Origin of the sequence: Butyrivibrio sp. VCB2001, assembly GCF_000423965.1 — a bacterium.
Taxonomy (GTDB): domain Bacteria; phylum Bacillota; class Clostridia; order Lachnospirales; family Lachnospiraceae; genus Butyrivibrio.
In genome coordinates, this window is sequence record NZ_AUIZ01000001.1 from 346,029 (window position 1) to 403,699 (window position 57,671).

The window sequence follows — 57,671 nt, forward strand, 5'->3', positions numbered from 1 at the left end:
GTGTAAATTCGTTTATATTTATTTAATAATATGTGTATAGTCCCTCTCTCCGAAAATTCCTGTTCCAACCCTGACAAATGTGGCACCTTCCTCGATTGCCACCTGGTAGTCTCCTGTCATTCCCATTGAAAGAGTATCCATATTTACACCGGGGATATTCATTTCGTTAATTCTGTCCTTTAACTCTCTAAGGCCTTTAAAATATACTCTGTTGCTCTCAGCATCCTCAGTGTATGGTGCTATTGTCATAAGGCCTCTTATGTTAAGGTGAGGGTATTGCGCTATCTCTTTTACAAAATCAGGCACTTCCTCTGCAGATAAGCCGAACTTGCTCTCCTCCTGTGCCATGTTTACTTCGATAAGAACATCAATTACCTCATCGGTCTTTGCAAACTGTTTCTCGATCTCGGCAGCCAGCTTAACATTGTCAACTGAGTGGATCATGCACACTCTGCCGGGAAGATATTTTACCTTGTTGGCCTGAAGATGGCCTATCATATGCCATGAAAGCGGCTCTTTTATCTCCTCTGTCTTGTCCTTTATCTCCTGGACCTTATTCTCGCCAAAAACTGTAATACCGCAGTCCATTGCCTGTCTTATGTCACTTACGGGCTTGGTCTTGCTTACAGCGATCAGTGTCACTTCGCTCCTGTCTCTGCCGGCCTTTTCGCAGGCAGATACTATATTTTTCTCGACTAATTCAAGATTCTCTTTGATCATAATCGCTCCTAATGCTAGATTTTTTACTCTGTTCAGTATATCATAATCTTAGATTCATGTAATGGGGGTTGTTCCAATGAAAGTCAGTGAAATTTCCAATGGTTCAGAAGTAAAGATCCACGCAGCCATCAACGGACACAGCATAGTTCTTATGACTGAGGCTATTTTTGGCGTGGCTGCAGGACTTTTGGTCAAGCCCATGGAATACTTTGGAAAATACATGCAGTTTCTGGAGCCATCAAGCGTAGAGATCAGGAATAAGCGCGACGGACGTGTTTACAAATTCATGTCCACCACCATTACTCCGGTAAAGACCAGATACGGTAACTTCCACCTCATAAAGAGTTCTTCCAAATTGGAGCCTGAGAACTCCAGAAAGGCTGAGAGGTTCTATATTGATAAGCTGGGTCTTATCTCAATAAACGGCAACAATATGGACCTTAAGAACTGCATTGTACACGATATCTCAATGCGAGGAATTTCTATTCTTGTTGATGATTCCACCATTCTTAAGATTGGCGACAATATAGACGTAATGTTCAGATACGGCGATACTCTCCACAACTATGAAATCTCCACCAAGGTAGTAAGGAACTTCGAGATTGGAGGTAAAAGAGCTGTCGGCTGCAGCATTTCAAATCTGAATGTGGATCTTATAGGTCTCTTGGTGTCCAAGAAGAGCGAAGGTCATCCTGTGCTTGATAATGTACCCGAGACCAACCTCAATCCTGAGATCTCCGAGAAACAGCAGATCAAGGAAGTTGACGAGGATATTGCAAAAGAGCTTATCCCGGAGAGACCAAATACTCTCACAATATCATCCGGTGGCACAAATCCCTTTGATCCAAAGAATCTTGAGCACATAACCGATAAGACACTGCGTCAGGCCAAACAGGAAGAGAGACTGGCTAAGCAGGCCAAAGATATAGAGAATCTCTTAGACCTTAGAGACATCTAAATACATAAATAAAAAAAGCCCTGAGTCTTACGACCCGGGGCTTATTTTTTTGCTATCAGAATCTCATCTGCTTCTCAACCATTCTAACAAACTCAACATTGTTGCGAGTCTTGGAGAAGAGGTTGATGCACTGATCTACTGCCTCATCAGCCTTCATGCTATTAAACCCTTTTCTAAGGCTGTTGATAGCTGTGAGCTCTTCCTGTGTAAGAAGAAGATCCTCTCTTCTTGTGCTGGACTTAGGAATATTGATGGCAGGGAAGATTCTCTTTTCCTGAAGCTTTCTGTCGAGAACCATTTCCATGTTACCTGTACCCTTGAACTCCTCGTAGATAACGTCGTCCATCTTGGAGCCTGTCTCAATAAGAGCTGTTGCAAGGATTGTAAGGCTTCCGCCCTCTCTCATGTTTCTGGCTGCACCAAAAAATCTCTTAGGCATATGAAGAGCTGCAGGATCAAGACCACCGGAAAGAGTTCTTCCTGAAGGTGGAACTACGATGTTGTAAGCTCTTGTAAGTCTTGTGATGGAATCAAGAAGGATAACCACATCCTTGCCGTGCTCAACAAGTCTCTTGGCTCTCTCCATAACCATCTCTGCTACTCTCTTGTGGTGCTCAGGAAGCTCATCGAAGGTTGAGTAGATAACCTCTGCGTTAGGTCCCTCGATAGACTCCTTGATATCTGTAACTTCCTCAGGTCTCTCATCGATAAGAAGGATAATGAGATGAATGTCTCTGCTGCTCTTTAAGATTGACTTGGCAACATCCTTAAGAAGTGTTGTCTTACCGGCCTTAGGAGGTGATACGATCATACCTCTCTGTCCCTTACCGATGGGGCTGATAAGATCCATGATTCTCATGGCTACGCTGCATCCGGGCTGCTCAAGAGGAATCTTGACATTAGGGAATATAGGAGTCATCTTCTCGAAATCCCATCTGCCCATAGCAACTTCAGGCTTGTAGCCGTTTACTGTATCAAGACGAAGAAGAGCTGCGAACTTATCGTTCTCTTTCTTGGCTCTGCAGATACCCTTTAAGATATCTCCTGTCTTAAGATTAAATTTCCTTATAAGGCTTGGTGCAACGTAAACGTCGTTTTCACCCGGAAGGTAATTCTCGCATCTGATGAAACCGTATCCATCCTGCATTACCTCGAGGATTCCGTCTGCGCTGTCGCCATCCTCAACCTCCTGAGGCTGCTCTTCTTCCTTGGCAGGTTCCTCACTAGATGCACTGGTCTTGCCTGTTGTTACAACTATCTTTTTCTTGTGCTGAGGTGCCTTCTCCTTCGGCTGATCATTTTCAGTCTTCTCAGCCTTCTTGGCAGGAGCTGCCTTAGCTGCTTCCTTCTCATCAAGTTCGCACATAAGATCAATTATCTCAGACTTCTTCATTCCGGATGCGCCCTTGATTCCACGCTTCTTCGCAATATCACGAAGGTCACCGAGTTTTAATGTCTCATATTTTTCTCTCAAAATAACTCCATTTCTGCGTATACGCGCCATTTATTACATATATCTTGTCATTACAATTACTAGTCACTGGGATTTGTAAACGACTGCATCAAAATGCGTTTGTTTAAAGAATTGCTAATAAATCTGAAATTCATAAGATAAAATACATCATCTTGAGAAAAAAATCAACACCTTTTATGAAAAAATAAAAAAAGGCCCGCTGCTTCGCACAGCGGGCCTTGTTAAAACCAAATACAGATTACTGGAAGTTTGTTACCAGAGCTGCAATTCTAAGAACAAACAGAACAAATACGCACCACATAACAGGGCTAACGTCCTTAGCTTTCTTAGTGCAAACCTTAAGAATTACCCATGCAATAACTGCGAACATGATACCTGTAGCGATTGAGTATGCAAGAGGCATCATAACGATTGCAAGGTAAGCACCAACTGAATCAGCGATGTCACCGTCAAACTTGATCTTAGCAGCACTCATGAGCATAAGCATTCCTACATAGATAAGTGCAGGAGCTGTTGCAAATGAAGGGATTGCAAGGAAGATAGGGCTAAGTACAAGTGATACAAGGAAAAGTACACCTGTTGTAAGAGCTGTAAGACCTGTTCTTCCGCCTGCTGCTACACCGGCACTTGACTCAACAAAGCTTGTGATTGTTGATGTACCAAGGAGTGAACCTGCTGTTGTACCAACAGCATCTGCAAGGAATACCTTACCAACTCTAGGAAGGTTTCCGTCTTTGTCAAGAAGTCCTGCCTTATCAGCAACACCTACTACTGTTCCTACTGTATCAAAGAGGTCAACATAGAGGAAGCTGAATGTGATTGCCAGGAACTGAATAAGATGGCTTGCTGCCCATCCAAAGTTAAGCTTAAATGCTGTATCCTTGATTGCTCCAAGCTGAAGGCCGTTTGAGAAATCTGGGAATACATTAGCGCCTGTGTAGATACCGGCTGCCTGAAGGATCATGCCTACGATCCAGATAGCGATGATTCCGATAAGAACACCACCGGTTATGTTGTAGTAAACAAGAATTGCAATAACAATAAGTCCGATAAGTGCAAGGACCATATCAAGGTCTGAGAAGCTTCCGAGGCCTACTACTGTTGCATCGTTAGCAACGATGATACGGGCATTCTGCATTCCGATGAAAGCAATGAACAGACCGATTCCGGCTGAAATACCATACTTAAGGTTCTGTGGAATACTGTTGATGATCTGCTCACGGAACTTGAAGAATGAAAGTACAATAAAGAGAATACCTTCTACAAATACCGCTGTAAGTGCGATTCTGAAAGGATCTTCCTCAGCCGCAAGTTCTCCAAGACATACTGTATATGCGAAATACGCGTTCAGTCCAAGTCCTGCAGAAAGACCGATAGGGTAATTGGCAAGAAATGCCATAATGAATGTAGCAATTGCAGACGCAAGGGCTGTTGCTACAAAGACACCGTTAGCATTCATAACTGTTCCCAAAATGTTAGGGTTAACAGCAAGAATGTAGGCCATGGTCAGGAACGTGGTAGCACCGGCAATGATCTCCTTTTTGACGGTAGTATCATGCTCCTTTAGTTTGAATAACTTCTCCAACATACGTTTCTCCTCTTTTCTCCTCTTGTGAAAGTTATTAGGGGCTTATTTTTACATAAATTGCAAGGCTATCTGTTAAATATCCTGGCAATAGTGTAAACAACTGAATATATGTTGTCATAGAACTCAAAAAGAACATGTGCCATCAGGGAAATATAGATATTCCTTGTAGCGACATATGCTATGGTAACAGGCAGCGCCATAAGTACCCACTCTGCTATCCCCAAGAGTCCGTGGGCACGTGTCAGTGCACACAGTAGCAGCGAAAGAACGGTAAAGGCGAATACCTTTTTCTTGCTTCCAAACTTGATAAGAGCTTTTCTGAAAAAGAGCTCTTCGGCTACGGGCTTAAGCACGATCATCATGATGGCATACATCAGTGTCGGCAAAAGCTCATTGTGATAGATTATCTGGACCACACCGGGTTTGGCTGTAGGAAACAGCTCAGGTACAACATTAGTCTTTAAGTAATCCGCGATGTAGAGACCGATAAATGTAAGCACAACAGGAATCCAGAAAGTGATTATCCTGCCAAAATTCTTATGTAATTTTCTAAATGAAAACTGCTTGTAAAAATAATAAAAATAATAAAGAATACCCAGGTAGAATACAAAGAACAGGTACAGCGTCTGCTTGGGCAAGAATGCAGTGGAAACAATGAGCAGCAGCTCCCATAACAATGGAATATATAACTGATTCAACGCTATCTCCTTAGTTTAAACCAAATCAAATTTATTATATATTCGCTGGGATATGAGGTCAATCGGAAATTGTGCTTTAGAGCGACAGCTCTTCCCATTCGTCATAGAGCCTTTGAAGGTTTTCCTGTAATTCATTCTGCTCATCTGAGAGTTTACGCAGCTTACCCAGATCTGTTCCAATTGAAGGATCCGACAAGAGCTCAGTGATCTCGGCATCTCTTGCCTCCAGCTTTTCTATCTCCTCTTCACACTTTTTAAGAGCAGCTTCCTGCTTTCTCTTTCTAGCCTGAGCCTCCTTCTGGGCTTTCCAGTCGTCAGCTCCCGATGAAAGCTTTGCTTCATCTGTGTTTTCAGCCTCTTTGGCTGCAGCAGAGTCTTCATACTTATAAGCGCTGTCTGCAAAGCCGGCCCCGGAAAGGTTCTTTTCACCAAAGAGTCTCTCCATACGCTCATCTACATGTTCAAGGTAATAATCGTAATTTCCTATGTATCCAACCAGTTTTCCTCTTGTGAGGTCCAAAATCCTGGTGGCTGTCTTGTTGATAAAATATCTGTCATGGCTTACATACAAAACAGTTCCCTCGTAGCCGGAAATAGCCGACTCCAGGATCTCTTTGCTGGTGATGTCCAAGTGGTTTGTAGGCTCATCAAGGATAAGGAAATTGGCATCAGAGAGCATGAGCTTCGCAAGACTTACTCTTCCCTTCTCGCCGCCGGATAAGTCTCCGATTCTCTTAAACACATCATCTCCTGTGAAAAGAAATGCAGCCAGAGTGTTCCTTATCTGAGTATTGTTAAGTGTCGGATAGGCATCTGATATCTCTTCAAAAAGAGTTTTCTCATCGTGAAGCACATGGTGCTCCTGGTCGTAGTAGCCAACGTGAACCTTGACGCCGTAGGTTATCTTGCCGGCATCTATGGGTTCTGCCTGATTTATCATCTTAAGAAGTGTGGTCTTACCTGTTCCGTTGTCACCGATAATGGCCACGTGCTCGCCCTTCTTGATCTCAAAATCCAGTCCCTCAAAGAGCTTCTCATTGCCAAAGGACTTAGAGAGCCCTTCTACAGTAAGGACATCTCCTCCGCTCTCGCAATTGGGCTTTAGCGTGATTTTCATGCTGTCGTTAACGTCCACGGGTTTATCGAGGACTTCGATCTTATCCAGCATCTTTTCCCTGCTCTCGGCTCTTTTTATGGATTTCTCCCTGTTAAAGGACTTAAGCTTGGCAATAACTTCTTCCTGATGTTTGATCTCCGCCTGCTGTTTGATGTAGGCATTCCATTCGATAGCTCTTTTCTGCTCTTTCTTGATGGCATAATCGGAGTAGTTTCCTGTAAATGAGGAAACCCTGCAATTCTCCACTTCGATAACTTTATCGGCTATCTTATCAAGGAAATATCTGTCATGGGATACGATGATGACAGCTCCCTTATAGTTGAGCAAATAGTTTTCAAGCCATCTGATTGAATTCATATCCAGATGGTTGGTGGGCTCATCCAGGATAATGAGATCCGGATTTTGTAAAAGAAGCTTACCCAGAGCAACTCTTGTCTTCTGACCTCCGGAGAGGGTGCTTATCTTTTTATCAAACTCCTCCTCCAAAAAGCCAAGACCTCTTGCAACGCCTGTAACTTCGCTCTTCCAGGCATAGCCTGACTTTCTCTGGAACTCCTCATTCATCTTGGTGTATCTGTCAAGAAGTGCAGTGAGTTCATCACCTTCAAGGTGCTTCATCTGCTCTTCGGCGTTTCTGATACTATCCTCAAGCTCCCAAACCTCTCTCTTTACCTCTTTGAATTCCTCATAGATGGTATTTTCCGTGTCGATGTTCTGATTTTGGGCAAGGTAACCGACGGTCACGTCCTTTGCAAAAGTAACGTCACCGTCATCGGGAGAAAGCTCACCAAGTATAAGCTTAAGAAGGGTTGTCTTGCCGGCTCCGTTAATACCGACAATGGCAACCTTCTCATTGTTTTCCACATGAAAAGAGGCATCCCTAAGGATGTCCTTTCCATCAAAGCTCTTATATAATCCGTGTACCGAAAGAATCATCTTAAAGCCCCATTTGTTGATATGATACGAATTGCTTCGTTTCTTCGAAACTCTCACAATTCTACAAACATTCGGAATCCACTAATTTACTTCGTAAATTGTTACTTCCTCATGTTTGTTCGGACCATTAATTCATTCACATATTCAAACAAGTTTGAATGTGCATGAATTATGCTCCTTGTATCATATCATATTCTTCCGCAATTGCATCTAAAAATTCTTCACTTCCGAGTTTTTCGGGATTTGGAAGTGACGTGATGAGGGCAAGATCTCCTGTCATACGTCCTGACTCAATAACAGAAAGTGTTGCCTTCTCCATCTTGTCTGCCCAGTCGCAAAGCTCTTTTATTCCGTCGAGCTCTCCCCTCTTTCTGAGGGCTCCTGTCCAGGCAAATATTGTTGCTACAGGGTTTGTTGATGTAGGCTCACCCTTTAAGTACTTGTAGTAGTGTCTCTGAACGGTTCCGTGAGCAGCCTCGTACTCGTATACGCCTGTTGGTGATACAAGTACAGATGTCATCATAGCAAGTGAACCAAAAGCTGATGAAACCATGTCACTCATAACGTCTCCGTCATAGTTCTTGCAAGCCCAGATAAATCCGCCCTTTGATTTCATAACACGGGCAACAGCGTCATCAATAAGTGTGTAGAAATAAGTAATTCCAGCTTCCTCGAAATCCTTCTTGAACTCAGTCTCAAATACTTCATCAAAGATCTCTCTGAATCTTCTGTCGTAGGTCTTGCTGATGGTGTCCTTTGTTCCGAGCCAGAGCTCTTTCTTCTCGGCCAGGGCATATTTAAAGCATGCTCTTGCAAAGCTCCTGATTGAAGCGTCCTTGTTGTGGATACCCTGAATGATTCCGGGCTCCTTGAACTCCTCGATGGTCTCTCTTATTACTTTTCCGTCATCGCCTGTAAATACAAGCTCTGCCTTACCGGGCCCCGGAACTCTGATCTCAACGTTCTTGTAAACATCACCGTAAGCGTGTCTTGCAAGAGTAATAGGCTTCTCCCAGGTTCTTACATTGGGCTCTATTCCCTTAACCATGATAGGTGTGCGGAAAACAGTTCCGTCAAGGATTGCCCTGATGGTTCCGTTAGGGCTCTTCCACATCTTCTTAAGGTCGTATTCCTTAACTCTCTCGTTATTTGGAGTAATGGTTGCGCATTTAACAGCAACTCCGTATTTGAGGGTTGCATTGGCTGAATCTACAGTAACCTGGTCATCAGTCTCATCTCTGTGCTTAAGACCAAGGTCGTAGTACTCGCTCTTTAAATCAATGTGTGGGAGAATAAGCTTGTCCTTGATCATCTGCCAAAGGACTCTTGTCATCTCATCTCCATCCATCTCAACAATGGGTGTTGTCATCTGAATCTTGCTCATTAGGCTAATCTCCTTTTTGTTTTATTCATACATATCAAGAAGCCCGTGATCAACCATGTTGTCATAGGCGTTGATCATGTGCTGGTTTGCAAGCTCCTCTGCCTTATCGGGATTTTTCTCCCTGATAGCTTCCATTATATACTTGTGCTCGACATTTGAAACTGCACCACGGCTGCTGGAAAGGGTCTTTTGTCTGACTCTCCAGACATACTGATGGTAATCCTTAAGGAGGTGCTCAAGCATCTTAGAGCCTGATGCCTCGTAGAGGATTGTGTGGAATCTGTTGTCCAGCTCTGCCATCTGCTCCATGTGGCCTCTGGCAGCATGGAATTCAGCAAGATAGATGTTCTCCTCCATCTCCTCAAGCTGTTCCTTGGTGATGTTCTCACATGCCCATCTTGCGCATAATCCCTCAAGCTTGGACCTGATCATATAGATGTCCTGGATGTCTTTTACCTTGATACCGGTAACGTAGGCTCCTCTGTTGGGGATGATCGTGATAAGTCCCTCAAGCTCAAGCTGTCTGAAGGCCTCTCTTACGGGAGTTCTTGATACACCAAGTTCCTGGCCGATGGCAACTTCCTTAAGTTCCTCATGATCCTTGTATTTACCGTTTAAGATATCTTCCCTGATCCTGTGGAATACACGGCCTCTAAGTGAATACTTATCCGTGACTTCCTGCTTTAAATCATGATTCTCCATATCTCTTCGTGATCACGCTTTTGTGACCACTTCTCCTTCCTTAACAACTATACCGAGCTCATTTCCAACTTCTTCAATCTTCTTTACAAGCTCACCATCTGTCATAACAGTAACTCTTCCGCCTGCATACTCTGCATCTACCCATTCCTTGACTTTCAGAACAAGTGGTGACTGCTTATTAAGAGCATGGTCATCCTTGAGCTTGTAGTGAATGTTGATCCAGTGGGCGATTCCTGCAAGACCGGAAGTATTGGAAACAGCACTTACAGGAGGTCTTCTGAGGAACTTCTCTGTGTCGAAGATGTTGTAGATCTCCTCGTTCTTTAAAAGACCGTCTGCATGAATTCCCGCTCTTGTAACATTGAAGTTCTTGCCTACAAAAGGAGTGTTGGCAGGAACCGTAAAGCCAATCTCTTTCTCATAATACTCAGCAAGGTCTGTGATGACCTGAGTGTTCATACCGTTTAAGTGCCCCTTGAGCTGTGCATACTCAAATACCATAGCCTCAAGAGGTGTGTTACCTGTTCTCTCACCGATACCAAACAGTGAAGTGTTGACTGAGCAGCAGCCATAGAGCCATGCTGTTGTGGAGTTTGTAACGGCCTTATAGAAGTCGTTATGTCCGTGCCACTCGATGAGCTCACTTGGAACTGAAGCGTTGGTATTGATAGCATAGATGATACCCTGTACGCTTCTTGGAATAACAGCACCGGGATAGTTTACGCCATAGCCCATGGTATCGCAGGCTCTTACCTTGATAGGAATCTGATACTCATCCTTGAGCTTCATAAGCTCGATACAGAAAGGCACAACAAAACCGTAGATATCAGCTCTTGTGATATCCTCCAGATGGCACCTTGGGCTGATGCCTTCCTCAAGACAGCTCTTTACAATACTAAGATAATGGTCAAGCGCCTGTCTTCTGGTCATTTTAAGTTTAAGGAAAATGTGATAGTCAGAGCAGGATACCAGGATTCCTGTTTCCTTCATGCCGATCTCTTTTACCAGCTTGAAGTCTTCCTGGCTCGCACGGATCCAGCTGGTTACCTCAGGGAACTCATATCCCCTCTCCATACACTTAACAGCTGCATCTCTGTCGCTCTTACTATATAAAAAGAACTCGCTCTGCCTTATCATTCCATTAGGGCCGCCCAGTTCATGAAAATAGTCGTATATTCTTACAATCTGCTCAGTGGTATAAGGAGCTCTTGACTGCTGTCCATCGCGGAAAGTAGTGTCTGTGATCCATATATCCTTGGGCATATTATGGGGAACAATTCTGTCGTTGAAAGGAATCTTCGGAACTTCCTCATAAGGGAACATGTTTCTGAAAACATTCGGCTTTGCTACATCGTCAAGAATATACATGTGCTCCTCAATCTGAAGCAGATTATTCTTGTCATTCATAGTTACCGGCCGATTTTGGAAAGTACTCTGATCACTCATAACAAAACCTCACATGCAAATTGTCTTTTGCGTATAATTGTATACAATCATACCATCCATGTCAAGATTTCGTAAACTGCAATAAAAAAGCGGCTTCCATTTGGAAACCGCTTGAATTCTGATAATTTTTAAAATGTATTCTTTCTGGCGAAGTACTTTTTAAGATCCTCAATAGGTCCGGGTTTAGCGTAGTGATAGCCCTGTATATACTCAAAGCCTCTGTTAACGGAATATTGATTCTGCGACTCGTCTTCTACGCCCTCTATCAGCGTGATGAAGCCATTCTTTTTGAGAACTTCTATCATATAAGAAAGAATGTCATCCATTCTGTCATCATCAAGTGATTTATAGAGAATCGTCTTGTCGAATTTAATGGTCTTAACCGGGCAGTTCATGATTCTCTCAAGAGATGAATAGCCTGTTCCAAAGTCGTCAAGATAAAGCTGAATTCCCTCCTTATTGAGTATCCTCATGTTGTCGTTTGCCTTTTCGTAGTTCTCGAACATTGCTGTCTCGGTGATTTCCATCCTGATCTTTGAGGTATCAATGTCGTATTTCTCAATAATGTCCAGGTAGTCCTGATACATTGTACTGTGAGAAAGCTCTTTTGACGAAACATTGATGGAAATGGCATCGAAATCGTAGTACTCGGAAAGACTCTCAATAACCTTGCAGACCTTGTTGAGGATAATACAGGTCAGGGCATGTACACATCCGCCGTTTTCGGCAATCGGGATGAACTTATCCGGCGTGTATATCTTATCCCCAACCTTAAGTCTCATGAGAGCTTCAGCCACTCTGAACGCACCATCTTCTACGCTGTAGATTGGCTGCGCATATACCATTACTCTCTCATCATCCAGATCAAGCCTGTTTCTGATATCCTTAAGAGCACTGGTTACCTGATAAACTTCTTCAAAGTCGAGGAAATCCTCAGGTTTAACTACGTAGAAATAGCTGTTGTTCTGCTCATGAAATTTCATATTTATAATGTACTCATTCATCTCCCTGATCTTCATTGGAGTATCAAAATCAGGCGATATCTCCTCTGTGATCAGTATGTAATTAAATGGCACCTTGATCTCAGCCTTTACGCCATCATAGACCCCTCGGATCTGATCAGCATACTTTAAAGCCTGCTTTTCATCGCTGCAGTTGATGACGTTTACGAACTTTTCATTGTCAAGCCTGTACATTGTCACTTTAGGACTTATTCCCTCGATAGCTCTGCAGGCGTTAAGCCCTATGTACATGATCTCATCGTCATCCTCGTTGATGAAGTTATCGGCTGTAGGCATTCTGAATTCTGCGTACATGAGATAGAATTTCTTTTTCCCGATATTCTTCTTAAGGAATTCATCAAGAGCATTTACACTGTTGCATCCACTCTGCTCATCATAAGGAATGTTATGGAATAAAAGAAATGCCAAAGTAAATACAGGGACATAAGTCAGTCCGCTGAATACCGTGTGATTAGTACTTATGCAGAATATCTGTGCGCACAGAATTATGATCTCCGCCGGCACGATAATACATACCGTGTGCCAGATAACCCTCGAAATATGACTCCTGTTGGTTACCGAAGCATAAAAGCAGATGATACATGTTACCATTCCGGCTACACAGTAAAACCTTGTGAAATGTGAAATATCAACGCCTTCAAGAGTCATCTCATACAGTCCGCTGGCGACTATATCAACAATAAGAGCAATGACATAAACAGCAGACAGAGCCGTATACATCAATAGGAACTCTTTACGCTGTCTGCGTCTTAGGATAGACATCATGTTTACATAGGAAAAGATATGATACAAAACTCCGTTATATATCAGAGTAAAGAGTATGAGAAGCGACATGAAAAGCGTTGGGTTAAAAGATTCACCCGCTCTGCTTGCCAGCCTCAGGATAGTTATCTGCAGAATGATAGCAACGATTGACCAGATATTCCCTCTGAAAATATACCTGTAGACGTAGGTTTTTCTGGGGTTAGTATAGAGCATGACAAACAAAAGAAGTCCTGCCAGAAGCAGACTTGCATATTCACCTATAGCATTATAAATAATCATAGAATCCGTATACATGTAATAATTTTATCACAAATTCGTATATCGTTTAATTAAACTATTATTAAATATAAGAAAAAACTCCTCCGGAAATCCGGAGGAGTTTAATAGTTTTATGCTTATTACTCTTCTGAGTTTGCTGCTGCAACCTTATCTGCTCTGTCAGCAACTTCCTTAGCCTGAACATCTGAAGGAGCCTGCTCATATCTTGCGAATTCATACTCGAAATCGCCTGCGCCACCTGTCATGGAGCGGAGCTGTGTGCAGTATCCGTAGAGTTCCATCATAGGAACCTCAGCCTCGATAACCTGCTTGCCTGTAAGGGAAGGATTCATTCCAAGAACTCTTCCTCTTCTCTTGTTGAGGTCACCCATAACGTCACCGGTGAAGCTGTCAGGTACTGTAACCTTAAGAGAAACGATAGGCTCAAGGAGAACAGGTGATGCTTCCATGAAGCCCTTCTTGAAGGCACCTGAAGCTGCAACCTTGAAGGCCATTTCGGAAGAATCTACAGGGTGATATGATCCGTCATAGAGAACAGCCTTAACGCCTACTACAGGATAAGCTGCCAGAGGTCCTCTAAGAACTGATTCAGCAAGACCCTTCTCAACTGCAGGGAAGTAGTTCTTCGGAACTGCTCCACCTACAACTTCCTGCTCAAATACATAAGGTGTAAGCGGATCGCCTGATGGCTCGAAGCGCATCTTAACGTGTCCGTACTGTCCGTGTCCACCGGTCTGCTTCTTGTACTTGTACTCTACGTCAGAGTTCTTGCGGATAGTCTCTCTGAAGGCTACCTTAGGCTTGGTGAGGTCGATGTTAACCTTGTAAACATTAGCCAGCTTGGACTGGATAACTTCAAGGTGCATATCTCCCATACCATAAAGGAGAGTCTGACGGTTCTCAGCATCGTTGACAACCTTAAGTGTCTGATCCTCAGCTGAAAGCTTAGCCAGTGACTGTGCGATCTTGTCGATATCAGCCTTGTTCTGAGCGTGGTATCTCATGTATGTGTAAGGCTGTGAAATATCCATCTTAGCGTACTGAACAGGATTAGCTTTTGTTGAAAGAGTATCACCTGTTGCGATATCAAGCTTCTGGAGAGCTCCGAGGTCACCTGCGTGAAGCTCTGGAACCTCAGTTGCCTTGTTGCCCTGAAGTACATAGAGCTTACCAAGCTTAACATCTACGTCCTTGCCTGCGATGAACATCTGATCATCAGGCTTAAGGACACCAGAACGAACCTTGATAAGTGAGTACTTACCGATGAAAGGATCGATCATGGTCTTGAATACGAAGGCTGTCTTAGGCTTACTGAAGTCGAAGTCAGCTTCGAAGATCTCATTTGTATTGGTATTGATGCCGACCATCTTGCGGTTCTCAGGGCTTGGCATGTACTTAACGATATCATCAAGGACTGTGTAGATACCCTGGCAGAGAGTGGAGGATCCCATCTCGATAGGAACGATTGATCCGTCACAAACGTTACTTCTTGCTGCTGCTCTGATCTCAGCCTCAGAGAATGTATCTCCGTTGAAGTATCTGTCCATGAATTCCTCAGAAGTCTCAGCAACGGTCTCAATAAGAGTATCTCTAAAGAGCTTAAGGTTAGCCTCGTTGTACTCGGGAACAGGGCACTCAACAACTTCCTTGCCTTCCCATCTAAAGCCCTTCTCCTGTATTACGTTAACATATCCGACAAATTTCTCGTTCTCACGGATAGGGAGATTGAAAGGAGCCATCTTCTTGCCATACTTGTCAGTGAGGTCCTGTACAACCTGTCTGTAAGAAACATCGTCGATATCCATATCTGCTACAAAGAACATACGTGGAATCTTATACTTCTCACAAAGATCCCATGCTCTCTCTGTTCCAACTTCTATTCCGGCCTTACCTGATACAACGATAATAGCTGCATCGGCAACGCTGATAGCCTCTTCTACTTCACCAACGAAGTCGAAGAATCCGGGAGTATCCAGCAAATTGATCTTGTGTCCGTCCCACTCCAGAGGAATGGTTGTTGTGCTGATAGAAAAATGTCTCTTCTGCTCTTCCTTATCAAAGTCGCTTAAGGTGTTTCCGTCCTCAACCTTTCCCATACGGGAAGTGATTCCTGCAAGATAAGCCATTGCTTCTGCGAGTGTGGTCTTACCTGCACCGCCATGCCCCAACAGCACCACGTTACGAATCTTGTCAGTAGTGTAAACGTTCATATCTAATCCTCCAGTCTGGATATTTTGGGTAAAATGTATGAGATATGATACAGGTCCCCAAGAAAATCATATAACCATTTTACTAAAAAAGTGTTTCCAAAACAAGTATAATAGGCAGTTTTGCACAAATATAATTAAGTTGATTTTCTTGCTTTAAAGTGATATAGTGTTAAGCGAACTCTATTTATAATAGGAGGACTTTTTTCATGGACTTTAAGACCTATGGATTCATAGGACTTGGCCTTATTGGCGGTTCAATCGCACGTGCCATAAAGGCAAATACTCCGGAATCCAGGATCATGGCATATACACCCCACAGGGCAACTGTGGATGCAGCTTTTGATGAAGGCATCGTTGATCTTCCGCTGGATGCCATCGGCGAAGACTTCCGCAGCTGCGATTACATCTTTTTATGCGCTCCTGTCGAAGTAAATAACTGGAATCTCGAATCTCTTTTACCATATATTGATCCCAGGACTACCATCACAGATATTGGCAGCGTCAAGACCAGTATTCATGAGAAGGTAAAAGAGCTCTCGCTGGAAGAACAGTTTATCGGCGGACATCCCATGGCCGGAACAGAGAGAATAGGCTACGGCAATTCAAAGGCATCTCTTTTGGAAAATGCCTACTACATTCTTACAAAAACCGATAAGACAGATGAAAAGAGATTATCGGACTACGTTGAACTTGTCAGGACAATCGGTGCAATTCCACTGGTTGTGCCCTATCTTCAGCACGACTACGCAACTGCTGCGATCAGCCACGTTCCGCATGTCATCTCGGCATCACTTGTCAATCTTGTAAAAGACAACGACACTGAGGATCACCTGCTTAAGACCATAGCAGCCGGAGGCTTTAAGGATATTACCAGAATATCCTCCTCATCTCCTGTCATGTGGAATCAGATCTGTACCACCAACAAGGAGAATATTTCATCACTCCTTAGCAGCTATATTGATGCCCTCTGCGACATCAAGCTTGCCATCGATGAAAAGGACGAGGACAAGATCCTTGACTTCTTTACATCTGCAAGAGAATACAGAGAGTCCTTCAGCGACCTCTCATCAGGTCCTATCAAGAAGGTATATCGCATCAAGGTAGAAATCGACGACAAGCCCGGTAACCTTGCCAGGGTTGCTACTCTTTTGTCCGATAACAACATCAATATCAAGAACATCGGTATCGTACACAACAGAGAATATGAACGTGGTACTCTTCGCATAGAGTTCCATGATGAAGCAGGCCTTGATAAGGCTCAGGAAATACTTTCAAAAAGCGGCTATACCATTTACACCAAGTAAAGAGCACATTTACACGGAGAAAACAGACTATGATAGCATTGGAAAAAGCTACAAAGCCCTTAAAAGGTGATATTTTCGTTCCCGGGGACAAATCCATTTCCCACAGGAGCATCATGTTTGGTGCCATCTCAAAAGGCACAACTGAGGTAACAGGCTTTCTTAAGAGCGCTGACTGCCTCTCAACAATCGATTGTTTTAAGAAGCTGGGTGTCGAGATCGAGCATACCGTAAGGCCTACCCACGGAGTTCCGACCATAACCGTTCACGGAAAAGGACTTCACGGTCTTAAGAAGCCCGACTCCACTCTCTATACAGGAAACAGCGGAACCACAACAAGACTCATGTCAGGTATTTTAGCTGCCCAGCCCTTCGACTCCATGATCACCGGAGATATGTCCATTGAGAAAAGACCTATGGCCAGGATCATGAAGCCTTTGACCAGCATGGGTGCTGAAGTTGTCTCCGTCATGGGAAACGGCTGTGCTCCACTTGCCTTCACCGGCGGAAAAACGCTGCGCGGCATAAACTACCACAGTCCCGTTGCTTCAGCCCAGGTCAAATCCTGCATCATGCTTGCAGGCCTTTACGCTGAGGGCGACAGTGTTGTATATGAGCCGGCTCTTTCCAGAAACCACACGGAGATAATGCTCGCTTCCTTCGGAGCAGACATCCACAACGAAGTCGCAAGAGACGGAAGCGCTGTAGCAATACTCCATCCCGGAATGCCACTTGTCGGACGAAAGGTAAATGTACCCGGAGATATCTCCTCTGCTGCTTACTTTATCGTTGCAGCTCTTATGGTTCCCGGATCTGAAATCCTTATCAGAAATGTAGGGATCAACAAGACAAGGGCAGGCATCTTAAATGTCCTTGATCAGATGGGTGCTGATATTACTCTTCTCAATGTAGATGAGTCCTCAGAACCCAAGGCAGATATCCTTATCAAATACTCAGAACTCCACGGCAATGAGAACAATCAGTTCATAGTCAGTGGAAAAGAGATCCCGACCATGATAGACGAACTTCCTGTAGTCGCAGTACTTGCTGCTACCGGAAACTTCGACACCATAATAAAAGATGCTGCCGAGCTTAAGGTTAAGGAATCAAACAGAATTGACACTGTGGTAGAGGGACTTCGTAGCATGGGATGTGACATAGAAGCCACAGATGACGGAATGATAATCCACGGAGGTAAGCCCCTTAAGGGAGCTGATATAAACTGTCACAGCGACCACAGGATTGCAATGAGTTTTGCCATCGCATCTCTTGCAGCAACCGGAACCACCAGAATATTGGATGATGAATGCGTCGGCATTTCTTATCCGACCTTCTTTAAAGACTTACAGGGACTGCTTTAAAAGCAGCCCCTGTTTTTTATTACCATATTTAAATCTATCAGTGATTCATGTAGAACATTCTTGCAAGCTCTGAGTTCTTATCAAGGATAATGGTCTTTTCACCATTTCCGAGAGACTCCTTGAATGCATCAAGTGATCTTACATAGTTGTAGAACTCTGACTTCTCGGGTGTGTTGTATGCCTCGGAGAGAGTCTTCATATACTCAGCTTCTCCTTCACCGGCAAGCTTAGCTGCGCTCTTCTCGGCATCTGCCTTAAGGATTGCAACCTTCTTGTCTGTCTCGTTCTTGATCTTCTGAGCTTCAGCTGCACCTTCAGCTTGGTAAGAAGCTGCGATGTTGTTACGCTCTGAGATCATTCTCTCGTAAACTGCTGCCCTGTTATCATCAGGAAGGTCAAGTGCCTTGATCTCAGCCTTTACGATCTCGATACCATATCCTGACATATCTGAGTTGGCATCAGCTGTTATAAGGTTTGTAAGAACCTCTCCTCTTGACTCAATAACTTCGTCCTGAGTCATGGATGAAATAGCAGTCTTGGTTGCGTTGTAAACTGCTGCCTCAATTCTCTCCTGAGCTCTTGCATCAAGAGCATTCAGTGACTGGATGTACTTAACCGGATCAACAACCTTCCAAAGTACATATGTATCTGTGATCATGGACTTTTTGTCCTTGGTGATAACATCAGATGCAGGAATATCATAGATCTTGGTGGCTGCACTGATGCGCTGTGTTGTCTGTACAAACGGTGTTATCATGTTAAGTCCGGGCTGTGATTCAACTTTTACGATCTTACCGAACTGTCTTACTGCAACATACTCTTTCTGGTGAACTGTGTATAATGAGTTGCCCAGGATGATAAGTGCAGCAATTATTATAATGGTAATAATTGTTCCTGTTACTTTCTTCTTCATAGTCTTTTCCCTCAACTTTCACATGCTCTATCAGTTACCGGTGCTCTCTGAACTATCAGCTGTTACTGTAGTAGTTGTTGTTGTTCCTGCCACACCTGTGCTAAAGCTCTCAAGCGGAAGCATCTGCTGTGTGCTGCCGTCTGTAATGATTACCTTGGCGCCCGGAAGAACATTTTCCATAGCCTCATAGAACATTCTCTGTTTGGTGATCAGAGGGTATTTGCTGTATTCCTCAAAAATGCTGTTAAACTTGGCTGCCTCACCTTCTGCTTCTGCAATTCTGGCTGCCTTCTGTGCTTCTGCGTTCTGAATGATCCTGTCTGCCTCAGCCTCTGCTGCCGGAACCTGCTCACTCTGGTACTTCTTGGCATTGTTAACAGCTGTCTCTTTTCCCTGCTTAGCAGTCTCAACGGCCTTGAAAGCCTGCTTGATCTCATCTGTCGGAGGCTCAGCGTCCTGTACTGTAAGGTTTACTACTGTAAGTCCGACCTCTTCTTCCTGAAGAGCCTTGGCAAGTCTTTCTTTTGCCTCTGCCTGGATCTGGCCCTTGGCTGTTGTAATGACTTCATCTACAGGATAGTCAATTACAGTTGAGCGAATGCTTGCAAGAGCGATGTTCTTCATAATGCTCTCAGGGCTGTTTGTATTGTAAATATATGCCACAGGATCGCTGACTTTGTATTCAAGATAGAAATCAATATCAACGAAGTTAAAGTCCGATGTAATCATTATTCCCTCATCGTCGATAGTGATGTTCTGTCCGTTTCCATCCAGCACATATCCGATTCCGATACCGTGGGTTGTCATATCAACCTTGTGTACCTTCTGGATAAACGGAATCTTGAAGTAGAGTCCTGCGGAGTTGGTCTGTACTACTTTGCCGAACTGTGTGACTACAGCCTGCTCCTGCTCACTTACGTTGTAGAAAGAACCCATAACTACCGAAAGAATAAATATTATCAGTATTCCCAGTAATATGTTCTTTCCAAGTTTGGATGCATCAAATTCTCTTTTTGGTTTAAGATTCATAACACTTCCTCCTCTATATAAAACATCCATCTGAATATAGCATAATGATAGCACCCGTGCCAAGCCTGATACAGAACGTCATTGGCGAATTAGTATGTGCTATCTTGCAGTTTTGTTATTTATTTCGCAATCTTTTTTTGATATACTAAGTCCTGAAAATAAGTATTTCGAAAGGGGATTGAGGAAATGATCAATGGAATGGGTCTTATTATGGGACTTGTTATTGGAGCACTTGCCGGATGGCTTGCAGGCAAGCTCATGAACAATGAGGGCAACCTTCTTAGAAACATCATTCTTGGTGTTGTAGGTGGTTTTGTAGGAAACCTCGTACTTGGACTTGTAGGCATCCACGGATCAGGAATTCTTGGAAACCTGATCGTTGGCATCATCGGATCCTGCATCGTTATCTTTGCTGGCTCTAAGCTCCTTAAGTAAAAGAAATAAAGCAGCCCGGAAGTCTGTTGGCTTTCGGGCTGTTTTTATGTTACCTGATGGTATTTACCATATAATTGAATCTTCTTCCGAAGCCTTCAGATGCCTCGAAATACATGCTCTCTTTTGCAATAAGGCAACCGTCTTCTCTTGGAATAATATAAACAACATATATCATGTCCGCTGTTCCATGAGTGTTCTTATCCTCTGATGCAGAAATCTTGACGCAGTTTCCGTCATGATCAAGCTCCATATCAGTCCTAGTTATATCATATTCCTTTGAAAGGTCTTCAGCTATGGTGTCGGCTACTGATTCGGCTGTTTCATTGCTGTGAACTATTTCAAGATAATTCTCAGGCTTTTGGGCATCGTCATAGATTGAAATAAAGCACTCGCTTTCAGGTTCACTATAGCGCACAAATGACTCATAGTCGTAGTCCATCTCAAGACCTATTGATTCATTTATCACGTGTTCATAGTGGACGGTCTCTTCCATGCCTTCAAGGATGATGACATCATCGAATCGGTCACCGTCTTTCATTCCGCTCGTAGCAGCTTCCGAAGGTGCTTCCTCAACTTCTTTTGCAGTATCTGCCTCAGGCTCTGTTTCTGCCTCCGGCGTTATCTCAGCTGCAGATGTTGTCTCTGTAGCAGCTGTCTCATTAGATACAGACTCAAATATGTTCGAATTCTGTTCATCCTGTTTGCCACAGCCGGCAAGCATGGTCATAGCTATAAGTATGCCAATATAGATAGATTTTTTCTTCATACATTCTCTCCTCTTTTATCCCTTAAAGTTGGGACCAAGCCATATACGGCATGTAAGATCCAGGATAAACAGTGCAAATACCACAATAAAGATAATATTATGGATGCGATTGTCTTTGTACTTGTTCTGAAACTTTACGATAGCCGGATGTATAACGCATATTGCAAGACATATAAGAAGGCCAAACATCAGGCTTGGAACCAGCGCAATCCTTCCCTTATAATTCATGAAGTATGTGGCATAGTTCCAGGTATATCCGCCAACGGTCTTGTCCATTATATAGCTTGCAATAAATTCTGCTATCGTAGCTATAAGACCGCCGACTATAAATACCGTCCAGGGCTTTTTGATCTTAAGGAGTGTGAATATGCCAAGTATAATGAAGAATCCAATTCCATAGATAGGAAGCCACGGTCCAAATAATGTTCCTCTGTTCAGGAATCCCCTGCGATGATATATCACATCACACCATATAGACTCATACAGCCATCCTCCGAAGCAATATATCAGAAAGTATTCAATATAGTTCCGAATCACATCCAAGCTTATTTTCCTGTTCTTCATATCCCCCACTCCCAACTATATGTCATAACACATTCTATTATGATAGCATTTTCTACACCCAAAGGATACTTTTATGTATATATGTAGAAAGCTGGCTGATCAGAGAATATCTATATACTCTCCTGCAAGAGCTTTATTCATGCTTCGTACAGCGCAGAACTTACCGCACATACTACATGTATCGCTGTGGTCATCCTCAGGTGCTCTGCTGTCTCTTATAGCCTTGGCTGTAGCTGGATCAAGCGCCTCAAGCCACTGTGCATCCCAGTCCAGGTTCTTTCTGGCCTTGGCCATGCGATCGTCCCTGTCTCTTGCTCCGGGTATTCCCTTTGCAATGTCCGCTGCGTGAGCTGCGATCTTACTGGCTATGATTCCCTGATGTACGTCATCCACATTAGGCAGAGCCAAATGTTCTGCGGGAGTTACATAGCATAAAAATGCTGCTCCGGAAGCAGCTGCGATAGCTCCTCCGATTGCTGCAGTAATGTGATCGTATCCCGGTGCTATATCTGTCACAAGAGGTCCAAGAACATAGAAAGGCGCTCCCTTGCAGATAGTCTGCTGTATCTTCATGTTAGCTTCTATCTGATCCATGGGCACATGTCCCGGACCTTCCACCATTACCTGAACATCTCTTGCCCATGCTCTCTCTGTGAGTTCTCCAAGCCTTATAAGCTCCTCTATCTGGCATCTGTCAGTTGCATCAGCAAGACATCCCGGACGGCATGCATCGCCAAGACTTATGGTCACATCGTGTTCTCTGCATATCTCAAGAATCTCATCATAGTACTCGTAGAATGGATTCTCCTGACCCGTCATTGCCATCCATGCAAATACAAGACTTCCTCCACGGCTTACTATGTTCATCTCTCTCTTGCCGTTTTTTATCTGCTCTATGGTATTTCTGCTTATTCCGCAGTGAAGGGTAACAAAGTCTACACCATCCTCTGCATGGAGTCTGACAACGTCCACAAAGTCCTTTGCTGTCAGGGTTGCGAGATCTCTTTTGTAATGTATGACTGAATCATAGACAGGCACAGTACCTATCATCGCAGGGCATGATGAACAAAGCTTTTGTCTAAAGGGCTGCGTATCACCGTGGCTTGAAAGATCCATGATAGCCTCAGCCCCCATGTCTACAGCCTTCATTACTTTCTTCATCTCTACGTCCAGATCCTTACAGTCTCTGCTAACTCCAAGATTAACATTGATCTTGGTCTTTAGCATACTTCCGACTCCGTTGGGATCAAGTCCTATATGATTCGGATTTGCGGGGATAACTACTTTCCCCTCCGCAACCATTTGCCTGATAAATTCCGTATCTCTGTTTTCTTTTTCTGCCACCACCTTCATTTCAGGCGTCACTATTCCTTTTCTGGCAGCCTCCATCTGTGTGGAATAAATTCTGTTATTAACTAAGTTCATACACTCTCTCCTGATTGTTTTTTATACAAATACATGCCAAAGCGGCCCATGACCGGTTCCTAGATCAAGCCCCTCTCTTATGGATTTATCAAGGTACTGCTTGGCATTTTTTATGCTGCCACAAATGTCACAGCCAATTGCCAGGTAAGAAGCAATCGCGCTGGATAACGTGCAGCCCGTTCCGTGGGTGTTTGGATTATCAACCCTCTCAGACTCGTACCAATAAAGCTTCCCTCCTGTTGTTGCAAGCACGTCACAGGATCGCTCATCACTTACCATATGACCGCCTTTAACAAGGCAGTTGCAGCCATAAATCTCAGCAATCTTCACGGCTGCTCTTTCCATATCTTCCCTGCTTTTTATCTCTCCTGCCCCCAGAAGAACTTCTGCCTCAGGGATATTCGGTGTAATAAGATCTGCAAGCGGAATAAGTTTCTTGCAGAGTGCAGTGATCCCGTCTTCTTCCATGAGCCTTGCTCCGCTGGTTGCAACCATAACAGGATCAAGAACAATGTTTTTTGCATTATAGAGTTTTAGTCTGTCTGAGATAGCCTCTATAAGATCACTCTGAAAGGTCATTCCGATCTTGACTGCATCCGGAAAAATATCGGTAAACACCATATCCAGCTGATCTGAGAGCACCTCTTTACTAACCTTCATGATGCTCTTTACTCCGGTGGTATTCTGGGCCGTAACGGCTGTAATGGCACTCATTCCATATACTCCGCAGCCGTGCATGGTCTTAAGGTCGGCCTGGATTCCTGCTCCGCCGCTTGAATCACTCCCTGCTATCGCAAGCGCACACTTCTTTTTCATCTTGCTATCCTGCCCTCTTTTACCAGTGTCTGCAGTTTTTCAAGGACATGATTCTGCTTGAGTACCGTGATAAGGACTGCTGCAATCAGCGTTCCGCCTACCGTGCTCACAAGGAAAGGTATTACATATACGAAAAAAGCTACCTCTTTTCCCATAACAAAAGCTGCAACCGGGTAAGCAAATAAGCCTCCGATGATACCCGTTCCTATGATCTCAGCTACATATGTGAATGTGAGCTTACCTGTGTATTTGTAAACAAGTCCGCAGCAAAGAGCTCCGATCATGCTCCCCGGGAAAGCAAGAAGTGTTCCTGTCCCCAACAAATTTCTGATAAGTGAGGTGCAGAAGGCAATTCCAACGCCATACCATGGTCCTAAGAATACCGCAGAGAGAACATTTACCATGTGCTGGATTGGAAAGCACTTTGATCCTCCAACCGGTATCGAAAATGTCGAAAGCACAACCGCCAGTGCCACAAACATTCCCGATAATACAAGCTTAACTACTGATTCTTTCTTCATCCTAAAATCTCCTCCTTAGCCTTTTCCTTAAGGCTTTTTGTATTTTCTTTTATATCAGAAGCACCAAAGATGCTTGATATCACTGCAATTCCGGAAAGACCAAGTCCCGATAAATGATGCAGGTTTTCACCCGTTATACCACCGATGGCAACCACCGGTATCGGCATACTTGATGTGATCTCCCTATAGCTTTCGAGGTTCATCATCGGCTTTGCATCCTTTTTGGTATCCGATCCAAAGGCTGCACCAACACCAAGATAGTCAGCTCCTTGTAAAAGAGCTCTTTTCGCCTCTCCAAGATTGTGGGCCGTTGCACCGATTATGAAGTCCCTTCCAAGAACCTCCCTTGCCTTTTCTATCGACTCATCTTCAAGCCCTAAATGGACGCCTGCTGCCCCTACCACGCTACATACTTCCACGTTGTCATTGATGATAAGAGGAATATCATAGTTCTCACATATCTGATTGACCTTGACCGCCGTTTTTATGTATTCGGTTGTGGTCATATTTTTCTCCCGGAGCTGTATCATTGTTGCTCCGCCCAGAATAGCCTGTTCAACCGCCTCCGACAGACTTATTTCCCCCTGTAGGATATCTCTGTTGGTTATTGCATACAGAAATGTATCAAGTCTTCTAAAACGCCCTCTCCTGCTAAGCCTTGTAAGACTCAGCTGATCGATGAGAGCATTCTTGTACTCCATAGTCCCAAGTCTTTTTTCTTTTTGGCAAAAGAGCTCTGCCCTGGCGGCGTTTATCTGATAAAGTAAAATGCCTTCCCTGATGGCATTTACATAATCATCTGTCTCTTCTTCTTTCTTGGCAGCTCCAAGGTATGAGCCAATTATGGCACTCATCATACATCCTGCTCCGGTAAAGAGCTTTTGCATGCTGCTGCCACCGGGTAGTTTATAAACCAGGTTTGCAGAAGCATCTGCGATCAGCACGTTTTCTCCGCTCACAACGACAACAGCCTTTGCAGCTTTAGAAAGACTAAGCAAATCTTTTTTGGATAAATGGCTTCCCATATCCTCCACTCCGGCGAAGACCTGCGTGATTTTATCACCTTTGTTGATGCCAAGTATTTCACATAGTGCCTTAATTTCTGAAGTATTTCCCCTTATGCATGCAAAGTGAACTTTGGCCAAAAGCTCTTTTAACATATCTCTTCGAAAGTCTGTGGCTCCGGCGCCTACCGGATCCAGCACGACCGGTATATCCAGTTCGTTAGCTCTTTTACCTGATGATAAAAAGACCTTTAGCCTCTCCGGTGACGGAGTTCCTGTGTTGATGACAAGGCCATCGCAGTTCTCTGTTATCTGCGCACACTCGCACAGGGCATCTCCTCCTATGGCCGTAGCTCCTACGGAAAGACATGCATTTACCACGTCACAAGCAGTAATGTAGTTGGTTAAAATGTGTATTTGCGGGCGAATTTCCCAAAGATCATAAGTCATGTCAATTACATTTGATCATGACTGAGAGAGTTTAGCACATTCTGTCAGATGGACATAAAAAAGCGCCATCTGATACAGATGACGCTAATTACGCTTAACTAATCGACGATTCCTACGTTGGCATTATCCAAATCAGGTTTAGGGTCGTGCTCATGCACCTCTCAGCCATTATCAGCTCCCCTTGTCCGGTATTTTGTTGTTTTTGCAGGTCTTTGCGACCTTCAGTTATAGAATATATCACGCATTGTCGGCAATAGCAAGAGCACTTTCACAGATATTCAGCAATATCTCTACATTTTTTACCATGGACTGTATTGGTACATACTCAAATCTTCCGTGGGCGTTTTCATAACCTGCTGAGAGATTCGGGCACGGAAGGCCTCTGAATGAAAGAGCTGCTCCGTCGGTTCCTCCCCTGAAGGGCTCACAGACAGGCTCTATACCTGCTTTCCTGATGGCACCTTTAAGTATATCTATCATGAACGGAACGTCCTTCAGAACTTCCTTCATGTTGCTGTACTGATGGATAATCGTAAGCTTCACGCGGTCATCTCCATAGTCTGCTCCTAATTTCTCTGCGCACTCCTTAAGAAATTCCTCGCGCTTTTTGAAATTATCATGGTCAAAGTCGCGGACAAGAAGCCTTACCCTTGCATGCTCACAGTCGCTCTCGCAGGAGATCAGGTGATAAAAGCCTTCCACACCTTCGGTATACTGGGGCTTTTCTTTCTTTGGCAGCATAGCCATAAGCTCAGCTGCCATATCAACTGCATTTACCATAATGCCTTTGGCTGTTCCGGTATGTACGCTTCTACCTGTAAACTCAAACACCGCTTCCGATGCATTGAAGGTCTCATCCTCATACCAGCCAAGATGGTCGCCGTCCAAAGTGTAAGCCACCTTTGCTCCAAACCTATCAAAATCCAGATCCCTTGCAAGTCCTCCCACTTCCTCATCAGGAGTAAAGGCAATGCAAATGTCTCCATGCTTTACATCGCCGTGATCAACCAGATACTGGGCAAAAGACATTATGGCTGCGATTGAAGCCTTGTCGTCCCCACCAAGAAGTGTTGTTCCGTCAGTCAGTATAAGGTCCTGGCCAATATACATTTTGAGATTAGAATAGTCAGAAGCCTTCATGACTATGTTCTTCTCTTTATTAAGAACAATGTCTCCACCATCGTAGTTTTCCAAAACCCAGGGCTTAACATTTGTTCCGCTGGCGTCGGGAGCTGTGTCAATATGGGCAATAAATCCTATAGGCATTACCTGAGTATCCTGTACATTGGACGGAACTTTGCCGTAAACGACACACCCTTCCTCATCCAGAAATACATCGGATACGCCTATGCTTATAAGCTCATCCTTAAGCACACGTGCAAGGTCTTTTTGTTTCTCTGTTGTTGGCCAATGCCCGGTATATTCAGCAGACTGAGTATCAATCCTTGCATAGCTCATCAGTCTTTCTTTTACCTGTTCGTAAACTTCTTCCTGCTTCATAGTTAGGCCATTTCTCCTGCTACATTTATTGAATAATAATCACGTATTTCCTTTACATCCTCTGTCAGTCCAAGTATCCACATGAGCTTTGTAAGGGCTGCTTCTGTTGTCATGTCGTGAGCTTCAAGTGCACCGATTTCAAGAGCTCTTTTACCTGTCTCATAGACATCCATCTTGGTGCCTTCGTACCGGCACTGAGTTCCGACAACCACTGTGATTCCGCTCTGAATAAGCTTGTCCAAAGCGCCTATGAAGTCATGCTTGATAAAAGGCATTCCTCCGATTCCATAGGCTTCGATGTATATTCCTTTATAGCCCTGATCAGCAATAGATTCGATGAAGCTCCTGTGTATTCCGGGGAACATTTTGATCATGCAGACCTTGTCTGAATAGGTATCTGTAAGTTTGAAAATCCCTGTTCTCTCCGGAACTGCCGACGTATCAATCTTCATTCCAAGTGAGCTTATAGTAGCGATGTTAGGATAATTGATACTCTCAAACGCATCAAAGCTAAGTGACCTTACCTTTGAAGCCCTGCAGCCGAGCATTACTTTTCTGTTAAATGCCACAAATACACCCGGTATCTGGCTGGCTGCCATATGAATGGCGCATCTGCAATTCTCCATCGCATCAGCAACAGGATTAGTGATAGAGAGCTGCGAGCCGGTTATTACAACGGGAATGTTTATGTTTCTCAGCATATATGAGAGCATAGACGAGGTATATGCCAGCGTATCCGTGCCATGGATCACTACAATTCCATCATAGTCGTTACGGCACTGGCTTATTCTTTTTGCCAGCAAGCTCCAGTCCTCCGGGAAAATGTTTGCACTGTCCACTGAGCAAAAGTCCTCAATCTCAATATCAGTATCTCCCGATACCATCTGAAGCTCTTTTTGCATGTCATGGATTGAAAGTCCCGGTATAAGGCCGTTACTCTTCATTACGGCAGATAATGTTCCACCTGTATTTATGATCAATATTTTTCTACTCATTCTTACTCCTTAGTATTACTCTAGATATGCGCCCTTCATTGGGCTTACAGCATGATCGGCAAAGAGCTTTAATACGCCTTTTTTGTATCTGCTCTCTCTTGGCTGCCAGGCATCTTTTCTCTTTTTAAGGATTTCTTCTATCTCTTCAGGGGTCTTTCTTTCTCCCTTGATGCCGACGATATTTAGCTTTCGCTCCATCACATCAAGTTCTATGAGATCTCCCTCCTCGACAAGAGCAATAGGTCCACCCGATGCTGCTTCCGGAGAACAGTGACCTATTACAGGCCCCGTCGATGCTCCTGAGAATCTTCCGTCAGTTATAAGCGCTATGGACCTTCCCAGCTCTTTATCCGAGCTGATAGCTTCAGATGTATAGAACATCTCAGGCATTCCGCTGCCTTTAGGTCCTTCATATCTTATAAATACCGCATCATTTTTCTGCACCTTGTGGTGAAGCACTGCATCAAGACACTCCTCTTCAGAGTCAAAGGGTCTTGCATACAGAACAGCCTTCATCATTTCTTTCGGACATGCTGTATGCTTTATTACGGCGCCTTCCGGTGCAAGATTGCCTTTGAGGACCACGATACTTCCATCCGTTCCTATAGGATCAGTATATGGTCTTATTACATCTCTTCTTGAAATCGCAGTACCATAGCGATTGCCAAATTCTGCAAGCCCCTCTTCGCACTTCTCATAATAGCCGTTTCTCTTTAGTTCTTCCAGGTTTTCTGAAAGAGTCTTACCTGTAACAGTCATTACATCAAGATGAAGGTGATCTTTGATCTCCTCCATGATCCTCGGAACACCGCCTGCATAGTGGAAGCACTCAGCCGGCCATTGGCCTGCAGGTCTGATATTCAATATGTAATGAGCTCCCCTGTGAAGCCTGTCAAAGGTATCACCGTCTATCTCAATACCAAGTTCATGTGCAATTGCCGGCAGATGCATCAGAGCGTTTGTGGATCCTGAAATAGCAGCATGGACCAGAATGGCATTCTCAAAGCTCTTTAGGCTTAAGATATTCGATGGACGCATATCATTAGAGCCTGCTATTTCTACTGCTCTCTGTCCGGATCTGTAAGCGCAGCTTCTTATCTCTTCTCCGTCCGCAGGTAAAAGCGCACTGCCCGGAAGCGCCAGTCCCAGAGCCTCTGCCATTATCTGCATGGTTGATGCTGTCCCTATAAAAGAGCATGCTCCGCATCCGGGACATGCATTTAACTTAGCCCAGTCAAGCTCATCCCGTCCTATCTCGCCTCTCTCAAACTTTGCGCTGTACATACCGAGCTGTTCCAGAGTCAGCATCTTAGGTCCGGCCTTCATTACACCTCCCGGTACAAAAACCGAAGGTATGTCAGCTCTTAGCATACCCATCAGGTTTCCCGGAACCGACTTATCACAGCTTGCCAGAAAAACTCCTGCATCAAATGGCGTAGCATTGGCCTGGATCTCGATCATGTTTGCCATCATCTCTCTGCTGGCAAGGCTGTAATTGATCCCGTCTGTTCCCTGGCTCTCTCCGTCACACATATCGGTACAGAAATACCTGGCTCCATGGCCGCCTTTGCTCTCAATTCCCTTAATAACTTCAGCAGTGAGATTATTAAGGTGTACGCTGCCCGGATGGCTATCTCCGAAGCTGCTCTCTACATATATCTGAGGCTTTGAAAGATCCTCCGTTTTCCATCCCGTTCCAATACGCAGCGGATCAAGCTCCGGCGCAAGTTCTCTCATTTTCTGGCTCTGAAGATTCATATTTTTCATCTCCTGTCGTCCTTATGTCTATCGATGTAAGTTCCATGCATTAAAAAAGAACATCTCTCCGGATCTGCCTGTCAGAGCCATGAGTATACTCCCTGCAGATATTATTGCATCTCTAATGATGCGCACCTTGTATAAGCCCGGTACACCAGCATATAACGCCGTAGCTTTCAACAAGTATACCGTAGGCTACAGTGTAAGAGAGATCTGCGAAGATGCCCGTAAACTGGGAGTTTCACTTCCTCGCATAGAAAGTGCGCTGTAAGTCAATTATGAGAATTCATATTTCTCTCATAGCACCATCTTGCTATATCTTTTATAAGATCAAGTGGCAGTTCTTTATTATTTGGCAACTGTATAGCGCCCTTACTTGTTTTATAGTCCTGCAATCGATCAGCAAAAACCTCAATAGCTTCAGGCCCTGGATACAATCCAATATGCTTTTTGGCAGCGGCAAAATGAATAATATTTCTTCTTTCCCAAAAAGTTGGCATTCCCCACGATATGCGTTCTTCTGCATTTGGCATTGTATCACTGATTACTTTGTAAACGTCTTCCAAACGAGGACGAATCGTTTCATCTTGTTCAGCTATATATTTCTTAATTGGATTCATATTTGTATGTACATCCTTTTGATCGTTAGTTTGAACAGCCATAGAATTGATACCTTCGCTTTGCTTCATAACTAATTTCAGCTATGCCCTGTGTTCCCATATGTTCTACCACAACAGATGACACAGCACATCCATACCTGCAAGAGTCCTGCAGACTAAGGCCTATTGAAAGGCCATGGATGAATCCGGCCACAAAGCTGTCTCCTGCGCCGGTGGTATCGACAGCTTTCACATTAGAATATGCCTGAATCCTGCCTTCTTCGGAAGCACTTTTGTAGACACATCCCTCTTTCCCGCATTTGATGATCACGGTATTTGCTCCGTGTTTAATAAATATCCCTGCGCTTTTTACAGGGTCACTCTCGCCGGTTAAGATCGATGCTTCCTTCTCATTTGGAATTATATAATCGATATACTTAAGGATCGGCTCTAGGTCTTTTATCGTCTCACCATTCTTGGCTGTTGTCATGTCTGCAACGAGGATTCGAGAGGGATTTTGTTTGATTCTTTCAAACACCTCTTTCATGTCACTTACTCCAAGCTTTGGAGATACAAAGATGCTGGCAAAGCTCACAATATCTCCTGCATCTTCAAGATGTGAAAGAATATGCTCCTTGGAGAGTTTCCTTAAAGAGCTTCTAGGATTTGTAATAAAGTATCTCTCACCCTCACTGTCCACAAGGACTATATTTGTCGCCGTCGGAATTTCGGGACATACAGTTATCTTCCGGGTATCAACCTTGTTTCCATCAAGACATTTTTTCACAATCCCGCCGGCTTCATCATCTCCTAAAAGGGATATTATCTCAGTATCATTCCCAAGTCCGGATAATGTAACTGCCTCATTAAGAGCATCCCCGCCACAGGACATTCCTATGTCCCGGGCAGGCACTGATCCCTTTGTGAAAATCTCTTTATCTACTGCACCAGCGAATATATCTACTATGGCTGCACCAATAACTGTGACCTTACAACTCATACATAAACTCCTGTTACAAAAGTGGTAGTACCTTCTTCTCTATAAACTCTACCCTGTCATAGATCCTGGGCTTGAACGTACCTGTTATGCCCACGGATACGTTCCTCTCTTTACTTACATAGATTATGTTTCCACTATCTCCGATAGCTGCGTATACATCTCTGTCGTCATATGGTTTGTACCAGAGATATCCATAGCTCATATATCCCATTCTCTCACCGAGCTTAAGATGTGGTGTCAGCATATCTTTCAGGTACTCCTCGGAGATAATCCTTCTTCCGTTAAAAGAGCCGTTCTCAAGGACAAGCTCTCCGATCACCGTCATGTCTTTTGCCGACATACATAGTCCCCAGCCTGCTGTAACGCACCCCTTAGGATCTGTGTACCACTCATATTTTCTGGGATTCTTGTTCATAAAGAAATCAAACTGGTCTTCCTTGGAGCTGTCTCCGTGAGGGATCCTGGAAGGAAGTCCCAATGGGGAAAAGAGCTCTCTGTTTGCAAAATCGATGCACTTCTCTCCGGTAGCTCTTTCGATAATACCGGCCAAGATTTGGATTCCAAGAGTCGCATACCTAAACTCCCCTGTGATGCCACTACGGCCTCCCAAATTATCAAGTATTGCAAGCGTGAAGTCTTGCGAAGTGCACACTTTTTTCCAGGGCTCCGACTTTCCTTTATACGGAGCTGTCATCGTAAGCAGATGCCTTATCGTCACGTCATAGATTGTCTTCTCCCCGCGCTTAACAGTATAGTCAGGAAAAAAATCCATCACCTTCTGATCCACGTCTTTGATACAACCCTTATCCAGTGCAATTCCCGCAAGCAGCGACATAATGCCTTTGGTGACCGAGTTGACATTCATGGCATCTTCGGTCTTAAAACCATGCCAGCAATCGTCATAAGCCACCTCTCCATCTTTTATAGCATATATCTGGCAGATATTGCTCTCATTGCCGGTGCTTGCTTTAACAAACTCATGAAACTGTTCTTTATTCATCAAAAAAGCCTCCTCTTAGGTAAGATTCGGACGTCCTAAGAAAAGGCTAATATGATTAAAAATTGTTTTCAAGAAAAATCTTAAAATTATTTTATTACAGGTTCAATTCTCTTTGAAATTACTACAGCCAAAGCCAGCTTGATAAGGTCGGGAATGATGAACGGGAATACACACCATCCGAGTACTGTAAGAAGTCCTACTTCTCCGCTGCTCTTCATATAGACATGCATAAACCATGCTGTTCCGAATGCGTAGCATACTGCAAGTCCAAGAACAAGTGCTACTACCTTCATAACGATGTTCTTCTTAAAAAACTTAGTAAAAAGAATGTATATAAGACCTGTAAATAAGAAGCCGATAATATATCCGCCTGTATTTCCGAGAAGAACTCCGATTCCTCCTGAAAAACCTGCAAATACAGGAACTCCGACTGCTCCAAGGAGTACGTAAACAAGTGTTGCAAGTGTTCCTCTCTCTCCGCCCAGTGCCAGCAGAACAAAGAATACTGCGAATGTCTGAAGTGTAAATGGTACTGCTGTAGGAATACTGATCCAGGAACATATAGCTATAAGCGCTGCTCCGATTGCGATATATACCAGATCCAAAACCTTTGAATTATCTCTTGCCTTTACTGCATTTGCACTACTCATGATGTCAAATCCTCCAACAAATATTTTCATTAAATACCTAAATGAAGGTAACACACGCAAAAAAGATTGTCAACCTAACACTCTATATAAGTTGACAATCCAATATCTTCTCAATTATTCTCGCTATCAGCTTATTTTTGGTAATAGTAGCTTTCCCTGCGGCAAACAAACTGGATGCTCTTTCCTTCACATCTTCAGGAAAGCTGTTTATATCCGAATCGAAGTTAATTCCTATTCCTGCAACAATCCACTGGAGAGTTCCACTGTCAAACTCACTTCCCGACTCAAGAAGTATTCCGCATATCTTTTTACCATCGACATACAGATCATTGATCCCGTCTATATAAGTCTCTATCCCGGTAAGCTCTTTTATAGCGCTTATCACGGAGTTTCCGACAAAAGAGGTAACTTCCTTATAGTCGGTACTGAACAAAAAATCAGGCCTTAGGACAATGCTCATATAGAGCCCTCCTTCCGGCGAAAAGAAAGTATGATCCTTTCTGCCCCTTCCACCTGTCTGGGTAGCAGCAACTATGACTGTTCCGTGAGATGCTCCATTCACCGCAAGCTCTTTTGCCTTATCGCTTGTGGATTTCAGGCTGTCATAGACGTATATATCCGCCTTATCATAATCCATGGGCAAAGAGGCTTTTATACCCTCAGCGGATATAATATCGTTATTCTCGGTAAGCTTATATCCTTTGTTGCTGACTGCCTCAATGCAATAGCCTTTTTCTCTAAGATCTTTTATGGCTTTCCAAATTGCATTTCTCGAAACGCCGCACTCACCGGCTATCTCTTCTCCGGAAGTGTATTTAGTTTTGTTGGATTCAAGTATAAACAGCACTTTTTCTGATGTACTCATTTTGCCTCATTCTTTATTCCAGTGATTCAAGAAACCTTTGAATCTTATTATACCGCTCATTCATCGCCTTATGTGCAGGATCCGGAATCCAGCTTCCGTTGTGATGATGCACGGTATAACTTAAGTCCGAACTGTAGATAATACCTGTGTCGAAGCTTTTTCCGGTCAGCACCTCGAAGGGATAGACCGTGATGTCCTCTACAAACTGAAAGCCTCCGTCTTTTTTTAGGCCATGCTTTTCTATTACCTGAGTGTAACGCACCGGGCAGGTGGAATTATCCCAGGTTCCATCCTCCTTAAGGTAGGGTCTTTTTTCATAACTCTCACAGATTTCCTTAATGATCGGATGCCCGGGCCTTGAGCCCATTCCTGAGCCGCATTCTATTCTATCCAATGACTCGAAACTCATATAGGCATCATTATAAAGCAGATCATCAATTGGGCGAAGCATCTCAACATCCAGGTCCATATAAATGCCACCGTATCTGTAGAGCAAATCTGCTCTTGCATAGTCCGACGCAAACGCCCAGTTTTTGTGCTCTATTGCCTGTTCAAAGAAAAGACACCGATCAGGCTTATAGGTCTCAATGTTCCAGATCTTTATCTCATAATCCGGAGCATATTTTTTCCAGGACTCAAGACATCTAAGGTAGAGCTCAGGCATCGGATCGCCCGAAAACCAGATCGCATGAATGAGCTTTGGAATAACCGGCTTGTCTTCCTTTCGATAATTCAAAGGTGGCTTTTTAACTGATAAAAGAAGCATATCCTCATAAAGAGCTTCAAGATAAATGGACGGGACAGCTTCGAACATAGAAAGTCTCTCATCGGCTTTCAGCTGGCCAAGTATCTCCTCATATCCGGTAACTGCGATCAGAATAACAGTTTTATCGCTGTCCATCTGTGCCAACTTTTCTTTATCTGAAGCATCTGCAAATCCTTTTAGATTTTCGATCAGACCACTCTTTTGCAAAAAAGGATAAGTGATATTTCTGTAATGCTTTCCATTTCCCCAGCAGATTATATCTTTAGTTTTCAGCTTTTCAAAATATCTTTCGATTTTGTTCATGTCACCGGCTTAATTGACTTTCTCCACTTAACTCTGGCACCGATCTTGAAATTATCGAAATTCCCTGTGCCGTCTATAATGTCCGCAAGTGCCTGCATTGCAAGATAGCCTCTCTCATAGTTGGGAACGCTCACCGTTGTAAGCCCCAGATATTTGGACATTATCACATCATCAAATCCGCAAACAGAGATATCTTCGGGAACTCTTATGCCGTTTTCCTGAAACTTTCTTATGGCGCCTATAGCCATCAGGTCGTTGGCACACACTAACACCTCAGGCATCTTAGGCTGCAGCATTATCAACCTCGCAGCTGCTGCACCACTCTTCTCTGTCCAGTCCCCTTCATATAAGAGATTTCTGTTAAAAGAGATATCGTTTTCCTTTAATACGTCTCTAAATGCCCTGTATCTCTCCCTGTTGTCATCCGAATCTATACCACCCAGAAAGGCAAAAGACCTAAAGCCCGAATCCACAAGCTTTTCAACAAGTGTTCTCTCGCTCTCATAGTTTCCGGTCACCATGTTTTTTATCAGCTTATGGGGCATCTGACGATCAAGTGTGACCATTGGAATTCCTTTGTCGGCAATCTTTAGGATTGTCGCATCATCCGTACTCCAGTCCATGATAATACAGCCGCAGATACTGTCTGAATCGGCATATTTTGAAAAGTTCTCCTTAGTACATATCAGGAGGTTGAAATCTTTTTTAACAGCATAATCACTTATGCCGTGAAGAACATCAAAGTAGAATTGCGCGTCAAAATCACTGAAGTTGATAGCAACTGTATTCTTCTTTCTTTTGTGAACCATCTCTTCAGCTCTTTTGGGGACATACCCAAGTTCTCTGGCAGCTTCAAGGATTCTGTCCCGTGTCTGCCTACCCACGTTATTTTTGTTGTTTAAAACATTTGATACAGTAGTCGGCGAAACGCCACATTTGTCAGCTATGTCCTTTATCCCCACCATTTTATCTCTACTCATACAAAACTCCTGAAAAAAAGCCTCTTCTTAGGAAAAACATCCTAAGAAAAGGCTAATATGACTACAAACTGTTTTCAAGAACTTTTTTACTTTTAAACCTCAATTACCGTGAATGTATCCCGACTCTTTTTTGATTCATAAAGAGCTTTATCCGCAGTTGCGATCAGATTATTTACAAGCTCTGTTCCGTAAGCGCCTCCGAAGCTCATGGTAATCTGCACTTCAGGACTGCCTTCAAGTGTAATCTTTTTTACTGCTGACCTAAGATATGACAGCTTATTCTCAAGATCCTCCTTGGTAATATCAAAGAATACCATCATAAACTCGTCACCGCCGTAGCGGATGACCACGTCATCTTTTCGAACCGACTGTTCCAGGATTGAAGCAACTTTTTTGATTGCTTCATCACCACTTCTGTGGCCTGCTGTGTCATTGACTTCCTTAAACAGATCGATGTCTGCCATAACCACTGCATGGCATGGCTCGTAAACGAGCTTTTCATCCAAGAACCTTCTGTTACGGACTTTTGAAAGAGAATCAACATATATCTCAGCTTCAAATTCAGAGATCTTTTTCTGCTGAGCCAGACTCTGCAGCTTGGCATCTGTGGTATCCATACAACCATAGACAATGTGAGCCAGGCTTCCGTCCTCATTCCTGTCTCCCACCATAAAGACTCCGTTGAACCAGCGATTTGCGCTCTCGCTGTAAAACTCCATGGTAGTAGATCCGTGCTCATCAACGGCTGCAAGGATTTTATCCTCATCAAGCCAATCATATAAGTCTTTGCGGAAGCTCTCTGCAACTGATGAGTCAACATTGTTTTTAAGGAACTGCAGAGCATCCGGATTCTTTGGAGCCATATCAACATATTCATTGCTGCTGATCATGCGATAGCTCATATCCCGTACATCAATAAACAGTGAGAAATTGAAGACTTTTCCAATAGCCTCAATGATCTTTATATGTTCCTCTCTCTCCTGTTGTGCTGTGATATCGCGATAGCATCCCATATAAATTTCAAGAGAGCCGTCATCAGGACGCCTTATAAATCTTCCCGCTCCGGTAACCCATATGATACTGCCGTCTTTCTTTTGCATACGGTAGGTGGCGTGAGTAATGTCCGGAAGTTCACGATGCATTTTTACTGAGTCCCAGAACAGCTTGACAATGCCATCTCTTTCTGCGGGAACAAGAGTCTTAACCCAGCTGTCGAACTCGTTGGGAAGATCTTCTAGTCCGTCGTATCCAAGCATTTGTCTGGTCTCATCATTAAACTCAAAGCTCAGCAGATTCTCGTCGCGATCAAAAGTACAGAAATACATACCGGCTTTTAAGCCCTTTGCAAACATGTCCTCTCTGAATTTCGCGATTCTATATTTGCTGTTAGCTTCATCTATCCTTCGATTACACTCATTTATAAGTTCACGCTGATCTTCAGGATATTCAGAAGCATCAAATAAAGGTGTCACATCAGTTACATCAATGCTTGCTTCAGCGACAAACTGACCTACACCTTTATCTAAAGTATTCACTACTGCAGAATTATCCATATGGCTCCTTCAAATCAATCATCAATTTAAAGTAATATTTTAACCCATATATCAATAATACCACATTTTTAACCAAATGACTGACTTTTTAAGTGCCTCAATGGTCTTAGTTTCAAGAACGCATCTGGCATTTCTCTCCTTTGCCAGATTGAGTCTATCCTTTATATCTATTTCGCCATCTCGAAGAGCCAGATGATTCCTGGGCGGATTCTCCGAGCCATCATGGATATGGAAATGAATCAAATGATCCTGATGACTCATTATGAAGGGAACGTCTTTTTCACCGATGGCTTTTGAATGGCCTATATCCCAGGTAAGACCAAACCTTGGACTATCCAGCAAAAACTCTATTGCTTTCTTTTCATATTCACGAAATCCGTCTGTGTTTTCTACAGCAATTCTGATGTCACTGTCCCCGATCCACTCCTCACATTTTTCACGGAATACAGAAAATGACTTCATGTAGGTGTCAAAATCACGGTCATACATCTGTACTTTTCGATCAGGCAATGTGATGTATATTCCATGGTGCATGTGCATGTTGAGAGTGAGGGGCTGACTCGCGTCGCCATAAAGGTCACGCAGCGGTAAAAGAGCTTTTGCCACCTCTATAGAGCGCCTGACCGTTTCAAGATATGCTTCCGAAACCAGACGGTTAAAATCTGCAATGTTCAGGTTTTCATCAAGATGAATGGTATAGTAGATTCCTGCTTTATCTGCCAGTTCTATAAGGCGATCAGTCTGCTCCAATTCGTCAACCTGATATTCAGGAAAGTTCATGTTTAATTCTATGAAGTTAAGACCAAGACTCTTGCAAAGACTAATATTGTCCTCCAGAATTTTGTTCTCAATAAGTGTTGGCATTCCAAACTGAATCATACATTGCTCCTCATTTAATCATGCATGCGTTATAGCCTGCATCATATATTCATCGTCGCAACTATTCTCAAAAAATTTTCCCTGAACAAAAAATGTAGTATCTTCCTCATGAAGCTCGCTTTTTTCAAAACCACTAGTGTCCTTTGGGGTAAAGCAAAGGATAACTTTTTTCACCTGAGATCCAAATGCCCTGATCACTTCATCTACTGCCCCATTCCCGATGATGGTATGTAAGATAAGTGTATCACCCTCCATTTCAGCAATGGCATAGCTACCACATTCCTCAATATAGAACAATTTTTCCGTCATAAACTGTGAAAGATAGAACATATATAGTCCGGAATTCCCTACCATATACAACTGTGCGTTCTGCTCATTTGTATCAAGGATCTTAATAGCCCTGTCAAAATCTGCCTTACCATTAAGCGGAATATTTTGGGCTTTGTATTCACCGGATATTGTCACTTCTTTTGTATACTGATATTCCTTTGCTTCTTTAAAACCAAATTTAGGATAAAACTCAAGTACAGAATCATTGGCGAAGAGGTAGATTCCATCAACTTTTCCGTCATAATCTTTAATAACCTCTTCCATCAAGGCTCTGGCATAACCTTTTCCTCTGTGGTCAATGTCCGTCATGATTGTTCCAAGCTGTATCAGCTTTACAATTTTACCCTTATAATTCATATTACAGGCGTTTACTGAAACATTCGATACAACCTCTCCATCTATCACCACAGAATATGGAATGTAGTTGTCCTGCCAAAATCCGTTCTGGTACCAGTTCTCGAAGTTAAGCCCAAAGGTCTTTTCAGCCAGTCTGTTAAATGATGCTCTAAGCGCATCATTGTTTCTGTAATTCTTTTCTATACAATAATTCATGATTTCATTCTCCATTAATTCCACCTTCAACTCTTCTTATCATAACATAACCGCTTTTCCTCCGAATAAAAAACAGCCCCTCTCATATAACTATTTGCCGTGACAGATGCAAAATATCATACGTTGACAACATCCGTTTTTAATGATAAGATTTCTCATATTTCCCATGAGGGAGTAGCAAGCGTTTTAACGTAACAAGTCAACATACTGGCTTTGGCCTGGCTTGTTTTAAATTGCGAGACTCATGTATAGTTGTTTAAGGAAAACTATGCATGCTGTCATTTTTAGAAAGAACGACCAAGTATAGTTTTCTGTACTTGGTCTTTTTATTTTTCTTTTTGTTAGGAGATAGATTATGGGCTTATTTGAAGTACTGCTTTTGGCAGTAGGTCTGGCGATGGATGCGTTCGCGATCTCTATTTGTAAAGGTCTTGCAGTAGGCAAGGTCACAAAGAAAGAGTATCTCTTGTGTGGCGTATGGTTTGGAACATTTCAGGGAGTTATGCCTCTTATAGGTTATCTGGTGGGTTCCAATTTTGTTAAGCTGATCAGCATGGTAGCGCCATGGGTGGCTTTTATTCTACTATCACTGATTGGTGGCAATATGATCAAGGAAGCGCTTGGTCCGGATGAGGAAGTATCACCGGGATTCGATGTTAAGACGATGTTCATGATGGCTGTAGCCACAAGTATTGATGCTTTGGCGGTTGGCATCACTTTTGTAGCTGTACCGGTTGAGATCGTTGATTCAGGAAAACTTATCAATGTTGTGATTGCAGTAATCATAATCGGAGTCATTACTTGTATCATTTCAATGGCAGGAGTTAAGATAGGCAGCGTTTTCGGGGATCGATACAAGGCAGGATCCGAGATCATGGGCGGAACAATTCTTTTGTTCATTGGATTCCGAGCACTTATAACACATTTGGACAGCGCTAATACACTCTCCGACACCGAGACAATCTTTGGAATGCTGATTCCTCTTGTCGGAACACTCCTGGGCTCGCTGATCATCTATGCTCAGAAGGCTCAGCTCTCGGACAAGATGAGGGCTGTACTGGTTGGATTCAGTTCAGGTATTATGCTCTCAGCTGCAGTCTGGGCTATGATAGAGCCTGCAGTTAAAGGTTTTGACACCAATGTACATAAGGGAATCATTCCTGTAACCATATTCTTTTGTGTAGGCGTGCTCTTCCAGATTCTTCTTGATAAATTCATACCACACACGCATGTTTATTCCGATATAACCGAAGGTCCGGAAAGTGAATTAAGCCCCAAAATAAAGGCTGTGCTGAAGGAAGTGATCCATCATGTTCCCGAAGGAATAGCACTTGGAACTATTTACGCGGCTCACTTCATGGAGACTGAATGGATATCATCATCGGTTGCACTTGTTCTGGCTATTGCCATTGCACTACAGAATATCCCGGAAGCGCTCAACGTTTCACTTTGGCTTAGAGAAGCAGGAACGAAAACCGGCAAGGCATTTCTTATGGGAGTTGTATCCGGTGCACCAATACCGCTTCTCGGTATTATCACGGTTGTACTGGTTGTTTTATTCCCCGGACTTCTGCCATATATAATGTCAGTTTCCGGTGGAGCTCTTGTTTACACTACCATTGAGGAAATTCCTCAGATAGCCCTTAAACAAGACAACGACAGAGGTGCACTCACCTTCGCAGTAGGCTTTGCAGTTGTTATGTTAATGATTTTTCTTTAATAGAATTGTTTTAAAAAAAGGTACGTTCTTCACGTACCTTTTTTGATCAACCATTAATTCACCTTATTTTTTCAACAGCTTTTTCGCCTTTGAGCACCACTTAAGGTACGCCTCATAGGTATCAATTCCAAATGTCACAGTCAGATAGTAGAAAACATGGTCTTCTTCATCAAGCACTTTTTCCAGATTTTCTTTGTACATATTGAGCACCGCCAAATTTCGCTTAATATCTTCCTCAAAAATCTCAATGTTCCTGACTGTGATGCTCCTGTCCGCAGCTCCGCCAAAATACAGCTTAAGCAGAGTTTCATATTTAAGCTCATTGGAAACCTGTGTTTCTTCCAGCCATGATCTCAAAGCCTTGGTTCCCTTGCTAGTTATATGGTAAGGAATCTTCTCACGTCCACCGGTCTTAGAGTTCTTCTTTTTGGAAATGAGCCCCTCTTCCTCCATTGAACTCAGCGCAGGATAAATATTTCCAAAACTACCTTTCCAGAAAAATCCTATCGCTCCGTCCAGTCTCTTTTTTATATCATATCCGGTCAGATCTTCATGGGATAAAAGACCTAAGATCACAACGTCTATTTTCCTATCCTTGGCCATATTTCTTTCTCCTGATCACTTCCAAGTAAACTTATATTGCAGGACTGATTTAGGGCATTCATCGACGCATGCTCCACACTGGATACACTCAGTGCATTTAGCATTTTTGTCGGCTTTAACAAGCTCTTTTACATCAAGCCCCATTGGACATACTCTGCTACACTTTCCGCAAGAAATGCATTTATCCCTGTCTGCTTCAATATGAAGCTGCGGCAGATGGAGAAGCCTACCAATACTGCTTCCGATTACCATAAACGGCGCCATCCAGCAAATATAATGGCACGCTGCTCTTCTACCGTGGATAAGTGCCGGTATCAACAATAAAAATATGACGCCATAGTAGATTACATAGTTATATATGCTTGCAATAGATATGCCATGGTCTGTCATGTAAAAAGGATTTATACGCACGTCATTCTTACCCATCACGAATGTAGCGATTACTGCGCATATCCAGATGATCCATATCACATATTTGATTTTATCACGTTTCCCCTGCTTTGCAGAATTGTCATTTATCCGAAGTGCACATTCCTGGAGCCCTCCTGCTGGGCAAAGATACCCACACCAAACTCTTCCGAAGAATATTGAAAAGACAAACATCGCTGCAAATACAATAAAGCTGCCGTTTATGACATGTTCCATAGCTGCATTAATGATCAGGTACGGCGAGAAATACCACATTGTAATTGGGAAAAGAAGTAATGATATCAATAGGATTGTTTTTCTTATTCTTTGTCGCATAACTATAATCTCCTTTTGCATAAAACATATATCATTTTGATATATCTGTTTGATATATTATATCTATTGTCATATTATGTCAACAAAGAAAAACAGACCCGAATTTCACTTATTCGGATCTGTTTTACACTCTATAACAATCGCAGATGCAATTATTACCGCGAATATGATTACTATCGCAAAAAGAGTCTTAAATAGCATTCTCATTGTCTATCCCCTCAAGGTAGGCCACAATAGGCTCTATGAACTTTATGTCAGATATATCATAGGATGATGCCATCTTCTCAGCCATTCCCTTTTCCTTCTCAGTAGCATCTTTCTTATTCTTAAGGGTTGATACAAACATCTTCATTGCAAGCCTTGAAGGAGCCTTCATCTTTTCATAATTAAAGCCGCCCTGGCAATAGAATGCTTTTATGTACTTCTTCTGCTCATCCGTTAATACATTCTGAAGAAACACATCAACATCCGGGTTGTCATTGGGGCTGCCACCTACGCAGAACATAGCAAGACGCTTATCCTTCCAGTTACCAGCCTTTTCAAAGAACCATTTCACCTTAACAACATTTCCTGCCATAGCCCATCCACCATAGCAGATTGAATCATAGTTTTCAAAGTAATCAGAGCTCTTCTTCTGAGCATCCTTAAGATCAAGCAGATCTCCGCCTGTTCTGTCTGCGAGCCACTGTGCATATCTCTTTGTAAATCCTGTCTGGGATGTGTAGATTATAAGTGTTTTCATAATTCACTCAGATTCCTTTCCATTTTCATTATTGTCTGTATGGTAGTCTGCAGGCTCTTTTCATCGATTCCTTCAAAGATACGGCCAATCACATACCGGCTCTGCTGACCGTTATTGTCATTCTGTTCCAAAAAAGCCCTGCATTTATCAGTGACGAATATGCGCTGCTTTCTCTTGTCTTTTTCATCAGGTGTAGCTGAAACAAAGCCTTTTTTCTCAAGCTTTAACAGAATCTGCTTAACATTCTGATGTGAACTGCCCATTACATCTGAAAGCTCATTAAGTGTAGGTGGCTCCTTGCATAAGTTTATGCAGATTATGGCAAAGAACTGCTTCCAGGTGATCTCCTTGAAATACGCATCAGCAGCTGCCTGATACCTATTGTCAAATGCACTTAGAAGTCCCAGTAAAAAAGGCTGTGGAGGCATATCACCGAACTTCACCTTCTCAATATTCATCACTTCATCGTAGTTCATAAAAGTACCTCATTAAAATATGTAACATATTACCTATGTAAATAATGTAATATGTTACATATTTTTTGTCAACTATTTTTCTAAGATAAAAGTCATCTCTTCTTAGAGGCAGGTAATTCCTCATATATAGCCTCTACAAGTTCTCTGAGAAACTCCCTGTCATCAACATCGTCCACAAGGATCATCTCTTTTGCTCCTTCATACGGAAGCTCCATATCCGCATCGGGCATCATGGTTTTGGCGGATTTTGTAGGCTTTACCAGAAAGCGATCATCATAGATACCGCCAAACACCTTGCCTCGATAATACAGGATATATTCTCCCATCATTGAACGATGCGTTATCTCATTAAGACCGGATAGCTGCTCTAATATGAATTCCAAATAATCTTTGCTCGATGCCATAATTATTCCTCCGGATCCTTCCAGAATCCACCCTTGTGAAAATTCTCATTTCCAAGTGGCTCCGCTGTTAATCGAAACATAACACAACCATCCGGGCAAACTATCGTCTTGCTATATTTACCGTAGCCACCCAGATTTTCAAGATCACCGCCACTCCGTCACACTATCCAAACAGCATATCTGCAGCCTTTTCCAGTTCTCTTCTCTCTTGAGAATCATCATAACCGCTTTCCTTGTCATCAATCCCCTTTACCGGATCGATCAAAAACAGGCCGTCACGGTTGCAGTAGAAGAATATCCTTCTGACTCCCCTGATCTTAAACCGTGCTTCAGCGCTCCCTTCCGGATAGAGCTTCACCATCTGCATATCATCGGATGAAGCCGCCGCCACAAACGAAATATAATGCTCCTTTGTCATGCTGTGATCGATACGCACATAATATTCATCTTCAACACGCTCGATAAAAACCATGTGACGCTCATCTGTTGGTTCCGCCTCTAAAGGCATGAGCTGGATACCGTGACAATGGATAGCCGCCTCCCCCATACTGTGTATCACATTACCGCAGATTGGACAAACATAGAACTTCGACCGCAGCATATTTGCGGATACATTCGCATTGTGAATGGTATTACCCGATATCAGCTCTGTAACTGAAATCTTAAATGCCTTCGCTATAGGCTCCAGCAGAGTAATATCCGGCAATCCTCTCAGGTTTTCCCATTTTGAGATACTTTTGTCAGTTACTCCCAGCCTTTCTGCCAGCTGAAGCTGTGTCATCTTGTTCTTTTCTCGCAATTCCTTAATAACTGCACCTGTAACATATTGGTTCATTTTCGTTCTCACCTCCATGCACAGATTGTAAATCAGATTTTCTAATGATGGTACCTACGGAGAGTAGAGTTGAAGTTATTATCTTCCGATTTAATCTATTTAGAAAAACTGTAAGTTTCCAATCTATCTTTCAGCAACAAACCTATAAAGTTCTACGTTCCCGTCTCTTTCAGTTGATTCAATATTAAAATCACATTTTTCAGTATAAAACTTTACATTTTCTTTCTTGTCTATCGGTGTTACTAAAGTGAGCCTTTCCCAATCCTCATAAAATGTCTTTATAAATCGAATTGCCTATGTCCCGATTCCTTTGCCCTGATACCTGGGAATAACACATAAACACCCCACCTCATACACTCCTTTTTCCAGGTTTATACACGATACACAACCAATAGGTTCATTATCGCAAAGTATGATGTGTTTCAGATATTTGCTGATCGACTCTTCCATCATCTCTTTTGTCTGCCCATATCCCGGGCACGAACCATATCGCACATAATCATCATAAAAAGAAGCATTATAAATATTTACCAATAGCTCAGCGTCTTCTATAACCGCTTGTCTGTATTCTATCTTCATAATATATAAACACCTCAGACTCCGATTTATCATCCCGGAAGCTAATTCTTCTCAAACACGATATTATTTACCTGCTCCGTGAGATATAATTCCGTATCTGTCTCTACCAGATCATAGCTGTCTATTACATCCTTATCATGTTTCCTCAGCACTTCCTCGTATCCGTATGCCGTATCCTTCTTTTTGGGAAATCTTATTGAGCTGTCAAAACTGTCCACAGTAACGAGCCCCTGCCTGCTACAAATTGCATTCCACTCTTCCTTGGTATAAAACTTAATATGCCCATCCTTCTTAAGCCGCATATAATCATCAACAAATCTTTTCGAATCACATTCGTTAGGGCATGGATCTGAAATGAAGAATTTACCACCATTCTTTAAAACTCTGCTCACTTCACCAACGCTATGCTCTATATCAGGAAAATGATGCAAAGCGTATCTTGTCACTACAAGATCAAAGGTATCATCTTCAAATGGAAAATCGATTCCGTCATAACTTACAAACGACAGATTTTTAATTCCTTCGACATCTGCTCTTGTTCGGTTTGCCTCAAGTGCGGCATTCACGATATCCAACCCGATCACATCACAGCAGGGATTGTTCTTCGCAATAGGAAAAGAAAGATATCCACTCCCGGTTCCGAGGTCGAGAATCCTCATTCCATCACTTATTTTCAAAAATCCGAGTATTTTTTCCAAATGCTCTGTATCTTGTGTCTGTCTGTTATAAAAGTCACCTGTAGCAAAGCTTTCTTCAAACCCTTTCCGGGTATCATTTATACTTTCTTTGATGTCCATGGCATCATCCTTCCTCACATTAGTCAATTATTCACAAAGTTATATGTTCTTACAAAAATCAATTATTTCAGATTTCCTCGGCTCAACATTCTCCTTATACTCAATCGAAGTAAGTCCAAGATGGCCTGAACATTCAATATGTAAATGTCCATAGAAATGCTCAATACTCTGAATTATCCTTTCGCACTCATGCATACCGGGGCCTGTTCTGAGAGCAATCGTATATCCCTTTTTCCCTTCCCTGATAGATGCATGCGGTTCATGCGTATCACACCATGGAGTGCATCTGTCTATGAATGCCTTATACTGTCCCGGGATATCTGCCCAGTATGATGGAGAAACCGAAACAATGATATCTGCATCATCAAACGCATCCATGATTTTTAGGATGTCATCATCCATAACACACTTCGCTGTGCTGTGGCAAGATCTGCAGCCTTTACAGAACTTAAAATAATAGTCGTCTATACATATACATTTTGTATCATATCGAGTGGAGATTTCCTTTTCGATAATACTTGCGATTTCTGCTGTGGCTCCTGTTTTTACCGGACTGCAGTTAATGATCAATGCTCTCATATTATAAGAATCCTTTCCCGATCTCATACGCTTTCTGAAGATTTGCATCCCAGTTTTTCTTTCGAAGTTTATTTTCTCTCGAAGTGTTGTCAAAAACTATGAATTCCATCTGCTTTGCACGTCCAAACAGCCTGTCACCAAGCATGACTTTCTTCATGCTATCCAGAAGGCCTAACTCTTCAAGCCGTTCAATCGGATTTCCTGCTGAGCACAGGATTAATGCTTTATCAAGTACCTTCATAGTCTTTTCGCCGTATGCGAATCCATAAGACCACACCCTGTCAAACCAGCCAACCAACTTAGCCGGTGCCTCTGTCCAGAAAACAGGATAAATAAATGCTATCGCATCTGCAGAATTGATCTTCTCTTGCTCAATAAGCACATCTTCCGCTACATTTGGCGTGTTCCTATAGTTGGCGTCCCTAAGATACTCTTCCTCTGTCATATCCGTCTGAAAGCCCATCTTATAAAGATCTGATATGATATATTCGTTTCCGGAATCTGTTATACCCTTAATAAACGCATCACACATATTCTTTGTAAAAGAATCCTCTGATGGATGACAATAAACGATGAATACTTTCATTTCTTACTTAACCTCTTTGTTCTATATCAATTTCTTTTGTGTTCATTTTCATTCCTCTTTTCGATATTCATCCAGAAATAATTTCAGCGATATCATTTCAAAGACATCACATAAATCTGGCAGGGATTTGCCTCATCCCAAAGTAGTGGGAATACTTCGAACTCCTTGAATCCACAGCTTTGGTAAAACAGATTTGTCCTGTCATAATCCTCATACATACCCATCTTCACAGTCTTGACCTGCATGAACTCATACCCATGAGCCTTGGCAGCTTCTCTCGCCGTCTCTACAAGTTGCCGACCTATTCCGCTCCTGTGATATTCTTTTAAAACTCCCATAACTGCCAGTTCAACAGTAGCCTTTCCTGTTTCTTTTAAGCAAAGGAATCCAATAGCCTCATCTTCTTCCTTCGCCGCAAAGAATGTCCAGTCGGCACTACCTGAAATGTATTCTTCTCTGCTCTCTTCTATTCCAAACCAGTCAGTGAGAGCTTCCAGCACTTTTCTTGCGATGACCTGTTTTTCTTTTGGATCTATAATCTCAACAACCATTATTCTCTATCCTTTTCACCCTTTTCAAAATCCCATTGCAGTGGCAGCAATCCCGGCCTTTTCCTTACCAACAAGCATTTCCAGTAATGTAATTGCAACATGCGGAGCTGTTTCAGGACAAAAACTTGTTATTATGTTCTGATCGATCACAACACTCTGGTCGGGTATCACCTCTGCTCCAAACTCAGCAAGCTGCTTCTGTCTTCTGCCATCTCCCAAATGATAAGTTGTAGCTTTCCTTCCCTTTAGCACGCCACTTGCGCCAATCGGAAGCGCCCCAACACAGATAGAAGCTATATATTTATGTGCACTGTCAAATTCTCGAATGAGATCTAAGAAACGTTCATCATAAGCATCTTCGTAAAATCCGAATTCTTCAAATCCACCGGGAATTGCAAGTGCATCGTATTCGGAGAAATCTATCTCATCATAGGTCTTATCAACAATAACCGGGATTCCAAACGTAGATACAACAGTCTTAGTAAAACCTGCAGTAACCACTTCAACCTTCATGCCATGATCATTTCTTGCCCATCCCATCACATCGACAAATGGCGCAAACTCCATGGTTTCAAATCCCTTACAACAAAACAACAATACTTTCATTCATTTCCTCCCATCGCGGACCACTTTTCAAGAACCGAATATAGTTCGTCAAAAGAGGCAGCCACATAATCTATTTCATATTCAATCATAGATTTCTCAATGTCCCCCGAAGGCATAAACCAGACGGAATCTATGGAAGCATTTTTCGCACCCAGCATATCTGACGAGAGCGAATCTCCTATCATGATGCATGATGATTTTGGTTCCGCAATCCTCTCCAAGCAAATGTCGAAAAATGCTGCATCCGGCTTTGTTACTCCCATGTCTTCGCTGATAAACAAATAATCTATATACTTATCAAGCCCCGTAGACGCTATCCTGCCCTTGGCATTTATGGTTGCACCGTTTGAGGCGATATAGATCCTGGCATCCGGAATATTGTCTTTTACTCTTCTAATAAATTCCAATGCGCCATCTATTAAGACACCATTCACAGACATTGTCCTGATGAAATCACCGTTAATCTTCAGAGGATCAATGTTCGTCGCATCTCCTTCGCACAGCGAAAAAATGTATTGAAATCTTTTAGTAAAGAGCTCCGGCCTTGTGATGGTTCCTTTTTCCAGTTCCAGCCACAACTCTTTGTTGTAGGTTTTAAACGCTTGATATATCTTTTCAGAAAAAGACAATCCATTAGCCCTTAATACTATTCCGAGTGCTTTATGTTCAGAAGCATGGAAATCCAGCAATGTCTGATCCAAATCAAACAGAAAGTTATGATGCATTTATTTACTCCTGCTTTGCAAAGTAATGTTCCTTGGCGTAAGCAAACATCTCATTGAAATTCTTTATTGCCTCTTTTCCTGTAGGATGCTTTGGTTCGCTCATATCAAATGCATGATACATTCCTTCGTAGACATCAACTTTCGCTTCTACGCCTGCAGCCTTAAGATCATCTATATACTTCAGTGCCTCGCAATAGAAGGGCTCTGCTGTACAAACAAATGTATAAGCAGGTGGAAGGTTTGAATAATCAGTCTGCCTTGAAGGAGCTGCATATGGAGACACCTCATTCTTTGCATCTTTTCTCAAATACACAGCCCAGGCCTGATGGTTTCTTTTGGTGTTCCAGACCTTGGCGTGATTATCTCTGGAGCTTTCTGTATCGAAATTGTCGATCATTGGATACAGCGGCATTTGAAAAGCGATTTTCACTTCGCCCTTATCTCTTGCCAGCATTGAGATAGCAGCAGCAAGTCCTCCGCCGGCGCTCTCTCCGCCAACCATTATCTGGTCAGGGTTTATTCCAAGCTCTTTTGCATGATTCTTAATATACAAAAGCGTGGCATAGCAATCGTTAAGTGCTGTCGGATAAGGATGAAACAGCGACAGATGATACCCCGGAGCTATTACAACCGCGCCGTGATTTCTCACAAGGTCTGCTGCCCTTCCGATATAAGCCATCTCCTTCATGCCTGTCATGTATCCGCCGCCATGGATCCACATAACCCCTGGAGCATTTTCCGGCTCAGATAAGGGCTTTAATATCAAAAGAGGAATCCTCAGCCCATTAGCGTCGATATGAATCCGCTTACTGCGAATCCCTTTAGTGTTAAAACTGTACATTCGGCAATTCACCTTTCTGCCATTTTTCTATATAGTCTGACTGCAATAACTACACTTACCGCAGTCCAGAATGCAGCCCAGACTTCAACTGACCAAAGCGGAACAGCGCCTCTTTGATATAGCGCGGCAAAAGTATCCATCAGCATGTGCAAAGCAATTGCCAGTGGAAGATATCTCTTTTCCCCACTAACCACACCGTAAAATACAATGACAGTGAGCGAAATATGTAAAAGCATTGCAAGTAATCTCTCGATAACATTCATGGCCATCATACCGTAATCAAAGGCCGCAGCAGCCTTAACTGTAGGAAGCGCAGCTGCAGCGGTTTCTTCTGTGATATTAAGTGCTGCCAGCGCAACGTCTAAAGGCCCATTAGTGAACATTACTGCAACCACAAGGCAAGTAATTATCGAAGGAAGAATGACTCCCAATATCTCTATACCGCCATGACCTATGCCGTACAAAACCGCATTTTCACGGGTGCGATTCTTTTTCATAATATATTTAAGAACAATATGCCTACCGCACTCTTCAAAGACGCCTGCCATCGTGACTCCGTAAAGTACGTATGCAGCTGTGCTTCCGCTGATAAACCTTGAAACGGAATTGTCCATGATGATGCAGAAATAGTGCACTCCAAGCTCCAAGACACGTGCCGAAACCATAAAGCCGAGGGCTCCGGCTATCAGATAGCTGATATTTGTCTTCTGTTTATTTTTAACTAGCCAATAAATGCAAAGAAAGGCAGTCATCGCAACAATTAAGATAATCGTGATAACCAGTGCCGGGATACTGCTCTTCCCCATTACAATATTCTCAAATTCTTTCATTATTTTTTCCTCCCCTTAAACAAATTCATATCTCTCCAAAAAAACATCTATATGCTTCTCAATTGTCAAAAGAGCCTCTTTCTTCTTCCTTGGCTCTCTATCCAGGAGCTGTACCATGATCGTGATCGGGGATATAAATTCAAGCGCAATAATATCTGCATCCCCTTGCATCATCTGTCCGCGTTCCATCATCTTTTTGAAAATCGATGCATAGATGCTCTGAAGATACGTGAGCTGATGCCTGGTTGTGAGCCTCGCCAGTGTGGCATTTCTGTACTGCTCCATAGTTATGAGCCTTCGCATCTTTTTAGCCGTGTCATTTTTCAGCGTGAACTGCAAAGCTTTCAAAACATATGCCTTAAGCTCAGCTCCTGAATTAATCATGTCAGGCAATTTTTCGTTTATTCCCATGCCTTTTTTGTACTCATCTTCCGAACAGTCAATAACTGCTTTTAAGAGATCCTCTTTGTTCTTGAAGTATTTATATATGGTCGGTCCCTTAATACCGATGGACTCAGCGATCTCATCAACACCTGTCCCATCGTATCCCTTTTCAGAGAAAAGATCTCTGGCTGCCCGAATCAAAGGTTCCTTAGCGTTAGTTCTTGCCATATAGCCCCCTTTATTGCCCCGTGTTTTCTAACTATCGTTACCAATTATATTCTAACGCTCGTTCACTGTCAAACAACTCGGCACATTTAGCCATTCCTCATAACAAAAAAGTCCGCAGCTCTATAAAAGAACTGCGAACTTTATCAGTCCAATATCCTTCCAATGAAATCCATGATGCATTTCTCTTTTTCTGCCGGCTTCATTTTATTAAATGCTTCTGAATGAATAGTTGCAGACAATCCAAATAAAACCTGACCTGCGAGTATTTCAGGATCGGCTTTGTTACCTACATTCCACTTTTCTATAAGAGACCTTATAGCAGGTATAAGTGCTAAAAGTGTTCCTTCATGCATCGCAGACTGAACCGTCCAGTGGATGTTTCCCTTAAGCTTATCGAAATTCTCCATGGATTTCTCGTAAATCGGAGTCAGCATCTTCACCAGATCTTCACGTGTATTACAGGTCAAAAGAGCTTTTTCAAATTTCTCACGGTATTCCTTAAAAAATCGTTCGACGACCATGTCAAACAACATGTCTTTTGACTTGAAATAGTGATAGAACATTCCTATCTCGCCGCCGACCTCATTCATTATCATCCTGACTGAAGTCGCTTCGTATCCATGTTCAAAAAACAGTTTCATTGCGGTCATTATAATCTCATCTCGTTTGCCGCCTTCAATTACTGCTTTCCTTGCCATCTGTTTTCTCCTCAATCCATCCTGCGATGGTATCAAGCAAAAGCCCCATGTTGCCAATCTGACAATGGTGGTCTGCCTGATCCTCTTTTGTAAAAAGCCTTCCCGTTACACTGCGTGCATTAACAAGTGCATCCAGCTGGTCCTGATAGAAAACGGTATAGAGATCAGTTTCACCTGCAAGCACCAGTGTATCCTGAGTGATCAGCTTAGATATTTCTCTCGTGTTATAGAGTCTTATATGATTGAAATACTCACAAGGCGTATGCACATTCTCATAGATAGCATAACCCTGTAAGAGAAGCCATTTGGTAAAGTATTTCTGATCAAACTTCCTGTTCAGTGACTTCCATAAAATATTCTTTGGATGCCTTGTCAGATAATCAAAGAGCTTCGCAAAGTTCCCCATCTTGCTTAATATTGCGCCGTAAAAATCATAGATAAGATCATACATTACAAGGCGGGTAATTCTCTTTTCATAAGCAGCTGCTCTTGTTGCAAGATATCCCCCAAGCGAAACACCAATTAGCGTTACATCATCCAAACCAAAATAATCAAGAACTGCGCCGGTGCAGTGTTCCCATTCCGGAGTCATTCTGACATCATGGTGCATCAGAACTTCACCCTGTCCGGGGCCTTCAAAGAAATATACGTTATATGAGAATTCATAGAAGTACGGAAGCATAGCCAAAAGGTCCTGTGCTATGCTGTCATATCCGCCGTGGATTACGATGGACCCCTTGGAATGCTCACACTCTGCATAATATACCGGCAGTTCATAGTTCTTGTACGGAATCCTTACCACCTTAAGATAAGGAATCTGCTCATAGTACTCATTATAAAGTTTCATGCATTTGTCGTACAGCACATGTTTTAGGTTTCTCCCCTCAGAATCCTTCTCCCCGCTTAGTGTGTAAAACTGAGCTGCGCGATAACATGTGGCTGCCTTAAGAAGTTCGCCTCCTTGTTCCGCCTTTTCTCCGGTTTCCGTGAAAAGAGAAATCCACTTCTCGAAGCTGTCTATCCTGCCTCCAATATCCATCAGCTCATCCTTGGAAAAGACTCCGTAGGTATAGAATCTGTTGAGCTGGAAGTTCAGCCCTGCGTCCTTGTTAAACTCGTAGTATCCTGCCTGAAACAGTACTTTTTCATTTGCCATGTTCTTCACCTCCATAAACCGAATATCGTTCTGCTAATTCAATATAACCTTATAATGAATCTGATGTCAAGAATAAAAAGAACATTATTCGGTTTATTTTGGTGATGAGTCACTGGGGACGTTTCACTTTGACTCAAAACGACATCACAAAGTGTCCTATGTTATACGTTGGTTGGAAACGTGATTACGACCACCCCACAACTTTTTTCTATGCAAAAAATAGTTGGAAATTTCAAAAAGGGTTTTTTTAGTTTTTTGAGAAATTGCATCACATAGCTCCCGTAGGTCGCCGCTTGTGGGGTAGGAAAAAGAGCTAGACATGAAATTTTAGAAATAGGCCTTCGAATGACCTTTGTAATTTCCAACTATTTTTCCGTAGGTAAATTTTTGTGATGCATTTCAAAAACAAGTTCCAACCAGAGCAGCCTTATATAAGGTTTTGTGATGCACTTTCGGCCGTGCCATTCTTCATGCATATAAAAAAGAGTCAAAGAGAACCGTCCCCATTGACTCCTTTTGACTCCTCGTGAGTCAATCTGAAACGTCCCCATTGACTCATTTTAGTTTTGCAATCATACCGGCTAAAGCCAAAAAGCTTTCGGCTTTGACTAAGGCAATTCCCTGTCCTTCATCTCCGAGAACAACCAGCTGATCTCCGGCAGATATATCAAACAGCTTTCTGGCCTTGACCGGAATCACTATCTGACCCTTATCGCCTACTGTTACAAGGCCAAAGAGGTGTTTGCCCTTAGGCGGAACAGCAAATCCCATATTGTCCTCAGGCTCGTAATTGGCAAGGTCATCTAAAGAGACTCCGAAAATATCTGCAAGCTGCTTGCATTTATCAAGATCAGGAATACTCTCTCCGGCTTCCCATTTGGCAACGGATTGCCTCGTGACGCCGAGCTTTTCTGCAACATCTTCCTGAGTCATCTGTGAAAACTTTCGCAACTGAACCAGATTGTCCTTAAACATAGTTTATTTCTCCTTCTTAATTCCAAGCACTGCCCACCTGAAAAACGGAATCCGTGAAATGATGGCATATAGACCGTATCCGAAAACAAATCCTGCCACAAGGCTTAAAATGTAGCATACAGGAGCGGGCAATAGCCCCGGTTTTGCAATGATCAGAGCCACGGACGAGATTCCTAGGTAATGGAATACGTATAGTCCGAAGCTATGAGCTGACATCCATTTGGTAAAAGAGCTGGCAGAGTCGCCAAAGCGTGCTATTCCGGCCAGCATTGCCAGTGATCCAGCGAATGTTGTCCAAACAGTGCTTTCTCATACATATCCCACCTTTGCAATTTATTTTAACATAATTCTATTGCTCTAGTAAGTATGAGTCCACCAATCAGAATTAACATTTAAGAAGCATTTGTGTTAAGAATTGTTGCTTTAGTTTTCTTTCAGATTGTATCTCCATCTGAATACAGCAACTCCGATGATCACAGCATAACCGATAAAAGATAGAACCGTCGGAACTTCACCAAGAAACAGCATGCCGAGTATTGCTGCAAAAATCACCTGTGTATAATCGAACACCGAAATCTCTTTTGCCGGAGCGTACTTATATGCAGATGTTATTCCGAATTGTCCGACAGTGGCTGAAAGCCCCGCCATAACAAGGCATAGAAGCTGCCATGGCTTTAAGACCACAAAATTCATTGCAATAAAAGGAATGGTTACAAGAGTTGAGAAAGCTGAAAAGCAGAGGACTATGATCGGTGTTCTCTCGCCTTTCTTGCCAAGTCTTCTGACAAATACATAGGCTGTTCCTGCGCCGAAGCCTCCATATAATCCTAACAGTCCGGGAACAAGCTGCATATTGCTACCTGACGGTCTGACGATCAGCATAGCACCGAGGAAAGCTATTATTACTGCCGCTATGTCTATTTTCTTTGGTTTTTCTTTTAATATTGGTATAGAAATGAGAATTGCGAAAAAAGGCGATAGTTTATTTAGCATATTCGCATCTGCTATGTTGAGTCTGTCTATCGCATAGAAATTTGCTATGAGTCCGCTGGTACCAAAAAGGCATCTGAAAAAAATATCTCCACCGCACCCCTTCTTTATGCTGATCTTCTCTTTTGTCCTCACAAGCATAAAAAGAGAAACGACGATAGCAACAGCATTCCTGAAAAATGCCTTTTCCATCGTCGGTATATCTCCTGATATTCTGACAAAAAACGTCATAAACGAAAAGCCAAGTGCGGCAAATAAAATGCAAATTATGCCTTTTGATTTATTACTGATGGCGTTTAATCTCTTGAAGTCCATTGTTTTTCCTTATCTCTTCCAAATTCTTCAAACAAGTATACTCCAAGAACAACATTAATTCCATTGCATCAATTAATGCTTAATGTGATAGTAACATCGCCTTTGGATAAAAGAGCTTCTATCTCCGCATCAGTTTTATCGGAAATATGTCCAAGTCTTGTGTATGCCCAGCTGTTTGAGCCATAGAATACCACCAGCTGATTGCCGGAATAAAGAACAATGTCTCCGGATGCAGTCGTGGTCTGCTTATCTTCCCTTGGTAGACTCTGTCCAATTGAGCCCACCTGCTCAAAGCCGCCATACATTGACATGTATATCGACAGCGGTCCGGAAGAAACAAGCTCTTTTAACGCATCAACAGAACTGTTAGCTTCCCAGTCCACATTTACTTTTGTATCACCGATTGTCATTGTCATAGTTGTTTCTCCTATTTCCGTCTCATCTGACGATGCAGTTTCTTCAATGCTATCTGCAACAGTACTATCTGACATAAGATTATTCTGTGAACTTTCCACATCGACGTTTTCCGATGACGATGTTACTGATTTCATATTCTGATCTTCATATAGAGTTTTTCCATCATCCGAACAGGCACTTATGCTCAACATCATAGCGATACATATTACTGCTAATATCATGTTTCTCTTCATTGCACATACCCTTTATTTCAAAGCTTTACCAAACTCATAGGCTTCATTTAACTCTTCGGTTTTCTTTGATGCCTCGCCCATATCGCCTATTCCGCCGCAGAACAATGAACCGGCAAACTCAGCCTTACCAAAGCAATCCACCCAGCCTTGAAGTCCACTGACAGCCTTTTCAGGCACGAACTCTTCATCCTCAGCTGCAACAGAAAGCATATAAACATTCCTGAACTTATAATCAGACGGATAGAGAGGATTAAGCCTGTCCAAAAGAGTCTTCATCTGCCCGCTCATCTCATAGTAATATATAGGTGTAGCAAAGACCAATGTATCTGCGTTCTTTACCTTTTCAGCAATTTCCACTGCATCATCATTTATAACACACTGCTGCGTTTTCTGGCAGGCAAGGCATCCGATGCAAAACCCAATTTTCTTTCCCTTAAGGCTTATGTGCTCAACATCATGTTCTACAGCCTTGGCACCTTCTATAAGTTTTTCTGTCAGTATATCGGAATTACTCTTTGCGCGAAGGCTTGTTGAAATCACTAATACTCTGCTCATATCGTCACCATCCTTATTTCAAGTATTCCTCAAAAAAGCTCTGCAGTTTGTCAAACGGGATGTAATCCTTATTTCCGCCATCGTAGAGATCTGTGTGCACAGCATCCGGAATTATCATTAGTTCCTTGTTATCAGCATACTTGCTGTCTTTGATCATATCTGCGTACGCATCTTTAGAAAAATAGCATGAATGAGCTTTTTCTCCGTGAACCAAAAGTACTGCACTTCTGATCTCATTGCTATATTTTAATATTGGCTGATTTACAAAGGATTCGCAACCTATCACATTCCATCCACCGTTGGAATTAAGGCTTCTTCCATGATATCCTCTGGTAGTCTTGTAATAGTCATAATAGTCTTTTACAAAGAAAGGTGCATCGTCAGGAAGAGGATCAACCACTCCACCGCCAAGCTTGTACTCGCCTGCTTTCAGATCCTCAAGTCTCTGAGCACACATAGCTGCCTTATGCTGATACCTTGCCTCTTCG

General features: G+C 42.8%; 61 protein-coding genes, 1 pseudogene and 1 riboswitch (1 of these 63 only partly in view). Of the genes and pseudogenes, 6 read left to right on the plus strand and 56 right to left on the minus strand.

The window, feature by feature from the left end:
- Window positions 1-18 precede the first annotated feature (18 nt).
- Entirely contained in the window at window positions 19-720 is a 702-nt protein-coding gene (locus G589_RS0101515) for a YggS family pyridoxal phosphate-dependent enzyme (RefSeq protein WP_026520827.1), read from the minus strand.
- A gap of 76 nt (window positions 721-796) precedes the next feature.
- Here G589_RS0101515 and G589_RS0101520 point away from each other — a divergent pair, with 76 nt between their 5' ends.
- Window positions 797-1,678, plus strand: a complete 882-nt coding sequence (locus tag G589_RS0101520) for a PilZ domain-containing protein (RefSeq protein ID WP_026520828.1) — start codon at window positions 797-799, stop codon at window positions 1,676-1,678.
- A gap of 55 nt (window positions 1,679-1,733) precedes the next feature.
- On the opposite strand, the gene rho is transcribed toward G589_RS0101520, so the two are convergent.
- The 9 genes from rho to G589_RS0101565 all read right to left on the minus strand — a co-directional run bounded on the left by rho (window position 1,734) and on the right by G589_RS0101565 (window position 15,299).
- Window positions 1,734-3,152 carry a transcription termination factor Rho gene (gene rho / locus G589_RS0101525; protein ID WP_026520829.1) on the minus strand — a complete coding sequence of 473 codons (1,419 nt, stop codon included), beginning with the start codon at window positions 3,150-3,152 and terminating at the stop codon, window positions 1,734-1,736.
- A 238-nt stretch (window positions 3,153-3,390) separates the two neighbouring features.
- Window positions 3,391-4,740 carry an NCS2 family permease gene (locus G589_RS0101530; RefSeq protein WP_330366622.1) on the minus strand — a complete coding sequence of 450 codons (1,350 nt, stop codon included), beginning with the start codon at window positions 4,738-4,740 and terminating at the stop codon, window positions 3,391-3,393.
- A 65-nt stretch (window positions 4,741-4,805) separates the two neighbouring features.
- Window positions 4,806-5,438: a CPBP family intramembrane glutamic endopeptidase gene (locus G589_RS0101535; RefSeq protein WP_026520831.1), complete on the minus strand. Its 633-nt coding sequence runs from the start codon at window positions 5,436-5,438 to the stop codon at window positions 4,806-4,808.
- A gap of 76 nt (window positions 5,439-5,514) precedes the next feature.
- The gene (locus G589_RS0101540) at window positions 5,515-7,491 is read right to left on the minus strand and encodes an ABC transporter ATP-binding protein (protein WP_026520832.1); all 1,977 of its coding nucleotides are present in this window, start codon (window positions 7,489-7,491) and stop codon (window positions 5,515-5,517) included.
- Between the two features lie 169 nt (window positions 7,492-7,660).
- Window positions 7,661-8,875 carry an NADP-dependent isocitrate dehydrogenase gene (locus G589_RS0101545; RefSeq protein ID WP_026520833.1) on the minus strand — a complete coding sequence of 405 codons (1,215 nt, stop codon included), beginning with the start codon at window positions 8,873-8,875 and terminating at the stop codon, window positions 7,661-7,663.
- 21 nt (window positions 8,876-8,896) lie between these two features.
- Window positions 8,897-9,577, minus strand: coding sequence for a GntR family transcriptional regulator (locus tag G589_RS0101550; RefSeq protein ID WP_022768810.1), 681 nt, complete (start codon window positions 9,575-9,577; stop codon window positions 8,897-8,899).
- Window positions 9,578-9,589: 12 nt separating this feature from the next.
- The gene (locus tag G589_RS0101555) at window positions 9,590-11,023 is read right to left on the minus strand and encodes a hypothetical protein (protein WP_026520834.1); all 1,434 of its coding nucleotides are present in this window, start codon (window positions 11,021-11,023) and stop codon (window positions 9,590-9,592) included.
- 128 nt (window positions 11,024-11,151) lie between these two features.
- On the minus strand, window positions 11,152-13,089 hold the full coding sequence (locus G589_RS0101560; protein ID WP_196811830.1) for an EAL domain-containing protein: 1,938 nt from the start codon (window positions 13,087-13,089) through the stop codon (window positions 11,152-11,154).
- A gap of 119 nt (window positions 13,090-13,208) precedes the next feature.
- Entirely contained in the window at window positions 13,209-15,299 is a 2,091-nt protein-coding gene (locus tag G589_RS0101565) for an elongation factor G (RefSeq protein ID WP_026520836.1), read from the minus strand.
- A gap of 206 nt (window positions 15,300-15,505) precedes the next feature.
- Between G589_RS0101565 and G589_RS0101570 the strand changes: the two genes are divergently transcribed.
- A complete protein-coding gene (locus tag G589_RS0101570) occupies window positions 15,506-16,603 on the plus strand; it encodes a prephenate dehydrogenase/arogenate dehydrogenase family protein (protein WP_026520837.1) in 1,098 nt (365 codons plus the stop codon).
- A 29-nt stretch (window positions 16,604-16,632) separates the two neighbouring features.
- The gene (gene aroA, locus G589_RS0101575; RefSeq protein ID WP_026520838.1) at window positions 16,633-17,961 is read left to right on the plus strand and encodes a 3-phosphoshikimate 1-carboxyvinyltransferase; all 1,329 of its coding nucleotides are present in this window, start codon (window positions 16,633-16,635) and stop codon (window positions 17,959-17,961) included.
- 37 nt (window positions 17,962-17,998) lie between these two features.
- Here aroA and hflC read toward each other — a convergent pair whose 3' ends face one another.
- Both hflC and hflK read right to left on the minus strand, forming a co-directional pair.
- Window positions 17,999-18,874: a protease modulator HflC gene (gene hflC, locus G589_RS0101580; protein WP_022768818.1), complete on the minus strand. Its 876-nt coding sequence runs from the start codon at window positions 18,872-18,874 to the stop codon at window positions 17,999-18,001.
- Window positions 18,875-18,904: 30 nt separating this feature from the next.
- The gene (hflK, locus tag G589_RS18500) at window positions 18,905-19,903 is read right to left on the minus strand and encodes an FtsH protease activity modulator HflK (RefSeq protein WP_051192111.1); all 999 of its coding nucleotides are present in this window, start codon (window positions 19,901-19,903) and stop codon (window positions 18,905-18,907) included.
- 186 nt (window positions 19,904-20,089) lie between these two features.
- On the opposite strand from hflK, the gene G589_RS0101590 reads away from it, so the two are divergent.
- Window positions 20,090-20,338 (plus strand): GlsB/YeaQ/YmgE family stress response membrane protein, encoded by a 249-nt coding sequence (locus G589_RS0101590; RefSeq protein ID WP_242826398.1) that lies wholly within the window; start codon window positions 20,090-20,092, stop codon window positions 20,336-20,338.
- 49 nt (window positions 20,339-20,387) lie between these two features.
- On the opposite strand, the gene G589_RS0101595 is transcribed toward G589_RS0101590, so the two are convergent.
- The 9 genes from G589_RS0101595 to ilvD form a co-directional block, all read right to left on the minus strand.
- Window positions 20,388-21,104, minus strand: coding sequence for a hypothetical protein (locus G589_RS0101595; RefSeq protein WP_026520840.1), 717 nt, complete (start codon window positions 21,102-21,104; stop codon window positions 20,388-20,390).
- A 15-nt stretch (window positions 21,105-21,119) separates the two neighbouring features.
- Entirely contained in the window at window positions 21,120-21,668 is a 549-nt protein-coding gene (locus G589_RS0101600; RefSeq protein ID WP_026520841.1) for a putative ABC transporter permease, read from the minus strand.
- A 99-nt stretch (window positions 21,669-21,767) separates the two neighbouring features.
- Window positions 21,768-23,093 (minus strand): phosphomethylpyrimidine synthase ThiC, encoded by a 1,326-nt coding sequence (gene thiC / locus G589_RS0101605; protein ID WP_026520842.1) that lies wholly within the window; start codon window positions 23,091-23,093, stop codon window positions 21,768-21,770.
- A gap of 21 nt (window positions 23,094-23,114) precedes the next feature.
- Window positions 23,115-23,909, minus strand: coding sequence for a bifunctional hydroxymethylpyrimidine kinase/phosphomethylpyrimidine kinase (gene thiD, locus G589_RS0101610; protein WP_026520843.1), 795 nt, complete (start codon window positions 23,907-23,909; stop codon window positions 23,115-23,117).
- Entirely contained in the window at window positions 23,906-24,430 is a 525-nt protein-coding gene (gene thiW / locus G589_RS0101615) for an energy coupling factor transporter S component ThiW (protein WP_026520844.1), read from the minus strand. Before thiW ends, thiD begins: the two co-directional genes overlap by 4 nt.
- Entirely contained in the window at window positions 24,427-25,884 is a 1,458-nt protein-coding gene (thiE, locus tag G589_RS22055; protein ID WP_196811831.1) for a thiamine phosphate synthase, read from the minus strand. Before thiE ends, thiW begins: the two co-directional genes overlap by 4 nt.
- Before the next feature lie 91 nt (window positions 25,885-25,975).
- Window positions 25,976-26,076, minus strand: a riboswitch (TPP riboswitch).
- A 45-nt stretch (window positions 26,077-26,121) separates the two neighbouring features.
- Window positions 26,122-27,384, minus strand: coding sequence for a peptidase T (gene pepT / locus G589_RS0101625; protein WP_026520846.1), 1,263 nt, complete (start codon window positions 27,382-27,384; stop codon window positions 26,122-26,124).
- Window positions 27,385-27,386: 2 nt separating this feature from the next.
- Complete coding sequence (locus tag G589_RS0101630) at window positions 27,387-28,379, minus strand: asparaginase (protein WP_026520847.1); 993 nt, start codon at window positions 28,377-28,379, stop codon at window positions 27,387-27,389.
- A gap of 15 nt (window positions 28,380-28,394) precedes the next feature.
- Entirely contained in the window at window positions 28,395-30,137 is a 1,743-nt protein-coding gene (gene ilvD / locus G589_RS0101635) for a dihydroxy-acid dehydratase (protein ID WP_026520848.1), read from the minus strand.
- A gap of 88 nt (window positions 30,138-30,225) precedes the next feature.
- Here ilvD and G589_RS21795 point away from each other — a divergent pair, with 88 nt between their 5' ends.
- Window positions 30,226-30,408 carry a hypothetical protein gene (locus G589_RS21795; RefSeq protein ID WP_155832481.1) on the plus strand — a complete coding sequence of 61 codons (183 nt, stop codon included), beginning with the start codon at window positions 30,226-30,228 and terminating at the stop codon, window positions 30,406-30,408.
- 1 nt (window position 30,409) lies between these two features.
- Here G589_RS21795 and G589_RS18505 read toward each other — a convergent pair whose 3' ends face one another.
- From G589_RS18505 to G589_RS0101685, 10 genes are all read right to left on the minus strand, one after another.
- On the minus strand, window positions 30,410-30,799 hold the full coding sequence (locus G589_RS18505) for an iron chaperone (protein ID WP_051192112.1): 390 nt from the start codon (window positions 30,797-30,799) through the stop codon (window positions 30,410-30,412).
- On the minus strand, window positions 30,783-31,736 hold the full coding sequence (locus tag G589_RS18510) for a carbohydrate kinase family protein (RefSeq protein ID WP_051192113.1): 954 nt from the start codon (window positions 31,734-31,736) through the stop codon (window positions 30,783-30,785). Before G589_RS18510 ends, G589_RS18505 begins: the two co-directional genes overlap by 17 nt.
- A gap of 13 nt (window positions 31,737-31,749) precedes the next feature.
- On the minus strand, window positions 31,750-32,736 hold the full coding sequence (locus G589_RS0101650; protein ID WP_026520849.1) for a serine hydrolase domain-containing protein: 987 nt from the start codon (window positions 32,734-32,736) through the stop codon (window positions 31,750-31,752).
- An 86-nt stretch (window positions 32,737-32,822) separates the two neighbouring features.
- Window positions 32,823-33,386 (minus strand): biotin transporter BioY, encoded by a 564-nt coding sequence (locus G589_RS0101655; RefSeq protein ID WP_026520850.1) that lies wholly within the window; start codon window positions 33,384-33,386, stop codon window positions 32,823-32,825.
- An 82-nt stretch (window positions 33,387-33,468) separates the two neighbouring features.
- Window positions 33,469-34,251: a biotin--[acetyl-CoA-carboxylase] ligase gene (locus G589_RS18515; RefSeq protein ID WP_035775065.1), complete on the minus strand. Its 783-nt coding sequence runs from the start codon at window positions 34,249-34,251 to the stop codon at window positions 33,469-33,471.
- Between the two features lie 13 nt (window positions 34,252-34,264).
- Window positions 34,265-35,320 (minus strand): glycosyltransferase family 32 protein, encoded by a 1,056-nt coding sequence (locus tag G589_RS18520; protein WP_051192114.1) that lies wholly within the window; start codon window positions 35,318-35,320, stop codon window positions 34,265-34,267.
- Window positions 35,317-36,300 (minus strand): LacI family DNA-binding transcriptional regulator, encoded by a 984-nt coding sequence (locus G589_RS0101670; RefSeq protein WP_081668895.1) that lies wholly within the window; start codon window positions 36,298-36,300, stop codon window positions 35,317-35,319. The genes G589_RS18520 and G589_RS0101670 overlap by 4 nt, the downstream gene beginning before the upstream one ends.
- Window positions 36,301-36,392: 92 nt before the next feature.
- Window positions 36,393-37,853 carry a sensor domain-containing diguanylate cyclase gene (locus G589_RS20825; protein WP_026520852.1) on the minus strand — a complete coding sequence of 487 codons (1,461 nt, stop codon included), beginning with the start codon at window positions 37,851-37,853 and terminating at the stop codon, window positions 36,393-36,395.
- Between the two features lie 51 nt (window positions 37,854-37,904).
- Window positions 37,905-38,732: a sugar phosphate isomerase/epimerase family protein gene (locus G589_RS0101680; protein ID WP_242826399.1), complete on the minus strand. Its 828-nt coding sequence runs from the start codon at window positions 38,730-38,732 to the stop codon at window positions 37,905-37,907.
- Between the two features lie 18 nt (window positions 38,733-38,750).
- On the minus strand, window positions 38,751-39,614 hold the full coding sequence (locus G589_RS0101685) for a GNAT family N-acetyltransferase (RefSeq protein ID WP_026520854.1): 864 nt from the start codon (window positions 39,612-39,614) through the stop codon (window positions 38,751-38,753).
- Window positions 39,615-39,969: 355 nt separating this feature from the next.
- Between G589_RS0101685 and G589_RS22365 the strand changes: the two genes are divergently transcribed.
- Window positions 39,970-41,334, plus strand: a complete 1,365-nt coding sequence (locus G589_RS22365) for a manganese efflux pump (RefSeq protein ID WP_081668896.1) — start codon at window positions 39,970-39,972, stop codon at window positions 41,332-41,334.
- Window positions 41,335-41,397: 63 nt separating this feature from the next.
- On the opposite strand, the gene G589_RS0101695 is transcribed toward G589_RS22365, so the two are convergent.
- The 25 genes and pseudogenes from G589_RS0101695 to G589_RS0101810 all read right to left on the minus strand — a co-directional run.
- Window positions 41,398-41,937 carry a PadR family transcriptional regulator gene (locus G589_RS0101695; protein ID WP_026520855.1) on the minus strand — a complete coding sequence of 180 codons (540 nt, stop codon included), beginning with the start codon at window positions 41,935-41,937 and terminating at the stop codon, window positions 41,398-41,400.
- A 15-nt stretch (window positions 41,938-41,952) separates the two neighbouring features.
- Window positions 41,953-42,681 carry a 4Fe-4S binding protein gene (locus G589_RS0101700; RefSeq protein ID WP_035775068.1) on the minus strand — a complete coding sequence of 243 codons (729 nt, stop codon included), beginning with the start codon at window positions 42,679-42,681 and terminating at the stop codon, window positions 41,953-41,955.
- Between the two features lie 190 nt (window positions 42,682-42,871).
- Window positions 42,872-43,423 (minus strand): flavodoxin domain-containing protein, encoded by a 552-nt coding sequence (locus G589_RS0101710; protein WP_026520857.1) that lies wholly within the window; start codon window positions 43,421-43,423, stop codon window positions 42,872-42,874.
- Entirely contained in the window at window positions 43,420-43,899 is a 480-nt protein-coding gene (locus tag G589_RS0101715) for a MarR family winged helix-turn-helix transcriptional regulator (RefSeq protein WP_022763612.1), read from the minus strand. The genes G589_RS0101710 and G589_RS0101715 overlap by 4 nt, the downstream gene beginning before the upstream one ends.
- 92 nt (window positions 43,900-43,991) lie before the next feature.
- The gene (locus tag G589_RS0101720) at window positions 43,992-44,303 is read right to left on the minus strand and encodes a TfoX/Sxy family protein (RefSeq protein ID WP_026520858.1); all 312 of its coding nucleotides are present in this window, start codon (window positions 44,301-44,303) and stop codon (window positions 43,992-43,994) included.
- Window positions 44,304-44,305: 2 nt separating this feature from the next.
- Window positions 44,306-44,461 (minus strand): annotated as a pseudogene (locus tag G589_RS21800) (TIGR04076 family protein); the annotation flags it as partial.
- A gap of 5 nt (window positions 44,462-44,466) precedes the next feature.
- Window positions 44,467-45,138, minus strand: coding sequence for a helix-turn-helix domain-containing protein (locus G589_RS18535; protein WP_081668237.1), 672 nt, complete (start codon window positions 45,136-45,138; stop codon window positions 44,467-44,469).
- Between the two features lie 294 nt (window positions 45,139-45,432).
- Window positions 45,433-45,717 (minus strand): GNAT family N-acetyltransferase, encoded by a 285-nt coding sequence (locus G589_RS22205; protein ID WP_242826400.1) that lies wholly within the window; start codon window positions 45,715-45,717, stop codon window positions 45,433-45,435.
- A gap of 41 nt (window positions 45,718-45,758) precedes the next feature.
- Entirely contained in the window at window positions 45,759-46,514 is a 756-nt protein-coding gene (locus G589_RS0101735) for a class I SAM-dependent methyltransferase (RefSeq protein WP_026520859.1), read from the minus strand.
- Between the two features lie 39 nt (window positions 46,515-46,553).
- Window positions 46,554-47,093, minus strand: a complete 540-nt coding sequence (locus G589_RS0101740) for a flavodoxin family protein (RefSeq protein ID WP_026520860.1) — start codon at window positions 47,091-47,093, stop codon at window positions 46,554-46,556.
- A gap of 1 nt (window position 47,094) precedes the next feature.
- On the minus strand, window positions 47,095-47,679 hold the full coding sequence (locus G589_RS0101745) for an NAD(P)H-dependent oxidoreductase (protein WP_026520861.1): 585 nt from the start codon (window positions 47,677-47,679) through the stop codon (window positions 47,095-47,097).
- Window positions 47,680-47,771: 92 nt separating this feature from the next.
- Complete coding sequence (locus G589_RS0101750) at window positions 47,772-48,230, minus strand: GNAT family N-acetyltransferase (RefSeq protein ID WP_081668897.1); 459 nt, start codon at window positions 48,228-48,230, stop codon at window positions 47,772-47,774.
- Window positions 48,231-48,254: 24 nt separating this feature from the next.
- Window positions 48,255-48,836, minus strand: coding sequence for a DJ-1/PfpI family protein (locus tag G589_RS0101755; protein ID WP_026520863.1), 582 nt, complete (start codon window positions 48,834-48,836; stop codon window positions 48,255-48,257).
- The gene (locus G589_RS0101760) at window positions 48,833-49,561 is read right to left on the minus strand and encodes a YjjG family noncanonical pyrimidine nucleotidase (RefSeq protein ID WP_026520864.1); all 729 of its coding nucleotides are present in this window, start codon (window positions 49,559-49,561) and stop codon (window positions 48,833-48,835) included. The genes G589_RS0101755 and G589_RS0101760 overlap by 4 nt, the downstream gene beginning before the upstream one ends.
- A gap of 4 nt (window positions 49,562-49,565) precedes the next feature.
- Window positions 49,566-50,402 carry an alpha/beta hydrolase gene (locus G589_RS18545; RefSeq protein ID WP_035775071.1) on the minus strand — a complete coding sequence of 279 codons (837 nt, stop codon included), beginning with the start codon at window positions 50,400-50,402 and terminating at the stop codon, window positions 49,566-49,568.
- Window positions 50,403-50,410: 8 nt separating this feature from the next.
- Window positions 50,411-51,232: a YhfC family intramembrane metalloprotease gene (locus tag G589_RS0101770; RefSeq protein WP_026520865.1), complete on the minus strand. Its 822-nt coding sequence runs from the start codon at window positions 51,230-51,232 to the stop codon at window positions 50,411-50,413.
- 15 nt (window positions 51,233-51,247) lie between these two features.
- A complete protein-coding gene (locus tag G589_RS0101775) occupies window positions 51,248-51,844 on the minus strand; it encodes a TetR/AcrR family transcriptional regulator (protein ID WP_026520866.1) in 597 nt (198 codons plus the stop codon).
- Window positions 51,845-51,987: 143 nt separating this feature from the next.
- Window positions 51,988-52,542, minus strand: coding sequence for a TetR/AcrR family transcriptional regulator (locus tag G589_RS20830; protein WP_051192117.1), 555 nt, complete (start codon window positions 52,540-52,542; stop codon window positions 51,988-51,990).
- Window positions 52,520-53,698: an alpha/beta fold hydrolase gene (locus G589_RS0101785; protein ID WP_026520867.1), complete on the minus strand. Its 1,179-nt coding sequence runs from the start codon at window positions 53,696-53,698 to the stop codon at window positions 52,520-52,522. Before G589_RS0101785 ends, G589_RS20830 begins: the two co-directional genes overlap by 23 nt.
- Window positions 53,699-54,253: 555 nt before the next feature.
- Entirely contained in the window at window positions 54,254-54,673 is a 420-nt protein-coding gene (locus G589_RS0101790) for a helix-turn-helix domain-containing protein (protein WP_026520868.1), read from the minus strand.
- A 3-nt stretch (window positions 54,674-54,676) separates the two neighbouring features.
- Complete coding sequence (locus G589_RS21805) at window positions 54,677-54,943, minus strand: hypothetical protein (RefSeq protein WP_155832482.1); 267 nt, start codon at window positions 54,941-54,943, stop codon at window positions 54,677-54,679.
- A 153-nt stretch (window positions 54,944-55,096) separates the two neighbouring features.
- Entirely contained in the window at window positions 55,097-55,978 is an 882-nt protein-coding gene (locus tag G589_RS0101795) for a DMT family transporter (protein ID WP_035775073.1), read from the minus strand.
- 68 nt (window positions 55,979-56,046) lie between these two features.
- On the minus strand, window positions 56,047-56,529 hold the full coding sequence (locus G589_RS0101800; protein WP_155832483.1) for a cyclophilin-like fold protein: 483 nt from the start codon (window positions 56,527-56,529) through the stop codon (window positions 56,047-56,049).
- A gap of 111 nt (window positions 56,530-56,640) precedes the next feature.
- Complete coding sequence (locus G589_RS0101805) at window positions 56,641-57,183, minus strand: flavodoxin family protein (protein ID WP_026520871.1); 543 nt, start codon at window positions 57,181-57,183, stop codon at window positions 56,641-56,643.
- Between the two features lie 13 nt (window positions 57,184-57,196).
- Window positions 57,197-57,671, minus strand: partial view of an alpha/beta hydrolase gene (locus G589_RS0101810; protein ID WP_035775076.1) — the final stretch only. It continues 527 nt past the right edge of the window; only the last 475 of its 1,002 coding nucleotides appear in the window; its start codon lies off the right edge, out of view; the stop codon is at window positions 57,197-57,199.

Bases quoted from the DNA above. Each gene is read 5' to 3' on its own strand.
- G589_RS18545 (WP_035775071.1), bottom strand. From the start codon at position 50,402: ATGTACAGTTTTAACACTAAAGGGATTCGCAGTAAGCGGATTCATATC.
- G589_RS0101710 (WP_026520857.1), bottom strand. From the start codon at position 43,423: ATGAAAACACTTATAATCTACACATCCCAGACAGGATTTACAAAGAGA.
- G589_RS0101700 (WP_035775068.1), bottom strand. From the start codon at position 42,681: ATGCGACAAAGAATAAGAAAAACAATCCTATTGATATCATTACTTCTT.
- G589_RS0101590 (WP_242826398.1), top strand. From the start codon at position 20,090: ATGATCAATGGAATGGGTCTTATTATGGGACTTGTTATTGGAGCACTT.
- G589_RS0101800 (WP_155832483.1), bottom strand. From the start codon at position 56,529: ATGAAATCAGTAACATCGTCATCGGAAAACGTCGATGTGGAAAGTTCA.
- G589_RS0101740 (WP_026520860.1), bottom strand. From the start codon at position 47,093: ATGAGAGCATTGATCATTAACTGCAGTCCGGTAAAAACAGGAGCCACA.
- thiD (WP_026520843.1), bottom strand. From the start codon at position 23,909: ATGAAAAAGAAGTGTGCGCTTGCGATAGCAGGGAGTGATTCAAGCGGC.
- G589_RS0101685 (WP_026520854.1), bottom strand. From the start codon at position 39,614: ATGAATTATTGTATAGAAAAGAATTACAGAAACAATGATGCGCTTAGA.
- G589_RS22365 (WP_081668896.1), top strand. From the start codon at position 39,970: ATGGGCTTATTTGAAGTACTGCTTTTGGCAGTAGGTCTGGCGATGGAT.
- G589_RS21795 (WP_155832481.1), top strand. From the start codon at position 30,226: ATGAGTATACTCCCTGCAGATATTATTGCATCTCTAATGATGCGCACC.
- hflC (WP_022768818.1), bottom strand. From the start codon at position 18,874: ATGAAGAAGAAAGTAACAGGAACAATTATTACCATTATAATAATTGCT.
- thiE (WP_196811831.1), bottom strand. From the start codon at position 25,884: ATGACTTATGATCTTTGGGAAATTCGCCCGCAAATACACATTTTAACC.
- G589_RS0101555 (WP_026520834.1), bottom strand. From the start codon at position 11,023: ATGAGTGATCAGAGTACTTTCCAAAATCGGCCGGTAACTATGAATGAC.
- G589_RS0101650 (WP_026520849.1), bottom strand. From the start codon at position 32,736: ATGAATAAAGAACAGTTTCATGAGTTTGTTAAAGCAAGCACCGGCAAT.
- G589_RS21805 (WP_155832482.1), bottom strand. From the start codon at position 54,943: ATGCTGGCCGGAATAGCACGCTTTGGCGACTCTGCCAGCTCTTTTACC.
- G589_RS0101695 (WP_026520855.1), bottom strand. From the start codon at position 41,937: ATGGCCAAGGATAGGAAAATAGACGTTGTGATCTTAGGTCTTTTATCC.
- ilvD (WP_026520848.1), bottom strand. From the start codon at position 30,137: ATGAATCTTCAGAGCCAGAAAATGAGAGAACTTGCGCCGGAGCTTGAT.
- G589_RS20830 (WP_051192117.1), bottom strand. From the start codon at position 52,542: ATGGCAAGGAAAGCAGTAATTGAAGGCGGCAAACGAGATGAGATTATA.
- thiW (WP_026520844.1), bottom strand. From the start codon at position 24,430: ATGAAGAAAGAATCAGTAGTTAAGCTTGTATTATCGGGAATGTTTGTG.
- G589_RS0101760 (WP_026520864.1), bottom strand. From the start codon at position 49,561: ATGCATCATAACTTTCTGTTTGATTTGGATCAGACATTGCTGGATTTC.
- thiC (WP_026520842.1), bottom strand. From the start codon at position 23,093: ATGAACTTAGTTAATAACAGAATTTATTCCACACAGATGGAGGCTGCC.
- G589_RS0101600 (WP_026520841.1), bottom strand. From the start codon at position 21,668: ATGAAGAACAGGAAAATAAGCTTGGATGTGATTCGGAACTATATTGAA.
- G589_RS0101545 (WP_026520833.1), bottom strand. From the start codon at position 8,875: ATGAGCAAGATTCAGATGACAACACCCATTGTTGAGATGGATGGAGAT.
- G589_RS0101770 (WP_026520865.1), bottom strand. From the start codon at position 51,232: ATGAAAGAATTTGAGAATATTGTAATGGGGAAGAGCAGTATCCCGGCA.
- G589_RS18520 (WP_051192114.1), bottom strand. From the start codon at position 35,320: ATGAACAAAATCGAAAGATATTTTGAAAAGCTGAAAACTAAAGATATA.
- G589_RS0101565 (WP_026520836.1), bottom strand. From the start codon at position 15,299: ATGAACGTTTACACTACTGACAAGATTCGTAACGTGGTGCTGTTGGGG.
- G589_RS0101680 (WP_242826399.1), bottom strand. From the start codon at position 38,732: ATGATTCAGTTTGGAATGCCAACACTTATTGAGAACAAAATTCTGGAG.
- G589_RS0101630 (WP_026520847.1), bottom strand. From the start codon at position 28,379: ATGAGTAGAAAAATATTGATCATAAATACAGGTGGAACATTATCTGCC.
- G589_RS0101790 (WP_026520868.1), bottom strand. From the start codon at position 54,673: ATGTTTAAGGACAATCTGGTTCAGTTGCGAAAGTTTTCACAGATGACT.
- G589_RS0101755 (WP_026520863.1), bottom strand. From the start codon at position 48,836: ATGAAAGTATTGTTGTTTTGTTGTAAGGGATTTGAAACCATGGAGTTT.
- G589_RS22205 (WP_242826400.1), bottom strand. From the start codon at position 45,717: ATGAAGATAGAATACAGACAAGCGGTTATAGAAGACGCTGAGCTATTG.
- G589_RS18510 (WP_051192113.1), bottom strand. From the start codon at position 31,736: ATGAGTTGTAAGGTCACAGTTATTGGTGCAGCCATAGTAGATATATTC.
- G589_RS18515 (WP_035775065.1), bottom strand. From the start codon at position 34,251: ATGAGTACATCAGAAAAAGTGCTGTTTATACTTGAATCCAACAAAACT.
- hflK (WP_051192111.1), bottom strand. From the start codon at position 19,903: ATGAATCTTAAACCAAAAAGAGAATTTGATGCATCCAAACTTGGAAAG.
- G589_RS0101785 (WP_026520867.1), bottom strand. From the start codon at position 53,698: ATGGCAAATGAAAAAGTACTGTTTCAGGCAGGATACTACGAGTTTAAC.
- G589_RS18535 (WP_081668237.1), bottom strand. From the start codon at position 45,138: ATGAACCAATATGTTACAGGTGCAGTTATTAAGGAATTGCGAGAAAAG.
- G589_RS0101805 (WP_026520871.1), bottom strand. From the start codon at position 57,183: ATGAGCAGAGTATTAGTGATTTCAACAAGCCTTCGCGCAAAGAGTAAT.
- G589_RS0101560 (WP_196811830.1), bottom strand. From the start codon at position 13,089: ATGATTATTTATAATGCTATAGGTGAATATGCAAGTCTGCTTCTGGCA.
- G589_RS20825 (WP_026520852.1), bottom strand. From the start codon at position 37,853: ATGGATAATTCTGCAGTAGTGAATACTTTAGATAAAGGTGTAGGTCAG.
- G589_RS18505 (WP_051192112.1), bottom strand. From the start codon at position 30,799: ATGGCTGTTCAAACTAACGATCAAAAGGATGTACATACAAATATGAAT.
- G589_RS0101515 (WP_026520827.1), bottom strand. From the start codon at position 720: ATGATCAAAGAGAATCTTGAATTAGTCGAGAAAAATATAGTATCTGCC.
- G589_RS0101795 (WP_035775073.1), bottom strand. From the start codon at position 55,978: ATGGACTTCAAGAGATTAAACGCCATCAGTAATAAATCAAAAGGCATA.
- G589_RS0101735 (WP_026520859.1), bottom strand. From the start codon at position 46,514: ATGGACATCAAAGAAAGTATAAATGATACCCGGAAAGGGTTTGAAGAA.
- G589_RS0101540 (WP_026520832.1), bottom strand. From the start codon at position 7,491: ATGATTCTTTCGGTACACGGATTATATAAGAGCTTTGATGGAAAGGAC.
- G589_RS0101670 (WP_081668895.1), bottom strand. From the start codon at position 36,300: ATGAGTAGAGATAAAATGGTGGGGATAAAGGACATAGCTGACAAATGT.
- G589_RS0101745 (WP_026520861.1), bottom strand. From the start codon at position 47,679: ATGAAAGTATTCATCGTTTATTGTCATCCATCAGAGGATTCTTTTACA.
- G589_RS0101715 (WP_022763612.1), bottom strand. From the start codon at position 43,899: ATGAACTACGATGAAGTGATGAATATTGAGAAGGTGAAGTTCGGTGAT.
- aroA (WP_026520838.1), top strand. From the start codon at position 16,633: ATGATAGCATTGGAAAAAGCTACAAAGCCCTTAAAAGGTGATATTTTC.
- G589_RS0101570 (WP_026520837.1), top strand. From the start codon at position 15,506: ATGGACTTTAAGACCTATGGATTCATAGGACTTGGCCTTATTGGCGGT.
- G589_RS0101550 (WP_022768810.1), bottom strand. From the start codon at position 9,577: ATGGAGAATCATGATTTAAAGCAGGAAGTCACGGATAAGTATTCACTT.
- G589_RS0101655 (WP_026520850.1), bottom strand. From the start codon at position 33,386: ATGAGTAGTGCAAATGCAGTAAAGGCAAGAGATAATTCAAAGGTTTTG.
- G589_RS0101750 (WP_081668897.1), bottom strand. From the start codon at position 48,230: ATGGTTGTTGAGATTATAGATCCAAAAGAAAAACAGGTCATCGCAAGA.
- G589_RS0101720 (WP_026520858.1), bottom strand. From the start codon at position 44,303: ATGGCATCGAGCAAAGATTATTTGGAATTCATATTAGAGCAGCTATCC.
- pepT (WP_026520846.1), bottom strand. From the start codon at position 27,384: ATGAAGCAGGAAGAAGTTTACGAACAGGTAAAAGAAAGACTGATGAGC.
- G589_RS0101530 (WP_330366622.1), bottom strand. From the start codon at position 4,740: ATGTTGGAGAAGTTATTCAAACTAAAGGAGCATGATACTACCGTCAAA.
- G589_RS0101775 (WP_026520866.1), bottom strand. From the start codon at position 51,844: ATGGCAAGAACTAACGCTAAGGAACCTTTGATTCGGGCAGCCAGAGAT.
- G589_RS0101520 (WP_026520828.1), top strand. From the start codon at position 797: ATGAAAGTCAGTGAAATTTCCAATGGTTCAGAAGTAAAGATCCACGCA.
- G589_RS0101595 (WP_026520840.1), bottom strand. From the start codon at position 21,104: ATGAAGAAAAAATCTATCTATATTGGCATACTTATAGCTATGACCATG.